The organism is Geobacillus zalihae NBRC 101842 (assembly GCF_001544135.1).
Taxonomy (GTDB): Bacteria; Bacillota; Bacilli; order Bacillales; family Anoxybacillaceae; genus Geobacillus; species Geobacillus zalihae.
On the sequence record NZ_BCPV01000005.1, the window covers coordinates 1 to 51161 of the forward strand.

At 51.7% G+C, this 51161-nt stretch carries 52 protein-coding genes, 2 pseudogenes and 1 other annotated feature; of the genes and pseudogenes, 42 read left to right on the forward strand and 12 right to left on the reverse strand.

Translation table 11 applies throughout. From position 1 onward, the window contains the following. A pseudogene (locus GZ1_RS03435) lies at window positions 1-201 on the reverse strand (hypothetical protein); the annotation flags it as partial. Window positions 202-646: 445 nt separating this feature from the next. Then, window positions 647-814 carry a hypothetical protein gene (locus GZ1_RS19180; protein WP_014195091.1) on the reverse strand — a complete coding sequence of 56 codons (168 nt, stop codon included), beginning with the start codon at window positions 812-814 and terminating at the stop codon, window positions 647-649. A gap of 129 nt (window positions 815-943) precedes the next feature. On the opposite strand from GZ1_RS19180, the gene GZ1_RS03440 reads away from it, so the two are divergent. Together GZ1_RS03440 and GZ1_RS03445 are read left to right on the forward strand one after the other, a co-directional pair. Next, entirely contained in the window at window positions 944-1177 is a 234-nt protein-coding gene (locus GZ1_RS03440) for a DUF2249 domain-containing protein (RefSeq protein WP_013523134.1), read from the forward strand. Window positions 1178-1281: 104 nt separating this feature from the next. Then, the gene (locus GZ1_RS03445) at window positions 1282-1863 is read left to right on the forward strand and encodes a molybdenum cofactor guanylyltransferase (protein WP_060787900.1); all 582 of its coding nucleotides are present in this window, start codon (window positions 1282-1284) and stop codon (window positions 1861-1863) included. A gap of 108 nt (window positions 1864-1971) precedes the next feature. Here GZ1_RS03445 and GZ1_RS03450 read toward each other — a convergent pair whose 3' ends face one another. Continuing rightward, the gene (locus GZ1_RS03450; RefSeq protein WP_083509266.1) at window positions 1972-2574 is read right to left on the reverse strand and encodes a response regulator transcription factor; all 603 of its coding nucleotides are present in this window, start codon (window positions 2572-2574) and stop codon (window positions 1972-1974) included. Window positions 2575-2921: 347 nt separating this feature from the next. On the opposite strand from GZ1_RS03450, the gene GZ1_RS03455 reads away from it, so the two are divergent. The 10 genes and pseudogenes from GZ1_RS03455 to GZ1_RS03495 all read left to right on the forward strand — a co-directional run bounded on the left by GZ1_RS03455 (window position 2922) and on the right by GZ1_RS03495 (window position 11703). Further along, window positions 2922-3293, forward strand: a complete 372-nt coding sequence (locus tag GZ1_RS03455) for a lactococcin 972 family bacteriocin (RefSeq protein ID WP_020753638.1) — start codon at window positions 2922-2924, stop codon at window positions 3291-3293. A gap of 98 nt (window positions 3294-3391) precedes the next feature. After that, complete coding sequence (locus tag GZ1_RS03460; RefSeq protein ID WP_060787874.1) at window positions 3392-5374, forward strand: bacteriocin-associated integral membrane family protein; 1983 nt, start codon at window positions 3392-3394, stop codon at window positions 5372-5374. Window positions 5375-5393: 19 nt separating this feature from the next. Then, window positions 5394-6044, forward strand: coding sequence for an ABC transporter ATP-binding protein (locus GZ1_RS03465; RefSeq protein WP_033004627.1), 651 nt, complete (start codon window positions 5394-5396; stop codon window positions 6042-6044). Window positions 6045-6063: 19 nt separating this feature from the next. Continuing rightward, window positions 6064-6432 (forward strand): hypothetical protein, encoded by a 369-nt coding sequence (locus GZ1_RS03470; RefSeq protein WP_033024870.1) that lies wholly within the window; start codon window positions 6064-6066, stop codon window positions 6430-6432. A gap of 110 nt (window positions 6433-6542) precedes the next feature. After that, window positions 6543-6738 (forward strand): annotated as a pseudogene (locus tag GZ1_RS18810) (hypothetical protein); the annotation flags it as partial. A gap of 269 nt (window positions 6739-7007) precedes the next feature. Continuing rightward, entirely contained in the window at window positions 7008-7385 is a 378-nt protein-coding gene (locus tag GZ1_RS03475) for a hypothetical protein (RefSeq protein ID WP_020753632.1), read from the forward strand. 81 nt (window positions 7386-7466) lie between these two features. Next, window positions 7467-8246 (forward strand): hypothetical protein, encoded by a 780-nt coding sequence (locus tag GZ1_RS03480; RefSeq protein ID WP_020753631.1) that lies wholly within the window; start codon window positions 7467-7469, stop codon window positions 8244-8246. Then, window positions 8239-9732 (forward strand): hypothetical protein, encoded by a 1494-nt coding sequence (locus GZ1_RS03485; protein WP_020753630.1) that lies wholly within the window; start codon window positions 8239-8241, stop codon window positions 9730-9732. The genes GZ1_RS03480 and GZ1_RS03485 overlap by 8 nt, the downstream gene beginning before the upstream one ends. Window positions 9733-9747: 15 nt before the next feature. Then, on the forward strand, window positions 9748-10389 hold the full coding sequence (locus GZ1_RS03490; protein WP_033004622.1) for an ABC transporter ATP-binding protein: 642 nt from the start codon (window positions 9748-9750) through the stop codon (window positions 10387-10389). 195 nt (window positions 10390-10584) lie between these two features. Continuing rightward, entirely contained in the window at window positions 10585-11703 is a 1119-nt protein-coding gene (locus GZ1_RS03495) for a TIGR04053 family radical SAM/SPASM domain-containing protein (RefSeq protein WP_033004621.1), read from the forward strand. A gap of 360 nt (window positions 11704-12063) precedes the next feature. Here GZ1_RS03495 and GZ1_RS03500 read toward each other — a convergent pair whose 3' ends face one another. Together GZ1_RS03500 and GZ1_RS03505 are read right to left on the reverse strand one after the other, a co-directional pair. Continuing rightward, on the reverse strand, window positions 12064-12813 hold the full coding sequence (locus GZ1_RS03500) for an anti-sigma factor (protein ID WP_174520666.1): 750 nt from the start codon (window positions 12811-12813) through the stop codon (window positions 12064-12066). Continuing rightward, window positions 12803-13384: a sigma-70 family RNA polymerase sigma factor gene (locus GZ1_RS03505; protein ID WP_015374119.1), complete on the reverse strand. Its 582-nt coding sequence runs from the start codon at window positions 13382-13384 to the stop codon at window positions 12803-12805. Before GZ1_RS03505 ends, GZ1_RS03500 begins: the two co-directional genes overlap by 11 nt. A 134-nt stretch (window positions 13385-13518) precedes the next feature. Here GZ1_RS03505 and GZ1_RS03510 point away from each other — a divergent pair, with 134 nt between their 5' ends. The 5 genes from GZ1_RS03510 (at window position 13519) to GZ1_RS19525 (ending at window position 18894) form a co-directional block, all read left to right on the forward strand. After that, on the forward strand, window positions 13519-14685 hold the full coding sequence (locus GZ1_RS03510; RefSeq protein ID WP_020753624.1) for a COG1470 family protein: 1167 nt from the start codon (window positions 13519-13521) through the stop codon (window positions 14683-14685). Between the two features lie 2 nt (window positions 14686-14687). After that, window positions 14688-15644: an ABC transporter ATP-binding protein gene (locus GZ1_RS03515; protein WP_060787875.1), complete on the forward strand. Its 957-nt coding sequence runs from the start codon at window positions 14688-14690 to the stop codon at window positions 15642-15644. Next, window positions 15631-16710, forward strand: coding sequence for an ABC transporter permease (locus GZ1_RS03520; protein WP_060787876.1), 1080 nt, complete (start codon window positions 15631-15633; stop codon window positions 16708-16710). The genes GZ1_RS03515 and GZ1_RS03520 overlap by 14 nt, the downstream gene beginning before the upstream one ends. Window positions 16711-16989: 279 nt before the next feature. Beyond that, entirely contained in the window at window positions 16990-18165 is a 1176-nt protein-coding gene (locus GZ1_RS03525) for an MFS transporter (RefSeq protein ID WP_060787877.1), read from the forward strand. A gap of 243 nt (window positions 18166-18408) precedes the next feature. Then, window positions 18409-18894 carry a hypothetical protein gene (locus tag GZ1_RS19525; protein ID WP_060787878.1) on the forward strand — a complete coding sequence of 162 codons (486 nt, stop codon included), beginning with the start codon at window positions 18409-18411 and terminating at the stop codon, window positions 18892-18894. On the opposite strand, the gene GZ1_RS03535 is transcribed toward GZ1_RS19525, so the two are convergent. Continuing rightward, on the reverse strand, window positions 18834-19532 hold the full coding sequence (locus GZ1_RS03535) for a Crp/Fnr family transcriptional regulator (RefSeq protein ID WP_060787879.1): 699 nt from the start codon (window positions 19530-19532) through the stop codon (window positions 18834-18836). The genes GZ1_RS19525 and GZ1_RS03535 overlap by 61 nt on opposite strands. A gap of 222 nt (window positions 19533-19754) precedes the next feature. Here GZ1_RS03535 and modB point away from each other — a divergent pair, with 222 nt between their 5' ends. Together modB and moaA are read left to right on the forward strand one after the other, a co-directional pair. Continuing rightward, window positions 19755-20417, forward strand: coding sequence for a molybdate ABC transporter permease subunit (gene modB / locus GZ1_RS03540; protein ID WP_060787880.1), 663 nt, complete (start codon window positions 19755-19757; stop codon window positions 20415-20417). A 54-nt stretch (window positions 20418-20471) separates the two neighbouring features. Continuing rightward, window positions 20472-21497, forward strand: a complete 1026-nt coding sequence (gene moaA, locus GZ1_RS03545) for a GTP 3',8-cyclase MoaA (protein WP_060787881.1) — start codon at window positions 20472-20474, stop codon at window positions 21495-21497. 86 nt (window positions 21498-21583) lie between these two features. Here moaA and ric read toward each other — a convergent pair whose 3' ends face one another. Continuing rightward, window positions 21584-22291 carry an iron-sulfur cluster repair di-iron protein gene (gene ric, locus GZ1_RS03550; protein ID WP_060787882.1) on the reverse strand — a complete coding sequence of 236 codons (708 nt, stop codon included), beginning with the start codon at window positions 22289-22291 and terminating at the stop codon, window positions 21584-21586. Between the two features lie 564 nt (window positions 22292-22855). Between ric and GZ1_RS03555 the strand changes: the two genes are divergently transcribed. From GZ1_RS03555 to GZ1_RS03580, 7 genes are all read left to right on the forward strand, one after another. Next, window positions 22856-24115, forward strand: coding sequence for a molybdopterin molybdotransferase MoeA (locus tag GZ1_RS03555; protein WP_060787883.1), 1260 nt, complete (start codon window positions 22856-22858; stop codon window positions 24113-24115). Next, complete coding sequence (mobB, locus tag GZ1_RS03560; protein WP_060787884.1) at window positions 24112-24612, forward strand: molybdopterin-guanine dinucleotide biosynthesis protein B; 501 nt, start codon at window positions 24112-24114, stop codon at window positions 24610-24612. The genes GZ1_RS03555 and mobB overlap by 4 nt, the downstream gene beginning before the upstream one ends. After that, entirely contained in the window at window positions 24609-25076 is a 468-nt protein-coding gene (locus tag GZ1_RS03565; RefSeq protein ID WP_060787885.1) for a molybdenum cofactor biosynthesis protein MoaE, read from the forward strand. The genes mobB and GZ1_RS03565 overlap by 4 nt, the downstream gene beginning before the upstream one ends. Then, the gene (gene moaD, locus GZ1_RS03570; RefSeq protein ID WP_060787886.1) at window positions 25073-25303 is read left to right on the forward strand and encodes a molybdopterin converting factor subunit 1; all 231 of its coding nucleotides are present in this window, start codon (window positions 25073-25075) and stop codon (window positions 25301-25303) included. The genes GZ1_RS03565 and moaD overlap by 4 nt, the downstream gene beginning before the upstream one ends. Window positions 25304-25308: 5 nt before the next feature. After that, on the forward strand, window positions 25309-26037 hold the full coding sequence (locus GZ1_RS03575; RefSeq protein ID WP_060787887.1) for a YwiC-like family protein: 729 nt from the start codon (window positions 25309-25311) through the stop codon (window positions 26035-26037). Between the two features lie 545 nt (window positions 26038-26582). Then, complete coding sequence (locus GZ1_RS18005; protein WP_255211268.1) at window positions 26583-27116, forward strand: DUF6426 family protein; 534 nt, start codon at window positions 26583-26585, stop codon at window positions 27114-27116. Between the two features lie 114 nt (window positions 27117-27230). Beyond that, window positions 27231-27485, forward strand: a complete 255-nt coding sequence (locus GZ1_RS03580) for a hypothetical protein (protein ID WP_060787888.1) — start codon at window positions 27231-27233, stop codon at window positions 27483-27485. A gap of 567 nt (window positions 27486-28052) precedes the next feature. Here the strand turns inward: GZ1_RS03580 and GZ1_RS03585 are convergent. Beyond that, window positions 28053-28739: a Crp/Fnr family transcriptional regulator gene (locus tag GZ1_RS03585; protein ID WP_060787889.1), complete on the reverse strand. Its 687-nt coding sequence runs from the start codon at window positions 28737-28739 to the stop codon at window positions 28053-28055. A gap of 324 nt (window positions 28740-29063) precedes the next feature. Between GZ1_RS03585 and argC the strand changes: the two genes are divergently transcribed. The 9 genes from argC to clpB all read left to right on the forward strand — a co-directional run bounded on the left by argC (window position 29064) and on the right by clpB (window position 41572). Further along, window positions 29064-30098: an N-acetyl-gamma-glutamyl-phosphate reductase gene (gene argC, locus GZ1_RS03590; protein ID WP_060787890.1), complete on the forward strand. Its 1035-nt coding sequence runs from the start codon at window positions 29064-29066 to the stop codon at window positions 30096-30098. Window positions 30099-30115: 17 nt separating this feature from the next. Next, window positions 30116-31348, forward strand: a complete 1233-nt coding sequence (gene argJ, locus GZ1_RS03595; protein WP_060787891.1) for a bifunctional ornithine acetyltransferase/N-acetylglutamate synthase — start codon at window positions 30116-30118, stop codon at window positions 31346-31348. A gap of 12 nt (window positions 31349-31360) precedes the next feature. Further along, on the forward strand, window positions 31361-32137 hold the full coding sequence (gene argB / locus GZ1_RS03600; RefSeq protein WP_060787892.1) for an acetylglutamate kinase: 777 nt from the start codon (window positions 31361-31363) through the stop codon (window positions 32135-32137). Continuing rightward, complete coding sequence (gene argD / locus GZ1_RS03605) at window positions 32134-33294, forward strand: acetylornithine transaminase (RefSeq protein WP_060787893.1); 1161 nt, start codon at window positions 32134-32136, stop codon at window positions 33292-33294. The genes argB and argD overlap by 4 nt, the downstream gene beginning before the upstream one ends. 88 nt (window positions 33295-33382) lie before the next feature. Further along, on the forward strand, window positions 33383-34447 hold the full coding sequence (locus GZ1_RS03610) for a carbamoyl phosphate synthase small subunit (protein ID WP_060787894.1): 1065 nt from the start codon (window positions 33383-33385) through the stop codon (window positions 34445-34447). Beyond that, the gene (gene carB / locus GZ1_RS03615; RefSeq protein WP_060787895.1) at window positions 34440-37568 is read left to right on the forward strand and encodes a carbamoyl-phosphate synthase (glutamine-hydrolyzing) large subunit; all 3129 of its coding nucleotides are present in this window, start codon (window positions 34440-34442) and stop codon (window positions 37566-37568) included. The genes GZ1_RS03610 and carB overlap by 8 nt, the downstream gene beginning before the upstream one ends. Next, window positions 37565-38503 (forward strand): ornithine carbamoyltransferase, encoded by a 939-nt coding sequence (argF, locus tag GZ1_RS03620; protein WP_060787896.1) that lies wholly within the window; start codon window positions 37565-37567, stop codon window positions 38501-38503. The genes carB and argF overlap by 4 nt, the downstream gene beginning before the upstream one ends. A gap of 184 nt (window positions 38504-38687) precedes the next feature. After that, window positions 38688-38867 (forward strand): YjzC family protein, encoded by a 180-nt coding sequence (locus GZ1_RS03625; protein WP_011230299.1) that lies wholly within the window; start codon window positions 38688-38690, stop codon window positions 38865-38867. 107 nt (window positions 38868-38974) lie between these two features. After that, the gene (gene clpB / locus GZ1_RS03630; RefSeq protein ID WP_060787897.1) at window positions 38975-41572 is read left to right on the forward strand and encodes an ATP-dependent chaperone ClpB; all 2598 of its coding nucleotides are present in this window, start codon (window positions 38975-38977) and stop codon (window positions 41570-41572) included. 464 nt (window positions 41573-42036) lie between these two features. On the opposite strand, the gene GZ1_RS03635 is transcribed toward clpB, so the two are convergent. Continuing rightward, window positions 42037-42225 carry a YjzD family protein gene (locus GZ1_RS03635; protein WP_011230302.1) on the reverse strand — a complete coding sequence of 63 codons (189 nt, stop codon included), beginning with the start codon at window positions 42223-42225 and terminating at the stop codon, window positions 42037-42039. Between the two features lie 133 nt (window positions 42226-42358). Between GZ1_RS03635 and GZ1_RS03640 the strand changes: the two genes are divergently transcribed. Continuing rightward, window positions 42359-43099, forward strand: a complete 741-nt coding sequence (locus GZ1_RS03640) for an alpha/beta fold hydrolase (protein ID WP_020753723.1) — start codon at window positions 42359-42361, stop codon at window positions 43097-43099. Between the two features lie 165 nt (window positions 43100-43264). On the opposite strand, the gene GZ1_RS03645 is transcribed toward GZ1_RS03640, so the two are convergent. Further along, complete coding sequence (locus GZ1_RS03645; protein ID WP_060787898.1) at window positions 43265-43516, reverse strand: hypothetical protein; 252 nt, start codon at window positions 43514-43516, stop codon at window positions 43265-43267. A gap of 286 nt (window positions 43517-43802) precedes the next feature. Here GZ1_RS03645 and GZ1_RS03650 point away from each other — a divergent pair, with 286 nt between their 5' ends. The 5 genes from GZ1_RS03650 to GZ1_RS03670 all read left to right on the forward strand — a co-directional run bounded on the left by GZ1_RS03650 (window position 43803) and on the right by GZ1_RS03670 (window position 48130). Then, window positions 43803-44735 (forward strand): beta-ketoacyl-ACP synthase III, encoded by a 933-nt coding sequence (locus tag GZ1_RS03650; RefSeq protein ID WP_011230305.1) that lies wholly within the window; start codon window positions 43803-43805, stop codon window positions 44733-44735. Window positions 44736-44777: 42 nt separating this feature from the next. Beyond that, window positions 44778-46016 carry a beta-ketoacyl-ACP synthase II gene (fabF, locus tag GZ1_RS03655; protein WP_015374148.1) on the forward strand — a complete coding sequence of 413 codons (1239 nt, stop codon included), beginning with the start codon at window positions 44778-44780 and terminating at the stop codon, window positions 46014-46016. A 144-nt stretch (window positions 46017-46160) separates the two neighbouring features. Further along, window positions 46161-46961 (forward strand): DUF2268 domain-containing putative Zn-dependent protease, encoded by an 801-nt coding sequence (locus GZ1_RS03660; RefSeq protein ID WP_060787899.1) that lies wholly within the window; start codon window positions 46161-46163, stop codon window positions 46959-46961. 136 nt (window positions 46962-47097) lie between these two features. Then, the gene (locus tag GZ1_RS03665; RefSeq protein WP_015374150.1) at window positions 47098-47304 is read left to right on the forward strand and encodes a YuzI family membrane protein; all 207 of its coding nucleotides are present in this window, start codon (window positions 47098-47100) and stop codon (window positions 47302-47304) included. An 85-nt stretch (window positions 47305-47389) separates the two neighbouring features. Next, the gene (locus GZ1_RS03670) at window positions 47390-48130 is read left to right on the forward strand and encodes a YjbA family protein (protein ID WP_015374151.1); all 741 of its coding nucleotides are present in this window, start codon (window positions 47390-47392) and stop codon (window positions 48128-48130) included. Between the two features lie 61 nt (window positions 48131-48191). Here GZ1_RS03670 and trpS read toward each other — a convergent pair whose 3' ends face one another. After that, window positions 48192-49178, reverse strand: a complete 987-nt coding sequence (gene trpS / locus GZ1_RS03675) for a tryptophan--tRNA ligase (protein ID WP_013146076.1) — start codon at window positions 49176-49178, stop codon at window positions 48192-48194. A 50-nt stretch (window positions 49179-49228) separates the two neighbouring features. Beyond that, window positions 49229-49461: a binding site (T-box leader), on the reverse strand. 49 nt (window positions 49462-49510) lie between these two features. Further along, complete coding sequence (locus GZ1_RS03680) at window positions 49511-49885, reverse strand: DUF3899 domain-containing protein (RefSeq protein WP_033004677.1); 375 nt, start codon at window positions 49883-49885, stop codon at window positions 49511-49513. A 417-nt stretch (window positions 49886-50302) separates the two neighbouring features. Between GZ1_RS03680 and GZ1_RS03685 the strand changes: the two genes are divergently transcribed. Further along, the coding region (locus GZ1_RS03685; protein WP_167346357.1) for a peptide ABC transporter substrate-binding protein at window positions 50303-51161 on the forward strand (859 nt) is incomplete at its 3' end.

Genomic DNA, 51161 nt, shown 5'->3' on the forward strand with positions numbered 1-51161 from the left:
GATCTCTTTTGTGAAACTATGCTTCACTTCTTCAAGTTCTTGTTTCGTTGCCATGTTGGCTTTAATATCCTCAAGCTCTGTTGTGAAGTTTTGCTTCACTTCTTCGAGCTCCTGTTTCGTTGCCATGTTTGTTTTGACGTCGCTTACTTCATGTTCGATCATTTGGAGCTTGTCCAAAATTTGTTTCAATATCTCTTCCAAGGAAAATCCTCCCTTCTAATAAGATATATAGCAGCCCTGGAAAAGCGAGTGATGATGAATCGCTCCTTTCTTTTGAGGACTGGGGAAACGAGCGTGTAGAGTAAGTGGTTGAGGAAAGGGATGGGATTGTAGCGCAGAACAAATGAGGACAATCGTTCCCCATTCATATTATAAATGATTCGTAGAAATTTGAAAATAACGTTTTGTGTCATTGTCGCTTTGTATCCGTCCAGGAAAAGGAGTGCGTTTTAGCCCGTACGGTCATGTTAATCCCGACAGCGACATTGTTTTGACGAAAATTGAATTTCCTTATAAATAAATAGGGTTTGATTCAGAATCGTTCATGATCAATACACGGCTTACTTAATAAAGAAAGAGCTGGCTCCAAAAGTCCGCTTTTTAGCGGATTTTTGGGTCAGCTCCCTTCGTTTGTGAGCGTTTTCAATCACTTGTGGCATTTGTCCGGCGTGGTGTGTTCCATTTCCTTTTGCTTGTCATGGCACGGAAAGCAGTACAACGTCTCTGTTTCTCGGCTGACGACGCCATTTAAGAACCCATGCAGACAATGGATCGGCTTGCCGCATTGCGCGCAAAAGCCAACAAGCTCTTCCAACCGCCATTTCTCCTTTCATGGGGATTGAACATGTTCACCTTCGGGCTGTGACGCTCGTCACTACCCCCCAAGGTTCAAGCGGTTATGATAAAGTATATAATTCATTATACTACAAAGGAGGCCAATGTTATGAACCAATTTGCCGCCAAAATCCACGCCCCGGACTATCCGCCGCGCGACCGCCATCCGGCAATTTTTCGGCTGTTTGACAGTTTGAAGCCGGGGGAAGTGATGGAGCTGACGAATGACCATGACCCGCGTCCGCTGCAATACCAATTCATGATGGAGCGTCCGGATCAATTTACATGGGAGTACTTAGAGGAAGGGCCGGACGTATGGCGGGTGGCCATCGGCAAAAAATAAATCATCCGCTCCATTGGGATTTCCGTCTGCAGGCGGAAATCTTTTTTTTCGCCGGTTCGTATGGTACGGTAAAAACAAACGATGGATGTCCGGAAAGGGGAAGCATGATGAAACAAACGATTGCCGGAGCGGTGCTGGCCGGCGGCCAGTCGCGCCGATTCGGGCGGCCGAAGGCGTTTGCGCTGCACGAAGGCGCTCCGTTTTTCACTTGGTCTGTGGCGGCGCTCGATCCGATCACTGATGAACTGTACATCGTCAGCCATCCGTCGCTTGTCGATGAATTCCGCCGGCAAACCAACATCCCGGTGCTGCTTGATGTGGAGCGTTACCGTGGTTCTGGGCCGCTGGCCGGCCTTTACACCGTCATGGAGCAGAGTCGAGCCGACTGGGTATTCGTCTTGCCGTGCGACATGCCGTACATGCGGAGGGAAGTGACAGAGCGGCTTGCTTCTCATATCGATCCGATGGTTGATGCCATCGTCCCGCTCCATGGCGGCCGCCCAGAGCCATTGGTCGCCTTATACCACCGGCGGCTCAGCCTCGTGATTGCTGAACTGCTTGATGACGGCGAACGGCGGATGATTTCGCTCCTTGACCGCGCCCGCGTCCGCTGGGTGGATGCCGAGCAGCTTGCCGCGGATGGAGACGTATGGCGCAATGTCAATACGGAGGAAGAGTACCGGTGAAGGGGGATTGTGGCCGAAGCAGACACAGCATACACTTTTTTCAATCAGAAGAGCCATCCTTGACCATGGAATGGTTCAGTTGCCTGAATCGCCCACCACTAAACAGGGTTACTCAAGCAAGCCAAGTCTAAATGCTTTTCCGACTGCTCCCGCCCGCGATTTGACGCGAAGTTTTCGCAAAATGGAAGACACGTGGTGTTCCACGGTTCGTTTGCTGATGTTCAGTTGTTCGCCGATTTCGCTGTTTGTTTTGTCTCTAGCAATGAGATCGAGAACGGCCAACTCCATGTCGGTCAAGGGCGAACCATCATAGAAAGCAAGATCGGCCGGAAACGATTTCACCCCGCGATAGCTTTCCCGAATGGCGTGAATCAGGGTTTCGGCAGAGTCGCATTTGGATACAAAAGCATAGGCCCCTGCTTCGTGGACGGCCTGTACATATTCTGTACTGGCATCCCCCGATAACACGACCACTTTGCTTGCAGGGAATCGTGATGAGATGTTCTTTGTCCAAATGAGGCAGTTTTCCCCTTGGCTTGGAGCATCGATGACAATGATATCAGGCTGGAAGTGAGCGATCTCCTTCTCTAGTTCGGCTGGAGAGAAGACGGTTCCCACTACTTCCAAGTCGGGCTCGCGTTCCAAAAGCTGACGGATGCCATCCATGACAAGGTCATGCTCCCCTATGATCAAAATGTTGATTTTCACCATTGTCTCTCCCCCTCCCCCGTAAAACGCAGCGAGTAGCGACGCATTTGGTTGGAACACACGTTGCGGTGAAACATGGAGTTTTACATGGGATGAGTGATGTGCTGTTTTGATCCATAAGGCCATTTCTCTCAACTCCATTCGTTAAAATTTTACAATATAGATCAATCTCTGTAAACGAAGCTTCAAAAAATAGGTATTTTCCGCAATGAAATTTGCGGAAAATACGGATGTTTTTTCGATTTTATTTTGGTACAGTAAGGGTGAAGCCGGCCGGCTAATTCCTGTGTTCTCAATCATTGGTGATGTATTTTGGATCAAAGCATGAAGTATAAAAAGGGGGATTACTGATGTTTGGGATTCTTGCTTCGCCTAAAACCGTCCATGTATTGTTGCGAAAGGTCATGGCATTGGCTGGTGTGTTGGTGCTTTCCATCATCGCTTTTGGCTTGGCAAACCCAAATCAAGCTGGAGCGTGGCTGCATCCAGGTCCTACCGTCCAATATCCAAGTGAGGGAGGAAAATGGACATATGGCTTCTGGAATGCTATGGTTCGCTCCTATTACTATCATCCAACTTCGTGCCACGGTTCAACAGTTGTATACAATGGTGAGATGTTAAGAAGTGTCGATACCCCTGCAGGATTGACCTCTGCTGCTGAGAAAGGGGCTCTAAATTTCCCATGGTCTGATGACGCCTATTACTATAGAATTTGCAAATAATGAATCTGTTTGACTGGAAGCTTTTCTTTCACCCCTTCCCGAGCGGGATGGGGTCTTTCTCTTCCGGGGGATGATGGATTAGGGAAGGAATGAGGCTCATGCATAAAAAAATCGTGGTCGCTGTTTCCGCTGTGCAGTTTCTTCTCTTAGCTTTCGTAGCGATTGTTGTTTCGGATGTCCATGACCGCTTTTTTCCGGAACAGCTGGATGTGAAAGCGAAAGTGACATTGGATTTTAGCCAGTCTGATTTGCGTCAGGAAGATGTGTTTCAACAGTTGGGGGCGATGAGCGATCGATGGGAACTAGGATTGATGAAAATCGCGCCAGATTTACGGGGGGATCAGTCGGGACAGATCTTTGTTCAAGTGGGGGAGAAAGGGGATTTTCCAAAGAGAATTCAGCGCTTTGGCCATGAGCCAGATGCGGAGATCCGCGATCGCCGCGCGTTGGCCCATTCGTTTGCCAATGGCGATTATTTGGTGACAGGGAAAACCGATCATATAGACGAGTTGAAACATTGGCTGGCGTCGCATCGGGTCGATCAGAAGTGGAACGAAGAGACTCTGTTGACCATTCTCCAATTTTTGATCGTGCAAAGCGATTTTGGTGTGGCGCTGTTGGCTGTTTCGGCGCTGATGGTGTCATTAGCTTTATACTGGCTGGCGGTCAAAGCGAAAGGGCGCGCGTTGCGTGTGTTGGCGGGAGTTCCGACGTCGCGCATCCAATGCGAGGATTTCAGCCACTTTTTGCTGGCTATGGTTTTGGCCGCCGCTATATTGGACGTCTTGGCCGCTCTTTATGTCGGCTTTGTCTATGGATGGGGATTCGTGCCTTACTATAGTAAAGTGTTGCTTTTGGCTGAGGCGATGGTGATCTCTTTGACAATGGCTTGCGCGTTGATTTTTTCTGTTGCCTCATGGCCGAATCCAGAGATGTTGGCGATGCGCGAACCTGCTGTCAAGCGTTTGGCCAGAAGTTCGGCTGTATTGAAACTCGCTGTATTTGCTTTCGTCCTTTCCGCTGTCTCACCGGCGGTTTCAGCTTATACGAATGCTAGAAAAACAGCACAGGAACAAATCATGTGGAAGTCGTTGGCTGATCAAGCGGTGTTGGTGTTCCCGTCCCGTCCAGGAAGAGCGGGGGGAGCGGAAATCGAGCAGTTGTTTCAGATGTTGCAACCATCGGTGGGGGACATGGTTCGACAAGCGGAGGCCGACGATCGCGTAGTGTTATCGAAAGCGTGGACGGAAGACGATTTCGCCATCGATGGCATGACCATTGCGCCGTATCGTTACATGGTTATCGTGAATGAGCGATGGTTGGATATCGTTCGCAAAAAGAACAAAGGGCTATCTTTGGTTCCTCTTGCGCTGGAACAGATTCCAAAGGACGTGAGACAATTTGTCGAACTCTCCATCCCGTTATATGTAAGAAACCAGCAACAGGCTCAAGCCATATGGCATGAGGTCAAGATGTGTCGTTTGACCGGATCGTCCCCTTTTCCATTTGTCCGCTTTGGCGGACAGCTTGAGTTTGCCCGGCCGAAGGAGGTGTTATTGTTGGTTGCCCCTCATGTCCATTCATTATTCAATGACAACTTTTTGATCTCTGTCGCTTCTTCGTCGGAGTTGAGTTTTGTCGGACTAGAGGAAACACAGAAACTCGTATCTGAACGCGGCCTTCAGAACCGGATCCGCGTCAACTATATGGCGGAGGAAGGAATTTTGCGCGCGCAGCTTTATGCCTATTTCGTGTGGCTTAGAATTGGATCGATTGTTGGTCTTTTAGCGGCCTTGGCTATTGCCTCCGCCATTAGTGCGTTTATTATGGCTGTGTTAAAAGCAAAACGCGATTTTCCTCTTCGCCTTGCTGGGGCATCTTGGTGGGCGGTGTTGCGCGGGCGAATCGTGAAAGAGTGGTTTTTAGGGGGGATCATGGTCATGGTGATCATGCTATTTCAAGGAACAAACAGCTGGTTGCCAGTCGGTTTAACAGGGGCGCTTGTACTGCTTGCTTTGCCGTTCATACATATTGGCGCGGCAGCTTGGGTGTTTGCGAAAAACTCCCTGCGCCAGTTGTAGAAAGAAGGAGGAAGGCTCCATGAGAATTGAGGCCGATCAAGTGACGATGATGATTAATGAGCGAACGATTATGGAGAACGAAAGTGTCGTATGCTCCCCTGGAGCTTTGACGGCGCTTGTCGGTCCAAGCGGAGCGGGCAAAACGACGCTTCTCCATGTGCTTGGCTTGCTTTTGCGGCCGACAAGCGGACGGGTATTGATGGATGGTGTCGACACAACCAATTGGGGAGCGAAGCAACGCCGTCTGTTTTGGAAACACCATGCGGCATTCGTTCTCCAAGATTACGGAATCATTGAGGAAGAATCGGTTGCGTTTAATGTCACAATGGCTTCGAGTTTGTTTCGTTCGAAAGTCGTTGGCGACAAGGAGAAGGTGCGCAAAGTGTTATCGGAAACGGGATTGGATGGAAGAGAACGAGAATTGGCCGCTCGGCTAAGCGGAGGTGAAAAGCGACGTTTGGCCATTGCCCGCGCTCTCTATAAAGATGCACAAGTCATTTTTGCTGATGAGCCGACGGCCTCTCTTGATGAGGCCAACGGTGATCGCGTCATCGAGCTGCTTCAATTATTGGCGAAGCAAGGAAGAACGGTTATCGTCGCCACTCATGATGAGAAAATGATGCAAGCTGCTCATGCCATGCACGCGCTAAAAGGGATTCGTCATGGTTAAGGAGGGAGGGCAAATCAAGATGACGAAAAAAAGATGGTGGGCCATTGGCATTGCCGTAGTGTTGGGCGGAGGGCTTTTGGTGGCAGGAGGAGGGATAGGGTTGTCGCTTATCCCGTTTCCGGGCAAACAAGAATTCTCTCGACCTGAATGCGGAAAGCTGCCGAGCCAATCCGAAGTGAAACGTGCATTGAGTCAGCACCGGGATCTTGTCGCTCGCTTAGAGAACATCGGAGAGGGCGTCAGCGTGAGAGTGGGGGCACCGTGCGGAGATCAAGCGGATGAAGCGCTTATTCACATTGTTTATCATACAAAAAAGGAACGGGATGCTGTTTCTTCCATTTTGACCAATCACAGTTTCGGGGTTCCGGTTGAACTGATCAAAAGATGAGAAGGTGCTCATTTCTCAAGTTTGAAAAAGGACGTGGTTGAGCTGCTTTTTCATGGCAATAGGGCTGACCCAGAACACGAGAGAGTTTTGGATCAGCCCCTTTTTCATTTGTGAACGTTTTTAATTACTTTGTGTCTTTTATCTGGCGGCCAAAGGCGTTTGCGCTATACGAAGGAGCTCCGTTTTTCACTTGGTCGGTCGCGGCGCTTGATCCGGTCGCCGATGAATTGTATATCGTTCAGCCACCCGTCGCTTGTCGATGAATTCCGCCGCCAAACGGATATCCTGGTGCTGCTGGATGTCGAACACTGATTTGGTTGGAACACACGTTGCGGTGAAACATGGAGTTTTACAGGGGATAAGTGATGTGCTGTTTTGATCCATGAGGCCATTTCTCTCAACTTCATTCGTTAAAATTTTACAATATCGATCAATCTCTGTAAACGAAATTTCAAAAATAGGTATTTTCCGCCATGAAATTTGCGGAAAATACGGATGTTTTTTTAATGTTATTTTGGTACAGTAAGGGTGAAGCCGGCCGGTGATCTCTGAAATAATGAGGAGGATGATGCTCAATGAAGAAGAAATTTGCCGTGCTTGCTTTAGCAGCAGGGCTTCTGGCCGCAGGAGGAGTAGCTCAGGCGGGAACGACGTATGATGATTATGACGTGATTGTTCCAAGATTCAATGATAATGCGTTTACTCCTCAGCAAACGAAGTCGACTACCGGCGCGTCAGCAGATTTGAAAGTATCGATACTGGGGAAAGCACTGGATGCAAGAGTGTATTCTTATAGCGGAGGAACTGGACCTTGGGTCCGTATCGAAACGGTTGGGGGACCATTCAAACTGCCTAATTCGATCAAAGCAGGCAAGGATGCGAGAGTGGAGTTTAGCTCGGATCTTACTCAATTAGTAGATGTCAGGGTAAAAGGGGAGTGGAGAAGCAATTGATTTATCATGAGAATGGACCAAACCGTTTGGATGGTCCATTCTCTTTGAACATGAAAACAAGCTTGGGAAAGGGTGTAAAGCATGTTGGGGCATCAAGTGAAAGTGGAATTTGTGAGAGTCTTTACGTGGCGTCAGTGCATTGTTTGGGCTGCATTGGTGTTGGTTCTGCCTGTCATCCAATTTATGCTAATCAAGGATGGCTACGTTTACTATAGGCAATTGGATCTTTTTCTCCGCTTGAATTCGAATTTTGTGCCGCTGTTGTTTCCCATTATCATGGTTCTTGTGTATTCGATTTCCTTCCCAAGTGAACAAAAAAACCATTTTATCCCATATGTACGTATCCGCATCCCTTTGACGACTTACTTCTTGAGCAAATTGATCGTCAATGCGATTCTATCTTTTTTGATTGCCTTTTTGATCGTATTCGTCCCTTTTATATTTTCTATGTATATTGAACCTTATTTAGGAATTGTTCGTTTCTATCCAACTAATGGGAATCCTATCCCTTATACAACGTTTGAGCAGTTGCTTGTCCTTGGCACGCTGCCATATGGAGTTCTTTACTCACTATGGGTAGGGCTGAATGGAATGATGTATGCGACAATGGGATTATTGCTCGTCATGATTTTGGAGAAGCCTTTTATAGCGCTTTCCATTCCATTTGTTTATTACTTGTTGGGAAACTTTATTACTCAAGTTTTGGGGTATGACCAATTTTCCCCTACCTTTACGATTTTTCCTTTCAGTATATCGCAACAACCTTTATGGACAGTATTCGTGCCATTCCTCTTCTTATGTTTTGTGGTGATGGTATTGATGTTCTATTTAAAGGAAAGGTTGCATAAGCACCATGACTAGGGTAGTAAACAAATGGAAGGATTTTGTGGATGAACTATTGGCATTCAAATGGATTCTCTTCGGAGTAGTGATTTACATATATGGATTAAGTGCTAAAGAGCATATGTATGTTGCTTCGTTGCAAACAAAATTATTGTTGAATAAATGGGATTTGTTGCATAAGTTTTTTGGTGATATTTACCTTATCTTATATTTTATCTTGCCGGTCTTTCTATACCGTTCTATTTCAATTATGATGTCTGATTTTGATTATGCAGTTTTGATACGGTTGGGTTCTTATCGAAGTTGGGTGTATGCGACACTAGTTCGATTGATGCAAAGTGCCAGCATATCGATAATCGTTTGGGGAGCAGTGAGCCTCGTTTTGTCAATCGGCGCCCCTTCTTTTGCTGGCTGGAGTCCGTTTAGTAGGCTGAATGCTTCTCTAAGCGAAACGCAAATATTGCAAAAATTTATAAACAGTCCCATTTTAGCGTTGGTGTTGCATTTAGCTTTGCTTGTTTTCAGTGTCAGCTGTATTCACCTTGTTTTGGCCATCCTTTATGTAAAGTGGAAAAACAAGGACATTGTCGTGTTTGTTGCGGTGTTCATATGGGTGTATGGCGTAGTGTCATTTAAACTTCTTTCTCCTCATTCCCTGTTTAATTTGTGCCATTACTTGATTTTGCATTCGGGGGTTGCTCAGTTCAGCAATATATGGGGATCGTTTTCGGTGGTTATAGGATGGATGATCCTGCTCATATGGATTGTCAATCGACTGGATTTGAATGTGAAAGGGTACAATTGGAAATATACCGCTTTTATTGTCTTGGTTGTTCTAGCATTATGGTCTGGAATGCGAGAGAACGTGGGACAAACTGTTTGGGACCAGTTTCTTTTCATGTTTATAGGCGGTTCCAAACAAGCGTTTTATTTCAAGTCGTTTTTATGTTATTGGGTTCTTTATTTTGGGGTCATCTATTTGGTCCAATTGCATTTGCAGACGGAATTGTCGGAAATGGGGTATTACAAGTTAGTGCGTTATCAGTCGATCAGCCGATGGTTTTGGGCGTGGTATCATAAGATCATGCTATACATTGGATTATATTTATTCGCTTTAGCATTGCTCGCTTTGTTCATTTTGTCGTTGAAACGTTTTTCTTTTGATTTCCATGTTTCTATTGACCGTTCAGTTACATTGCTTGATATGTTTTATCATTTTTTGGTCAACGGCTACCTTCAAGTTTCGTTTTATGTCCTATTTGTGTTTCTGATCTCTTGGCTGAGCAAAGAAACATTTTATAGTTTCGTAGGGATCGCTATACTTTCATTTTTTATGTTCCCGGGTTTTAATAACTGGGGGATTATTCCATCTGGATTGAATAGCATGGCGTATTTATTGACAAATGATTCGATTTACCGCATCAGCACCGTTCTATTCTTATGGAATGTTTTCGCCATTGTTTTCTTGCTGTATGTCTTTTCCAAACAAGATCTCGATTTCTAAAAAGGAGTGAGTAAGTTGCCGCATATCCTGTTAGATCAAGTCAGTAAATCATTTAAAGGAGCAACGATTTTTGAAAACGTGAATTTTGCAGTGGAAAAGGGGAAAATTTATGGAATTATTGGTCCTAACGGTTCAGGAAAGTCTGTCTTATTCAAACTCATATGTGGATTTCTATTCCCTAATCACGGTAGGGTGATCGTGGACGGGGAAGAGTTGGGGGTCAATAAACGATTTCCCAGTGATTTTGGAATTATCATTGATCGGCCTGGATATATAGCGGGAAAGACAGGGTTTGATAATCTAAAAGCATTGGCTCTCATTCGAAACAAAATCAGTGATGACAAAATAAAGCAAACGATGAGGTTGGTCGGTTTAGATCCAGAATCGACGCAAAAGGTCAAACATTACTCACTTGGAATGAAACAAAAGCTTGCTATTGCTCAAGCCATTATGGAGGATCAACAAACGCTTATTTTAGATGAACCATTCAATGCTTTAGATGCTGACAGCGTTGAAAATATCCGAAACTTGCTTCGGAAATTCAAGGAAGAAGGGAGGACGATTTTGCTCACTAGCCATAATCAAGAGGATATTGATGTTCTTTGTGATGAAGTGTACAGAATCAATCGTTTCAGACTTGAAAAAGTAAAAAAGTAGAACGCGATGTTATAAGCTCACATTCATATATAAATTGAAATAAAGGTCTCCTCCATTTTGGCTGACCACAGTTTCGGAGTTTCAGTTGAGCTAATCGAAAGATAAGATGGAATTAGCGTTGAGGTCTAAATGTGATCCATATCACATAACGCGCCTGAATGTTGCGGTACAATGGAGGCCAAGGAGGGGGCCGCCATGCGCGATTTTAATGAAAATCCGTTTATTGTGATTTGGGAATTGACGAGAGCTTGTCAACTCAAGTGCCTTCATTGCCGCGCCGAAGCGCAATACCATCGCGATCCGCGCGAGTTGACGTTTGAGGAAGGGAAAAAACTGATCGATGAGATTTACGAGATGGATCAGCCGATGCTCGTCTTTACGGGCGGCGATCCGCTCATGCGCCCGGATGTGTACGATTTAGCGAAATATGCGATCGATAAAGGATTGCGCGTGTCCATGACGCCGAGCGCGACGCCGAACGTGACGAAAGAGGCGATCCGCAAAGCAAAAGAGGTCGGCCTGTCGCGCTGGGCGTTTAGCCTTGACGGGCCAAACGCCGAGATTCACGACCATTTCCGCGGCGTGAGCGGCTCGTTTGATTTGACGATCCGTGCGATTCACTACTTGCATGAGCTCGACATTCCCGTGCAAATCAACACCGTCATTTCGCGATACAACGTTCATGTGCTTGACGAGATGGCGGCGTTGGTGGAGAAGCTGAAATGCGTCCTTTGGAGCGTCTTTTTCCTTGTGCCGACAGGCAGGGGAAAAGAGGAGGATATGATTTCCCCCATCGAGCATGAGCGGGTGTTCCGCTGGCTGTATGAGACGAGCAAGCGCGTCCCGTTTGACATCAAAACAACGGCGGGTCAGCATTACCGCCGCGTCGTGCTGCAGGCGAAAATGCGTGAAGGAAAAGCGGCAAAAGGCGGCATCCGTTACGAAGACGTGTTGAACAAAGGCTTAACCGGACAAGTCGACGGGCTCGGCCGCGCGCCGAAAGGAGTAAACGACGGCAACGGCTTTGTTTTTATCTCCCATATCGGCGATGTCTACCCAAGCGGGCTGCTGCCGGTGAAGGCAGGGAACGTCCGGGAAACGCCGCTGGCGGACATTTACCGACACTCGCCGATTTTCCAAGACTTGCGCAATCCGGACAAATATAAAGGAAAATGCGGCGTCTGCGAGTTCCGATATGTGTGCGGCGGCTCACGCTCGCGGGCGTACGCGGTGACGGGAGACTATTTGGAAAGCGAGCCGTATTGTGTTTACATTCCAAAGGCGCTGCGGACAAAAGAGCGAAGCCAACGGTAAGAGAGCGGTGAAAAACGGCCGCTTAAAATGACGGCGCTGCGGCGTTCGTGAGACGGTTGCCCGGGCGCATGCGGCGGACGTTGGTGATGTGTCCAAAACATACGGGGAAGGAGCAGGCGCCCTTCCCCGTTTTTATCATCCTGAACCGAGAAGATCCCCCACTTCCACGCGTGAGCGTAAGTGGGGGATGAATCGGGATTTGCCGTCACTCTTCCTCTTGCTTCCACAGAACAGAAGGGGTAAAGAAACGTGGGACGCACGGGGATGGCTTGGTGGACAGCCTGCTGTGGGGCGGGTGTTCCCAAGAATCTCCCACCTCAAAGCTCAAGCGTAGGTGGGAGAGCGTTCAATGTTGAAATATCATTCGTGGTCCAAATCGACAATAAATGTCTCCGGCCCGGTCGGCGCCGCGCTTCCTCCCTTTGGTTCGAGGCTCGCTTTAATTTGCTTGAACTGTTTGACATCCTCGCCGGTGATCAAAATGCGCGCCGCTCCGTGGCGGATCGTCAACAGCTCCCCTTTGACCTCGTTGTTGGTGTAAATGATCCACAATTGATAATCGCGAGTCGCAAACGGCGGCAACCCTTCAATTTCCATCAGCATTTCCTTCGTATCGTTATTGAGCCAAATCGTGCCGTCCATCTGTTGAAAGAGCGCCGATGGTTCAATCGGAATTTGTTTCGTTTTGGGATTACGGATGATTCGCTCAATTGGAATGTCGGTATGTTGTTTGACAATCTGGTATCGATATGGCTCATCCGATCCGCCATGGGAAGCGGTCGGCCCGTCGTTCGAAGCGGAAAGGCACAAGGCGAAAAGGAAGACGGCCAAAGCGGCGCCGATCCATCCCGAAGCGATGCGGACCTTTCGCTGCGCGCGCGCTGTTTGTCTTTGCGCTTCCGCTTGTGCCCAAATTCGCTCTTTGTGAGAAAGGGGCGGTGCTTCATATTGGGCTGCCTCTTTAAGCCCCATGTCTTTCCACGCTTCAAGCAGGCGTTGGCATTCAAGGCAGTACTTAAGATGGTTGGACACGTCTTCTTTTTCTTGTTCTGGCAGCATCCCTAACAGCCAGTCCACGATTTTTGCTTCCGAAATATGGCTATGCTTCATGCTGTTCTTCACCTCTGCCAGCTTCCATCCAGTGGAACAACTCTTTTTGTTTCCGCAAATTGCGCAAGCCGTAGCGGATGAGCGACTTGACGGAGCCTAACGGTTTGTTCATCGCGGCGGCGATTTCCCGCTGGGTTTCCCCGTGAAAGTAAAAGTGAATGATCGCTTGCCGCTGCTCCTCGGGGAGATGGGCTAACGCATCGAGGATGACTTGTTGTTCCAGTTGGCGGAGAAAGTAGAATTCCGCCCCCTTTTCTTTTAAAGCCGCTTCCTCAAGGCGGCTCACTAGCAAATCCCGTTTCTTGCGCAGGCGGTCGAGCGACCGGCTTTTCGTTTTCACGGCAAGAAAGGCTTGAACGCTTCCCCGCTTCGGATCAAATTGGTGCGGTTTTTGCAAGATTTCGAGAAACACATCGTGGCTGACATCTTCCGCCTCCACCTCGTTGCCGACGATTCGAAGAGCGATATGATAGACCATCGGAGCGTATTTTTCGTAAAAACGGTCAAAGGCGGCGCGCGAGCCTTCGGCGATCTTCTCGAGCAGTTCCATGTCTTCCCGTCGATCTTCCATCTTGCCCACCTCCCGACACATGCTTGATGGAATTGTTGCCCCTACTGCATCTATTCTACAATTTCATTTTTCTCCTGCAAAACAAATCCATTGATCCATTTCTGGCGTATACGAAGTGAAAACAGAAGGAGGGAGTGAACGTCGTGCGAAGCAGGGTCATCATGATGTTCGCCATGATCTTGACGCTCTTTTCGCTTCTTCTTCCGATCCGCCCGGCAGCGGCGGCAAGCGGTGTTGTTCTCTTCACGCCATACACCGGGCTTTCCGTGACGCCGGGGGAAACAATCGACTATACGGTCAATGTCATCAACAACGGTTCCAACATTGAAAACGTCACCTTCTCGTTTGACCACCTGCCGAAAGGATGGTCGACTTCGATTACCGCTGAGGGGAGAACGATTGAGCAGCTGTCCGTCCGAGGCGGAAAAGAAGAACAGGTCACGTTGGAAGTGACCGTGCCGCTGGATGCCGACAAAGGGGATTACCGCTTTTGGCTCGTCGCGAAAGGGGAGAGTGGTTCATCGAAATTGCCGCTGCTTGTCCGCGTGACGGAACAAGGATCGTTTAAAACGGAACTGACGTCGGAACAAACGAACCTCGAGGGGCACGCGGATTCGAGCTTCACGTATGATGTCACGCTGAAAAACCGAACCGCCAAGACGCAAAATTACGCGTTAAGTTCGGCGGCGGAAAAAGGTTGGCAAGTCACGTTCAAATCGGAAGGCAATTCCGTTACGTCGGTGAAACTCGAGCCGAATGAATCAAGAGACATTACCGTAGAGATCAAACCGCCGGAAAATGTGAAAGCGGGCACGTACAAAATCCCGATCAAAGCGCAAACGAGCGATACGTCGGCTGAGCTGACGTTAGAAGCGGTCATTACGGGCACGTATGCGCTCAAACTGACGACGCCGTCAGGAAACTTAAGCACCGATGTGACGGCGGGGCATGAACGGGTGATCGATCTTGTCGTCAAAAACACCGGAAGCGCTCCGCTTTTGAACATCAATATGACGGCTGACGCTCCGCCTGATTGGGAAGTGGAATTCGATCAAAGCACGATCGCCCAGCTGAACCCGGGCGATTCCAAAACAGTCAAGGCGAAAGTGAAAGCGTCGGATGAAGCGATCGCTGGGGATTATGTCGTCAACTTCCAGGCGCAAACGGCGGAAACGTCGGCGGAGGCGGCGTTTCGCGTCTCGGTCAAAACGTCGACCGTTTGGGGCGTGGTGGCGGTGTTGATCATTCTCGGGGTGGCCGGAGGGCTGTACTATTTGATCAAAACATACGGGAGGAGGTAAGCATGGCAGCACCTGCCGTCATCGAGCTTGACAACTTGTGCAAAACGTATGGCGACCATCGGGCGGTTGACCATTTGTCGCTTTCGATTCAAAAAAGGGAAATTTTTGGCCTCCTTGGCCCGAACGGGGCGGGAAAGACGACGACGATTTTGATGATGCTCGGGCTCACCGAACCGACGTCCGGTTCGGTGAGGGTATGCGGGATCGATCCGGTGCGAAACCCGATTGAGGTGAAACGGAAAGTCGGGTACTTGCCGGATGATGTCGGCTTTTACCATCACATGACAGGCTTGGAGAACTTGTTGTATACGGCAGCGTTAAACGGCATTCCCCGCGCCGAGGCGGAAAAGCGGGCGTGGGAGCTGCTCGAGAAGGTGAATTTGACTGATGCGGCCCGCAAGAAAGCGGGGACATACTCGCGGGGAATGAGGCAGCGGCTCGGCTTGGCCGATGTGTTGATGAAGCGCCCGGAAGTGATCATTTTGGATGAGCCGACGTTGGGCATCGATCCTGAGGGAGTGCGAGAGCTGCTTCGCCTGATCCGCGATTTGAGCCGCCATGAAGGCATCACGGTCCTGCTGTCCTCGCACCAATTGCACCATGTGCAGCAAATTTGCGACCGAGTCGGCTTGTTCGTGGGCGGCCGATTGTTGGCCGAAGGGAATATCGAACGCCTGGCGCAACAGCTGTTTTTGCAGGATGCCTATGTCATCCATGTGGTCGCTTCACCGCTTGACGCTTCCTTACGGTCCAAAATCGAGGCGATTCCGGGCGTCAACAAAGTCGAGCAAACGGAAAATGGATGGGATGTGTATTGCCAGACGGATGTGAGCGCCGCCATCAGCCAGACGATCATCGAAGCCGGATCTTCGCTGTTCCATCTCAGCCGGCGGGATTTTGGACTTGATGAGATTTATCACCGCTATTTTGAAGGGAGGGATGTACGTGAGGGCGAGTAACGAAGGACGATGGGCAAACGATGTTTTTTCATATGTGAAAAGATGGAGCGAACGGCTGAAGGCGGGTGCGCTTGATGAGAAGAAACGGGCAAGAGGGGCAAACAGCGCCTTTTCGGCCATGGTCAAAAAAGAACTGGCCGATTATTTGACGAGTTGGCGCATGATCATTTTAATCGCCCTCATCTTGCTTACTTGCTTCGGCTCGCTGTATACGGCGATGACGACAATCCGGGACGCGTTGGATTCCTCGGAAGAGGCCAAGGAAATCGCGAAAGGCGCCTACTTGTTTCTAAAATTATTCACCGTCTCGGACGGAACGTTGCCTTCGTTTCTGACGTTTGTCAGCTTTCTCGGGCCGCTGCTCGGCATCGCCCTTGGATTTGACGCCATCAATTCGGAGCGGAATCGGGGGACGTTAAGCCGGCTCATGGCCCAGCCGATTCCGCGCGATTATGTGATCAATGGCAAGTTTGTCGCGGCTCTTTTATTGAACGCTGTGTTGTTTTTCTCTCTCGGTCTGCTTGTGACGGCATTGGGCATTTTGATCTTGGGGATTCCGCCTACTTTCGAAGAGTTTGCCCGCATGGTCTGCTTTTTGTTGTTATGTCTTGTGTATATCGCCTTTTGGCTGAATCTCGGCATTTTGTTTTCCGTCGTCTTCCGCCAGGCGGCGACATCCGCGTTGTCGTCGATGGCCGTTTGGCTGTTTTTCAATCTCTTCTACTCGATGATTGTGGAAGTGTTTGCGAAACCGTTTTTGCAGTCTGACGCCATTACGTCCGTCGAGCAGGCGGTCGGCCGTCAAGAGTTGGTGCTTGGTCTCATGAGATTGTCGCCGAGCTACTTGTTCAATGAATCAACAACCGCCTTGCTTTCGCCGGACGTCCGAACGCTAGGGATCGTCACGGTGGAGCAAACGGCCGGCGCTGTTGCGGCCCCCTTGCCATTCTCGCAAAGTTTGCTGCTTATTTGGCCGCAGGCGACCGCGCTCATTGCCGCCACTCTCATCTGCTTTGCGATCGCGTATTGGTTGTTTATGAGGCAGGAGATACGGGCGAGTGGGTGAGAAAACAAGTTGTTTGCCGTAGACGGGGCGGAAGAGATGTGTGCGCCCAACAGCGTTTCTTATCGTTCGTATGTGAAAAACGTTCTGCCAAATCGTGTCCGTTCCTTTTGGGGACGGGCTTTTTCTTTTTTTGGATGTGACAAAACCGTGACAACGCTTGTGGCAAAATGGTGACAACAGGCAAGAATGTGATCAACCTCACAAATCCGTTTCCTTCTCCTGCGTATGATGGAAGTACAAACAACGTCACAAATTTTGAAAGTTTGGGAGGGGCTTTTCATGAATAAACAAAAGGCGCTGCTGCCGATTACGACGTTCGCCATGATGTTTTCATTCGCTGTGTGGGCCGTGTTTTCGCCGCTTGCGAGTACGTTTCAACAAATGTACGGGCTGACATCGACGCAAAAAAGCATTTTGGTCGCCATTCCGGTGCTGCTTGGCTCGATCATGCGTTTGCCGCTTGGCATTTGGACGGACCAGATCGGCGGGCGCAGACTGTTTTCGCTGCTGCTCTTGTTTCTTGTCATTCCGCTTGTTGGCGCAGGGTTTGCAGATTCGTATGCGATGCTTCTGTTTTGGGCGTTTTTCATCGGCATGGCCGGAACGTCGTTCGCCATTTCGGTGACGTTCGTTTCCCGCTTGACTCCGCCGGAAAAGCAAGGGACGGCGCTTGGGATTAACGCGATGGGCAACTTCGGCACGGCGGTTGCTGCGTTTTCCGTTCCATCGATTGCCGCAGCGTTTGGTGTGCCTTGGGCTTTTTGGGGGATGATCATTCCGGTTGTCGTCATGCTCGTTCTCGTTTGGTTTTTCACACCGGATATGCCGAAACCGAAACAACAAAAAACGGTGCGTGAATCGCTGTCGGTATTGAAATATAAACATACGTGGACGTTGTCGCTCTTTTACTTCGTTACGTTCGGGGCGTTTGTCGCTTTTGGCATTTACTTGCCGTCGCTGCTCGTTGACTTGTATGGGTTGACGCCGGTGGATGCTGGGATGCGCGCGGCTGGGTTTACTGTACTCGCTACGCTTGCGCGGCCAGTCGGCGGCTATCTTGGCGATAAAATCGGCGCTGAACGGGTGTTGACGTTCGTCTACGCTGGAATGACAATCGGCGCGTTGGTGATCGCGTTTGGAATGGAAAATATTTGGGTGATGACAGCGGCTTGTTTGTTTGTGGCCGTGATGTCTGGGCTGGGCAACGGTGCGGTGTTCAAACTCGTGCCGCAGCTGTTCCCAGCCGAAACGGGCGCCGTCACCGGCCTTGTCGGGGCCTGGGGCGGACTTGGCGGCTTTTTTCCGCCGATTGTCATGGGGATCATGAAAGATGCAACAGGTTCGTACGTGCTCGGTTTTCTGCTCCTTAGCTTGTTTACCCTTATTTGCTTCTTGCTGAACCGGCTCGTATTTGGCAAAAAAGCCGGCGAACCGGCGAAGCGGTTCGCTTCTTGAATGGAATACCGTATAGAGAGGCTGAAAGCTTGTTCGCTTTTAGCCTCTTTTTTTATTTGGGCGTGTTTTTCTGTTATTCAATGTGAGTATGCGTTTCACTATTGTTACATGATTAAAATATATTGCTCATTATTTCACAAATCATTCAAACATGGCTGTCTGTTGGTGATACAAATCACCAGGGAAGAAGTGAAAATGCCGTACGTTAAAGGTGTAAATCAAATCATCTAAGGGGGGAGAACGATGAAACAAAGGATGTCTTCGTTATTGTCCGTCGCGTTAGCCGCTTCGCTTCTGGCCGCATGCAGCAACGGGGGAGGAGGAGAGGCAAAGGCGGAAAATAAAAACGGAACAGCGGCAACTACGCAACAGTCTGCTGCGAACATGTTAGCGGCGCATAAAGGAGTGAACCAAGCACCGGTGCCGTTGAAAATGGAGCGGATCGGTCTGCATGATGTCCGCGTCGAAATGACGGCGCAAATCACTGACATTGAAATTGACAAAGGGAAAACGCATTATACGGCAGTGAAAAGAAACAGAAGTGATTCGCATCACAACCGACAAGAAAAAAAGAGCGTCCGGCGTGCCGAGAACAACGGCCGGCCGGGCGCTTTTTTCATCAGTGTCCTGAGACGGCTCGATCCGTTTTGTTGTCCTTGGCGTTTTGCTCACTCAATGCAGCAAATATCCGCCGGGCAATCTTCACATTGGATTTCCGCTTTCAAATAGTTTAAATCATGAACCGTAATTTTCCCCCGCTTCATCGAGATAATCCCTTCCTGTTTTAAGGCGTTGAGCATCCGATTGACGCTTTCGCGCGTCGTGCCGCAAAAGTTGGCTAAATCTTGGTTTTTCAATGTGACATCAATAAAAATGCTTCCGTCCTCAAGCGGGACGCCATAACTGTTGCAAAGGCGGATGAGCGTTGAATAAAGCGCCCCTTTTTTGCCGTTCATAATTAAGTCGCGAAACTTCGTCTGCGTCCGCCGGGCATGCTTGCTGATCCAGCGCATATATTCAAGGGTAAGGGGCGGATTGATCAGCAGCTGCTGTTCCAGTTCCTCTTTGTTTATGACTGCCGCTTCGCCTGGCTCTATTACCTTGGCCGTCAACAAGTAGCGTGCATCGTTCGTAAACAGCGTCAATTCACCAACGATTTCCCCGCTTCCGCAAATGCGGAAGCACATTTCTTTTCCGTCCGGACAAATTTTGCTCACTTGCACTTTGCCGGAAAGGATCAAATACAGCTCATTGGCCGGCATCCCTTCTTGGAACAAAAAGGAGTGCTTGCGAAGTGGAATCACTTTTTTCGACGATTGCAACAAAGAACGTAAATGGGGAAAATATTCATTCACTGCAGCTTCCATCGATAGCACCTCCATTCATTCAGCTATTTCTATTGTAAAAATCATCACAGCGAGAGAGAGTGAAAAAAATCACCGGTTGCGACTTTCTCTGAGAGGCGTCACAATTTTTTCTAAATTGGTTTTTCCTTTTTCTATGTTACAATGTGAGTAGCATAGCATCACAGCATTCTACTGTTTGTTTTCGTATGGTAAAAGGGAGACGGAACAGAGAGAGGTTCGTCGATGGCAGAGTTTTGGTCACCGGTTTGGTTATCGATAAACGTATCGCTTCTTGCCGGCGTGATCGTCGCAATCCTTGGAACAGCGGCGGCGAGGTGGATGGCGCGCCGCCGGTTCCGCGGGAAGACGATCGTGGAGACGGTGTTTATGCTGCCGCTTGTATTACCGCCGTCGGTCGTCGGGTTTTTGCTCGTTGTCTTGTTTGGGCGTCATAGCCTAATCGGACAGCTGGTGGAAAGGTGGTTTCACACAACGATATTGTTTACGCCCGGCGCAGCGGTGATCGCGGCGGTTGTCGTGTCGTTTCCGCTCATGTATCAGGCGGCCAAAGCGGGGCTGGAGGCCGTCGACCCCGCCATTGAAGGAGCGGCGCGCATCGACGGGGCGAACGAGCGCCAAGTGTTTTGGCATATTTCGCTGCCGCTGGCCAAACACGCGTTATTCTCCGGAGCGGTGCTGTCGTTTGCCAGAAGCCTCGGGGAGTTCGGCGCAACGCTCATGTTTGCCGGAAACATCCCGGGAAAAACGCAGACGATTCCGACTGCCGTCTATATGGCGATGGAGTCGGGGCGGATGGAGTTGGCGTGGGCATGGGTGGCGGTCACGATTGGATTGTCGTTTAGTTTATTGTCTTGTGCGGCGAAACTAGGCCGTTGGCAGCGATAAGGAGAAGGCCGTTGGAATATCACGCGGCCCATGACATGGAAAGGAGGGAGCGCCATGGAAGAGCGCGACCGGGTGACGATCGCCGACCGCCTGTCCCGCCCGTTGCGCGATTTGCGGCTGTCGGTCATCGACCAATGCAATTTTCGCTGCGTCTACTGCATGCCCGCTGAAGTGTTCGGGCCGAATTTTCGCTTTTTGGCGGAAGACCAGCTGTTGACGGTTGAGGAAATGGCGCTTTTAGCGGAATGTTTCGTCGAGCTTGGCGTTGAAAAAATCCGCCTGACTGGCGGCGAGCCGCTGCTTCGGCGCGACCTCGATGCGCTCATTGAGCGGCTGTCCATGATTCCCGGCTTGCGGGACGTTGCCCTTACGACAAACGGCATCCATTTGGTGAAATGGGCGAAACGGCTGAAAGCGGCCGGGTTGAAGCGCGTCAACGTCAGTTTGGATGCGTTGGATGATGACATTTTCCGAAAAATGAACGGCATTGGCGTCGGCGTCACCCCGGTGTTAAAAGGCATCGAAGCCGCCCTGGCGGCGGGGCTCGGCGTGAAAGTGAACATGGTCGTCAAAAAAGGATGGAACGACTCGCAAATCGTGCCGATGGCGGCTTACTTTAAAGACTTGGGCATCCCGCTCCGCTTTATTGAATTCATGGATGTCGGCACGACGAACGGCTGGGATTACTCCCATGTCGTGACGAAAAAAGAGATGTACGAGCAAATCAACGCCATGCACCCGCTCGAGCCGGTCGAACACGAGTACTTCGGCGAGGTGGCGAGCCGCTACCGCTACGTGGGCACGGAGGTGGAAGTCGGCTTTATCGCCTCCGTGACGGAAACGTTTTGCCGGAGCTGCACGAGGGCGCGCATTTCCGCCGATGGCAAGCTGTATACGTGCCTCTTTGCCTCGAAAGGTGTGTCTTTGAAAGAAAAACTGCGCGCCGGGGCAGGGAAAGAGGAGCTGAAGGAGCTCATTACAGCCGTCTGGAACCGGCGGACGGACCGCTATTCGGAAGAACGGACAGCCGAAACGGCGAAACAACGGCCGAAAATTGAAATGTCGTATATTGGAGGGTGAAAAAAACGGGAGCGCTCTTTCCGTAGAAGAAGCGATCCCGTTTTTGGTTTATGTTTTCGGAAGTGCGAATCGGCGTCTTTCTTCCTTTAATTCTTCACCGCCGCCAACACGCGCGGGAAGAGGATGTTGTTTTCCAAATGGATGTGGGTGAACAAATCGTCTTCAAGCGCCGCGAGCCGGCTGTAGACGAGCCGGTACGTGCCGCATGCGTCTTCCGGCGGGGTGAAGTCGTTGGTGATGTCGCGAATGTCTTTGATGAGATCGCCAGCGGCGTCATGCTCATGGACGAGTTCGCGAACGGCCTGCTCGACCGCCTCCCGGTTTTCCGGCGACGGGTTGTCGGCAAATTGCAAAATGAGCGGGAACGCTCCCGTTTCCTCTTTAATGAGATGCTGCTCGAGTTCTGTTTTTAACTCATGAAACAGTTTATGCACGCGGGAAAGATGCGGATGGTGCATGCCGTGCACGCGCAACACTTTCGTGACATACGGGCTGAGCTGCGGCAGCTCCTCGTTCAAATAGCGGTGGTGCGTGTTGATGATATGCTCGACCAAGTCGGCTAGCGGAGCTTCACTCCAGTTTCCGGACGGCTTGTTTTGCGCTTCGTTATACAAGGTGTTCAGCTGGTGAAGGAGCGCTTCGCCGTCCAGTCCGCGCTCTTCGATGGCCTCTTTTAACGGGCGCTGCCCGCCGCAGCAAAAATCAATGCGCTGCGCTTTAAACAAATCCGCTGCTTTCGGAAAGACCGTGACAATATCACCAATTAACGATTGTTCGGTAAACTGCTGTTCCATTTCGGATCCCTCCATCACCAAATCGTTACAGCTTCAGCATACCTTGTTTTGGACGCCAACGTTGTGACACATCTCACACAAACGAAAAAAGTAGACAACAAGGAAATGTGATGAACATCACAACAGTGGCTCCCTTCTTTCCTGTACAATAAAACGGACGATATAAATTGGCTCTTCACCAAAAGTGGTACTTGATTTTTTCTGAACATACTCTATTTACGCTTGTGAGGGAAAATCAACAAATCAGTGATTTTTGCACATCTTTGTGCAGGAAACCGTATTGCTTGTCAAGTACATGTTGTGGTGAAGAGCCTATAAATTGTGAATGCGCTGCATAGAAGATGTGAACGGCCGAAAAAAGAGGAGGAGTCAGCATGTGGCTGCTGGCCAAGGCAAGCCGCTGGGAGGAAGAAAAAGATGATTTTGCAACATATTTATGATGCCAGCGTCGTTGATGAAAAATTGGCCAAAACCATTAAGCAGCTGCAAGATTGGAAATCATTGTGATAAAACGATAAAATGGGCTTAGTGAAGTGAATGAGGGAAAGAAAGGGGAGAACACCGTTGGTCGAAAGACGAACTCCCATTCCCGTAGCGGAAGCCATCGCCCGGGTGATGCGTTACGCTGGGAGAGGAGAAGAGGAGATCGTGCCGCTAAGGCAGTCGTACGGGCGCTATTTAGCCGAGGATTTGCTCGCCGATCATGACGTGCCGCCGTTTGACCGCTCGCCGTATGACGGATTTGCCATTCGCGCCGCGGATTCGGAAGGAGCGGGACTTGACCATCCGGTCGAGTTTGAAGTGATCGAAACGATTGGCGCCGGGCAAGTGGCGAAGCAGCCGGTCGGCCCGTTTCAAGCGGTGCGCCTGATGACCGGAGCGCAAATTCCGGAAGGGTGCGATGCCGTCGTCATGCTCGAGCTCGCCAAACAGTATGAGCGAGATGGAAAAACGTATATGTCGATTAAGCGCTCGTTCCGCCCTGGCGACAACATTTCATTTCAAGGGGAAGACGCGAAAAAAGGGCAGCTGCTTATCGAAAAAGGGACGCGCATCAATCCCGGGGTGGCGGCGCTCTTGGCGACGTTCGGCTACGCCGAAGTGAAGGTGGCGAAAAAGCCCCGGATTGGCATTTTTGCGACCGGCAGCGAACTGCTCGACGTCTCTGAACCGCTTGTGCCGGGAAAAATCCGCAACAGCAACGCCTACATGATCGAGGCGCAGGTGTTCAAAAGCGGCGCCGAGCCGGTTTATTTCGGTCAGCTTGCCGATGACCTGGACGCCTGCTTCGCCGCGGTGCGCGAGGCGCTCGATCAAGTGGACATGCTCATTACGACCGGCGGCGTCTCGGTCGGGGATTTCGATTATTTGCCCGCCATTTACGAGCGGCTCGGAGCGAACGTGTTGTTTAACAAAATCGCCATGCGCCCGGGAAGCGTGACGACCGTTGCGGAACGGGACGGCAAGCTGCTGTTCGGTCTATCCGGAAACCCGTCGGCGTGCTACGTCGGGTATGAGCTGTTCGTCCGCCCGGTCGTGCGCACGCGGCTGTTTTCGGCCAAGCCGTATTTGAAAAAAGCGAAAGCCACCCTTGGCGCCGAGTTTCCGAAGCCGAACCCGTTCACCCGCTTCGTGCGCAGCCGGGTCGAGGCGGTTGACGGTCGGCTTGTCGTGAAGCCGGTCGGCATGGACAAGTCGAACATCGTCACCTCGCTTGCCTTTGCGAACGCCTTAATGGTGCTGCCGGGCGGAACGAGAGGGTTTGCGGTTGGCGATGAGGTCGACGTGTGGCTTTTGAATGACGATGAGGGGTCAAGCGAATGAACGTCTGGCAAGTCGTCGGCTATAAACATAGCGGCAAGACGACGTTGATGGAAAAATGGGTGGCGGCCGCGGTCCGGGAAGGATGGCGCGTCGGGACGGTGAAGCATCACGGCCATGGCGGCGAGCCCGCGCGGCCGGAAGGCGTCGATTCCGTCCGCCACGAGCGGGCCGGGGCGGTGGCAACGGCGGTGGAAGGGGACGGGCTGTTGCAGCTGCATCTCCGCCGTCCGCTATGGCGGCTGGATGACGTGTTGGCGCTTTATGCGCCGCTTCAGCTCGATCTCGTGTTGGTTGAAGGCTACAAACAAGAGCGGCATCCGAAAGTCGTGCTTGTGCGCTCCGCGAAAGATTGGGCGTCGCTCCAGCACCTCGCCGACATCCGCGCCGTCATCGCCTGGGAGCCGCTTCCCGAACCGCTGTCACACCCGGTGTTTTTGCTGGCGGACGATGATGAATATATTCCATGGCTCATAAATGAGGTGAGAACGCGAACATGACAGAACCGTTGTTTGTCATTACCGACCGGCCGATTTCGGTCGAGGATGTGATGAAAAAAGTGATGCGTCCGGAAGCGGGGGCGGTCGCTGTCTTTGCCGGCACGGTGCGCGAATGGACGAACGGCAAGCGGACGCTCTTTTTGCGATATGAGGCGTATGTGTCGATGGCCGAGAAAATGCTCGCGCAAATCGGGGCGGAAATTGCGGAGAAATGGCCAGGGGCGAAAACCGCCATCACCCACCGGATCGGGCGGCTTAAGATCGGCGACATCGCCGTCGTCATCGCTGTTTCCTCGCCGCACCGCGCCGAAGCGTATGAGGCGAACCGCTATGCCATTGAGCGGATCAAGCAAATCGTGCCGATTTGGAAAAAAGAGCAATGGGAGGACGGAAGCGCCTGGGTGGGCGACCAGCTTGAAACAACGGCGTATCCGTCCGGAAAACCGGAGGTGAAAGAGGAATGATCCGCCTTTTATTTTTCGCGCATTTAGGCGAACAAATCGGTGAGCGGGAAGTGATGTGGCCGCACGTTCCGGAAACGGTGAAACAACTGAAAGACGAAGTGGAAGAGCGCTATGGCGTCTCGCTCGGGCGCGTCATGACAGCGGTTAACGAGGAGTATGTCCGCGACGAAGCGCCGCTTCACGCCGGCGACACGGTCGCCTTTATTCCACCGGTAAGCGGAGGATGAGACGGATGGCGAACAAAAGCAAATGGGTGATGCCAAAACAACACGGCGCCTGGGCGATGCTCATCATCCCGTTTTGGCTCGGAGCGTACGCCGGTGGGCTTTCGCGGATTCACGCGCCGCTCTTTGTCGCCTGGCTTGCGCTCTATTTGGCGACGTATCCGCTCTTGATGGCGGTGAAAACGAAGCGGAAAGAGCCGTACGTGCCCGCTGCCGTTCGCTATGGCGCCATCGCCGCGCCGGCCCTGGCCGTTTCCCTTTGGCAGCGGCCGACCCTTGTTCTCTTCGGATTGGCGATGATCCCGTTTTTCCTAGTAAACACCTACTACAGCAAGAAAAAGAATGAGCGCGCCTTTTGGAATGATGCAGCGGCCATCGCGGCGTTTTGCATCGGCGGCCTCGCCGCCTTTTACGCCGGACGCGGGGAATTGACGGTGGAGGCGTTCGAATTGGCCGCGTTTTCCTTCCTCTTTTTCATCGGCAGCACGTTTTACGTCAAGACGATGATTCGGGAAAAGAAAAATGAACGGTACAAATGGCTGTCATGGGGCTACCACGCCTTGTTGATCGTCGGCCTCATCGCCATCGGCGAGCCGTTCGCTGTTTTGGCCTACGCCCCGAGCGTCATTCGCGCCGTCTACTTATACGGCAAGTCGCTGCCGATCATGAAACTCGGCATGCTGGAAATCGCCAACGCGGCGTACTTTTTCATCGCGATGATCGTGCTCTACTCTTGAGCGAACCCCAAACGGGAGGCATCCATGACCGTTTGGGGTTTTTTCTTTTGGTTAGGCGGTATTGCTTTTTCACTGCACAAGCATGATGTGAAATGGGCATGAATTCCTTGTAACGGTTTTGCAAAGGGTCGTTTCAAAAGCCTACCTCTTCTTCTATGCTCGTTCTCAAATAAATAAAAATTAGAACATGTCGATTCACTTCAAGTAGACATTCGCTAAGTGTTCGGCTTCCCAGTGGTTCGCGTGGAAGTCACTCAACATGAGTGGGAAATCAATTGTTTTCAATATTCTGGCAATCCTAGTGGTGTCGAAAGCCCTTACGAGACTTCCTTAATGTTGATTTCACCGCTAACATTATGGCCAGGATCTCGTCAGTGCTTTCTCTTTTGTCACTAAATCACAAAATTTGGTGATGAGCCAAAAAACAACTCGATAAAGCTTAAAAATCTTACTTTATGCGACAAAGAAACAAACAATTCAAATTTTTATTGACAATTTTAGTAAAGGCGAAATATAATCTAATTGTATCTCAAAGCGGGAACAAGGTGATTGAAATAACAGACCTAGAATTTCTTAAAAGATTAGAAACTTCTGTTCCTGGACCAAAAGGGAAAAAACTAGTTGGGGTTTCAATCGCATACACTCAAGCACAAGAGTCATCCCTTCCAGGGGATCGTCCTGTGGTGACTCCACAATTAGGAACGGGTTATTATCTAAAAAACATTACTACTAGTGAAGCATGTGGAACAGAAATAATAAGACAATCTACTTTTAAAGGACCATCAACAGCTACCATGTCTATAAAACAAGGGGTTTCTGCCACATGGTCATCGAACACAAATATAAGCGCTGAAACAGTTTCGGCAGCGTTGGGATTTAACGTAACAAAATCTTATGAAGTTACAGACACTTATCAAATTCAAGTTCCAGCAGGAAAAACCTATACCATAATAGCTAGACCGTATTACAAAGTTTATAACTTTGAAGTTTGGTACGACCCACTTATTGGATGGGATTCTAAAGTAGGGTATGGATATGCCGCTAAGCCTGTAGGGGTATGTTTTTATTACTATGAGTAATGTTCTGTGTTCTGTTATTTATAGTAATATTGAAGCAAGTTTCCTGATGGAACTTGCTTCTGTTTTTGTGTTTCGTTTAAGCATAACGGATAGTCATAAAAAGGAGGATGCAAAATGAATATTTTAAAAAGCCCAAACAAAATGAAGTTTGTTTCACTCGTTCTTTCTCTCATCGGATTGTGGTTGATGTTAAATAGTCCTGAATTAGGGAGTCGTTCTGCTTCATCGTGGGTTCGATCCATGGGGGGATCTGTGGATTCTCAAGAATATTTGCAAATGTTAAAAGAATATATAAGCACTTATAAAACGATGGGGGGGATTTTTTTATTTGTGGGCTTGTTTTCTTTTCTTAACAATCATCATCAGTAAACATCGTATTTGCCTGCAGGGCAACGAGAGGTCTGTATTTGCGCATTTTTTGTTATCTTTTTTAACATCTTTTCGAAAGAAGTCTCCCACCGCAAGGAACGCGAAGGGTGTAACTCAGTGAGTAGGTGGGAGATGAATGTCGTTTGGCGTTAGCCAACGAATAGGATAGAATATGGTTAGAACGGACACCTTCCGAACGAAGGGAAGCGTAAAGGGTTCTTGTGTGTGGCTTACCGTTCGGCGAACGCACACAAGTCGCTTGAAGCCCCCACCTCTCAGCGAAGCGTAGGTGGTGGGTAGTTCACTGGAGACGATGGCCGTCTGAGTTGGATGGATCGGGATATGGTGAAGTAAGGTGCGGTGTGAATGATTGCTCCGAAAAGAGCAAAAGGGGCTGACTCAAAAGCCCCCCTTTTTGGTGAAATTTAACCGAAGTATGTGAAAAAGACCACCTCTGAAACCCTTGGTTTTACCGGGTTTTTCGTGGTGGCCTGTTTTTCCATGTCGCCCTAAATAGGAACATTACCGCTCTTTTCGGTCAGCTCCTTTTTTTGCCGCACCCGCCCGTCAGTCAATGCGGCACAGCTCGGGCGGGCAGCCTTCGCAGGCGATTTCGTCGCGCAAGTATTGCAAGTTGTGGACGCAAATTTTTCCTTTTTCCACGGAGATGACGCCTTTTTTCCGCAAATCGCCGAGCATGCGGTTGACGACTTCGCGGGCGGTGCCGCAAAAGTTGGCGAGCTCTTGGTTCGTCAGCGGCACGTCGATCAAAATGCCGTCTTCTTTCATGACGCCGTAGCTGTTGCACAAACGGATGAGCGTTGAATAGAGCGCTCCTTTTTTGCCGTGTAAAATCAAGTCGCGGAACTTCGTCTGCGTTTTGCGGAAATGGAGGCTCATCCATTTCATGAACTCGATCGCCAACGTCGGATTGTTGGCGAGCTCTTGTTCAAGCCTTTCGCGCGGAATGGCGGAAACGACGCCGTCTTCCAGCACTTTCGCCGTCAGCATGTAGCGGGCGCCAGGGCAAAACAGCGTCAGCTCGCCGATCAAATCTCCTTGGCTGCAAATGCGCAGCGTGAGCTCCCGTCCGTCCATATCCATTTTGCTGATTTGGATTTTCCCCGATTGGATATAGTAAATATCGTCTGCTTTTTCCCCTTCTTGAAACAAGTACGTTCCCTTCTCAAGGCGAAGATCGCGCCCAAGCGATGTAAGCCACTTCTGCCATTCACGAGATTCAATCTCGTTCATCCGATCACAACCTTACGTAAAATGTATCGCTATCTAAAAGTGTACAGGAAAAAAGAGGGAAGTCAATATAAGGATAGTGGAAAGATTGAAAACTTGTTGAACATCGGTGGAATCGTTTGTGAAAGTCTTTGCATCCCAAGAACATGAGGGCGATGGAGTCAAGGATGCACCTTGGCTGCCGGGACAAATCGGTATTCGTTTCTCATAGACAGAGGGAGGGGCAAGAAAAAAAATCCTCAAAAATTATTAAATATACATTTGATTTTATTTTTATACAGTATTATAATGAGAACTACATGAGGCATACGGGTGAGGGGGAACATGATGAACGTAGCCATTATCGGGGCGACGGGGTACAGCGGCGCGGAGTTGTTCCGCTTGCTATACGGGCATCCGCATGTGAGCCGTTGCGACGTTTTCTCGTCGTCGCAGGACGGGGTTCATGTATCGGAAAGTTTCCCGCACGTCGGTTCGGTCGATGGTGCGGTGTTGCATAAACTTGAAATCGAGGCGCTTGCCAAGTATGACGCGGTCTTTTTCGCCACGCCGCCCGGGGTGTCGGGGGAGTGGGCGCCGGCGCTCGTGGATCGGGGAGTGAAAGTGATCGATTTATCCGGGGATTTCCGGTTGAAAGACGGCGCGGTGTACGCACAATGGTATGGGCGCGAGGCGGCGCCAGCTGCGTATTTAGAGCGGGCGGTGTACGGATTGACCGAGTGGAACCGCGAGGCGGTGCGCGAGGCCGTGCTCCTATCCAACCCGGGCTGCTATCCGACAGCGACGCTGCTTGGCTTGGCGCCGCTTGTCAAAGAAGGATTAATTAAGGAAGACTCGATCATCGTGGACGCCAAATCGGGCGTATCGGGCGCGGGGCGGAAAGCCGGGCTTGGGACGCATTTTTCCGAAGTGAACGAAAACGTGAAAATTTATAAAGTGAACGTCCATCAGCACATTCCGGAAATTGAGCAAACGCTGCAAACGTGGAATGAAGCGATGGAGCCGATTACGTTCAGCACCCATTTGATTCCGATGACACGGGGCATTATGGCGACGATCTATGCGAAGGCGAAACAACCGATTTCGCCAAACGACTTGGTAGATTTATATAAAACAAGTTATGAAGGTTCGCCGTTTGTCCGCATCCGTCAACTTGGACAGTTTCCAGCGACAAAAGAAGTGTACGGCTCAAATTATTGCGACATCGGCCTCGCCTACGATGAACGGACGGGACGGGTGACGGTCGTGTCGGTGATCGACAACTTGATGAAAGGCGCTGCCGGGCAGGCGGTGCAAAACTTCAACTTGATGATGGGTTGGGATGAGGAGGAGGGCCTCCGATCCTTGCCGATCTATCCGTGAGGGAAGGGGAACGAACAATGACAGCAACGAAACAAACGGCGCAAGTAACGGCGGTCGCCGATGGAACGGTCGTCACGCCGAAGGGATTTCAAGCAGCTGGGGTGCACGCCGGGCTGCGCTATTCGAAAAACGATTTAGGGGTTATTCTATGCGACGTGCCGGCTTCGGCGGCGGCGGTGTATACGCAAAGCCATTTCCAGGCGGCGCCGCTCAAAGTGACGCAGGCGAGCCTCGCTGTAGAACAAAAATTGCAGGCGGTCATCGTCAACAGCGCATGCGCGAACGCCTGCACCGGCGAGCAGGGGCTCAAGGACGCCTATGAAATGCGCGAGCTGTGCGCGAAACAGTTTGGCCTGGCGCTGCACCATGTGGCTGTCGCTTCAACGGGCGTGATCGGGGAATATTTGCCGATGGAAAAAATTCGCGCGGGCATCGAAAAGCTTGTTCCAGGGGCGACGATGGCGGATGCGGAGGCGTTTCAAACGGCGATTTTAACGACGGATACGGTGATGAAGCACGCCTGTTACCAAACGACCGTCGATGGGAAAACGGTCACCGTCGGCGGGGCGGCGAAAGGATCGGGGATGATCCATCCGAACATGGCGACGATGCTCGCGTTCATTACGACCGATGCGAATATTTCATCGACGGTGCTGCACGCGGCTCTGCGAGCGGCTACGGACGTTTCGTTTAACCAAATTACGGTTGATGGCGATACGTCGACGAATGACATGGTTGTGGTGATGGCAAGCGGTCTTGCTGGAAATGATGAGCTGACACCGAATCATCCGGATTGGGGGAACTTTTACGAGGCGCTGCGGAAAACGTGCGAAGACTTGGCGAAGCAAATCGCCAGAGACGGCGAGGGGGCGACGAAGCTCATTGAAGTGCGCGTGCGCGGCGCGAAAACGGATGAGGAAGCGAAAAAAATCGCCAAGCAAATCGTCGGCTCCAACTTAGTGAAAACGGCCGTTTACGGCGCGGATGCCAACTGGGGGCGGATCATCGGCGCGATCGGCTATGCGGACGCTGACGTTGATCCGGACAATGTTGATGTCGCGATCGGGCCGATTGTGATGCTGAAAGGAAGCGAGCCGCAGCCGTTCTCGGAAGAAGAAGCGACGGCGTATTTGCAACAAGAGACGGTCGTCATTGAGGTGGATTTGCACTTGGGCGATGGCTTCGGCGTCGCGTGGGGCTGCGACTTGACGTACGATTATGTGAAAATCAACGCCAGCTATCGGACGTAAGGAGAGAGAACGATGGGGAAAACGGTCGTCATCAAATGCGGCGGCAGCGTGCTCGATGAGCTGTCTCCCGCCTTTTTTGCCAGCGTGAACATGATGCGGGAACAAGGGATGGATGTCGTCATCGTCCACGGCGGCGGGCCGGAAATCGGGCAAATGTTGAAAAAACTGGCGGTGCCGAGCGAGTTTGTCAACGGCTTGCGGAAAACGACGAAAGAGGTGCTTGCCGTTGTGGAAATGGTGCTCTCCGGCAAAGTGAACAAACAGCTTGTGGTGATGCTCAGGCAGAACGGCTTGCCGGCGGTCGGCGTTTCCGGCGTGGACGGGGGGCTGCTCGAAGCGGAACCGATTGACTTTGCTAAACTTGGCTATGTCGGCCGTGTGAAAACGGTTCGCTCCCGTCTTTTGCGCACGCTGCTTGCGGCGGGCTACATTCCGGTCGTTTCGCCGCTTGGCATCGACCAAAACGGGCAAACATACAACATTAACGCCGACACGGCGGCTGGGGCGGTCGCGGCCGCCATTGGCGCCAGCCAGCTCGCGTTTGTGACGAACGTGCCCGGAATTTTGCGAGACGGCGCGCTCGTGGCCGAGGCGACGGCGGAAACGATTGAACGACTGATCGAAGACGGCGTCATCACGGGCGGGATGATTCCGAAAGTGAAAGCGGCGCTGTCCGCCCTGTCCGATGCGCTGCCCGAGGTGATGATCGTCAGCGGCAAAACGACGTTTTACCAGAACGGAACATGGCACGGCACAACGATTCGCAAAGAAGTGGGGGTATATTTATGAGCGCGCTGTTTCCGACATACAACCGTTGGAAGATCGCCGTCCAAGCCGCGGAAGGGACGGTTGTGACCGATGTAAACGGAAAACAATATCTCGATTTTGTTTCCGGCATTGCCGTTTGCAATCTCGGCCATCGTCATCCGCACGTGCAAAAGGCGATTGAACAACAGCTGAATCAATATTGGCACGTATCGAACTTGTTTACAATTCCGATTCAGGAAGAAGTTGCTTCTCTTCTCGCCGCCCACAGCGCCGGCGACTGCGTCTTTTTCTGCAATAGCGGAGCCGAGGCGAACGAAGCGGCGCTGAAGCTGGCGCGCAAACATACCGGACGACACAAAGTGATCACGTTTTCCCAATCGTTTCACGGACGGACGTTCGCGACGATGGCGGCGACCGGGCAGGAGAAAGTGCATAGCGGTTTTGGTCCACTGCTTCCCGAATTCATTCACTTGCCGCTGAATGATGTCGACGCTCTCAAGCAGGCAATGAACAAAGAAGTGGCCGCGGTGATGCTTGAGGTCGTCCAAGGGGAAGGGGGGGTCCGCCCGGTGGATCCGGCGTTTTTGCAAGCAGCGGCCGAGCTATGCCAAACATACGGCGCGCTCCTGATCATTGACGAAGTGCAAACCGGCATCGGCCGGACCGGAAAGCCGTTTGCTTATCAGCATTTCGACGTGGAGCCCGACATCATCACCGTGGCGAAAGGACTTGGAAGCGGCATTCCGGTTGGGGCGATGATCGGCAAAGCGTTTTTGAAAGAGTCGTTTGGGCCTGGCGTGCACGGGTCGACGTTTGGCGGCAACCCGATCGCGATGGCCGCTGCCAAGGCGACGTTAGAAGTGGTGTTCGATCCGGCGTTTTTGCAAGAGGTGCAAGAAAAGGGGAGCTACTTGCTCGGACGGTTAAACGAGGCGCTCGCCCCGCTTGACATCGTCAAGGACGTGCGCGGGCTCGGGCTGCTTGTCGGGGTCGAGTGCCAAACGGACGTCGCGCCGCTGTTGCCATTGATTCATGAAAACGGCTTGCTTGTCCTCTCGGCGGGGCCGAAGGTGATCCGCCTGCTGCCGCCGCTTGTCGTGACGAAAGCGGAAATCGATGAAGCGGTGGACATTTTAACAAACGTGTTGAACAACGCCAACGCCTCAGCCGTCTTGTAAACGGACGGCCGACGGCTTAATTTTTATTCCTGTTCATGCATAAAAATTCTTAAACGGTTATAAAAACTCAAACGATGAGGTGGCGCCAATGAAAGCGTACTTGCATGTGGCGAGCGGAAAAACGTTCAGCGGCGAGCTCGCCGCTCCGCTTGAAGAAAAGGTGAGCGGGGAGATCGTTTTTTTCACCGGCATGACCGGTTATCAAGAAGTGTTGACCGACCCGTCGTATAAAAACCAAATCATCGTTTTTACGTACCCGCTGATCGGCAATTATGGCATTAATGAAGACGATTTTGAAAGCAAGCGGCCGCACGTCGAAGCGGTCGTCGTCTACGAAGCGAGCAGCACAGGATTTCATTATGGGGCGAAATACAGCTTGGCAGAATACTTGCAGCATTGGAACATTCCGCTTCTTGCGCACGTGGACACGCGCGCCCTTGTGAAAGAAATCCGCACCGCTGGGACGATGATGGCGGAATTAAGTTTGTCGCCCCTTCCAGCCGTTGTGGAGGAGGAAGCGGCGTTTCCAGTGCGCGCGGTGTCAACGAAAACGATCGAAACATACGGCGAAGCCGGGCCGCATTTGGTGCTCATCGATTTCGGCTATAAAAAGTCGATTTTGCAGTCGCTCCTTGCACGCGGCTGCCGGGTGACGGTCGTGCCGCATGATACGGCGCCGGAAGCGATTGACGCGCTGAAACCGGACGGGCTTGTCCTCTCGAACGGCCCAGGCGATCCGAAACAGTTAAGCCATCAGCTTCCCGCTATCCGTCAGCTTATCGACCGGTATCCGACGCTTGCGATTTGCCTTGGCCATCAGCTTGTCGCCTTAGCGTACGGGGCGGATACGGAAAAACTCCGCTTCGGGCACCGCGGCGCCAATCAGCCGGTGTGGGACGCGGTGAAGCAAAACGTGATGATGACATCACAAAACCATAGTTATGTCGTCAAAGAAGGCAGTTTGGTGGGCAAACCGTTTGACATTCGTTTCATCAACGTCAACGACGGTTCGGTCGAGGGCATCGTCCATCGCCATAAACCGATTTTGTCCGTGCAATACCATCCGGAGGCGCATCCGGGGCCGCACGATACCGGCTATATTTTCGACGAATTTTTGCAAACCGTGTTCAAGGGAGAGAACGTGTATGCCTAAAGATTCTTCGCTTCAGTCGATTCTCCTGATCGGGTCGGGGCCGATTGTCATCGGCCAGGCCGCCGAGTTTGATTATTCCGGCACACAAGCGTGCATCGCCTTAAAGGAAGAAGGATATCGCGTCATTTTAGTGAACAACAATCCGGCGACGATCATGACCGATGAAGTTCATGCCGATGCCGTGTATTTTGAACCGCTCACCGTCGAGGCGGTCGAAGCGGTCATCGCCAAAGAACGCCCGGATGGGCTGCTCGCCACGTTCGGCGGCCAGACCGGGCTCAACTTGGCGTTTGCGCTTCATGAAGCCGGCGTGCTCGAAAAATACGGGGTGAGACTGCTCGGAACACCGATTGAAGCCATTCAGCGCGGGGAAGACCGCGAAGCGTTCCGCGCGTTAATGCATGAGCTTGGCGAACCAGTGCCGGAGAGCGAAATTGTTACAAGCGTCGAGGAAGCGGTCGCGTTTGCCGAACAAATCGGTTTTCCGATCATTATTCGTCCCGCGTATACGCTCGGCGGGACGGGCGGCGGCATTGCCGAAAACATGGAGCAGTTTCTCGCGCTCGTGGAGAAAGGGCTGGCCGAAAGCCCGATCCGCCAATGTTTGATCGAACGGAGCGTCGCTGGGTTTAAAGAAATTGAATACGAAGTGATGCGCGACCAGTCGAATACGTGCATCACGGTTTGCAATATGGAAAACGTCGATCCAGTCGGCATCCATACGGGCGATTCGATCGTCGTCGCACCGTCGCAGACGTTGACCGATGAGGAGTACCAAATGCTTCGTTCTTCAGCAGTGAAAATTATTTCCGCCTTAGGGATCATCGGCGGCTGCAACATTCAGTTCGCCCTTGATCCGAACAGCAAACAATATTACTTAATCGAAGTCAACCCGCGCGTCAGCCGCTCGTCAGCGCTCGCGTCCAAAGCGACCGGCTACCCGATCGCCCGCATTGCGGCGAAGCTGGCGGTCGGCTATACGCTCGCGGAACTCGTCAATCCGGTGACGAAAACGACGTACGCCAGCTTCGAGCCGGCCTTGGACTACGTCGTCGTCAAGTTCCCGCGCTTGCCGTTTGACAAGTTCCCGCACGCGGACCGGAAGCTCGGTACGCAAATGAAAGCGACCGGGGAAGTGATGGCGATCGACCGCAATATGGAGCGGGCGTTCCAAAAAGCGGTGCAGTCGCTCGAAGGCAAAAACAACGGACTGTTTTTGCCAGAGCTTTCGGCGAAAACGGATGACGAGCTGAAACAGCTGCTTGTCGACAAAGACGACCGCCGCTTTTTCGCGATTTTGGAACTGCTCCGCCGCGGGGTGGCGGTCGAAGCGATTCACGAATGGACGAAAATCGACCGCTTTTTCCTTGCTTCGTTCGAACGGCTCGTGGCGCTCGAAAAACAAGCGGCAGCCACCACGATTGATACGATCGATGAGCCGACGTTGCGCTTCTTGAAAGAAAAAGGGGCAAGCGACGCCTTTTTGGCCGAAACGTGGGGCGTGACGGAGCTTGAGGTGCGCAACAAGCGGAAGGAACTTGGCATCGTGCCGTCATACAAAATGGTCGACACGTGCGCGGCCGAATTTCATTCGGAAACGGATTATTACTACTCGACCTATTTCGGCGAAGACGAGCGGAAGAAAGCGAGCGGCAAGGAGAAAGTGCTGATCATTGGAGCCGGACCTATTCGCATCGGCCAAGGCATTGAGTTTGACTACAGCTCCGTTCATAGCGTGTTCGCCTTGCAAAAAGAAGGCTATGAAACGGTGATGATCAACAACAATCCGGAAACCGTGAGCACCGACTTTGCCGTCGCCGACCGCCTGTACTTTGAGCCGCTTACGTTAGAGAGCGTCCTCGATGTCATTGAAGCGGAACAAATCAAGCATGTCATCGTTCAGTTTGGCGGACAGACGGCAATCAATTTGGTCAAAGGTCTTGAAGAAGCCGGTGTGCCGCTGCTTGGCGTCACCTATGATATGATCGACCAGCTCGAAGACCGCGACCGCTTTTATCAGTTGCTTGAAGAGCTTGACATTCCGCACGTGCCTGGCCTAATGGCGAACGACGCTGAGGAGCTCGCCGCCAAAGCGGCCGAAATCGGCTATCCGGTGCTGCTTCGCCCGTCGTATGTCATCGGCGGCCGCGGCATGTTCATCGTCCGCGATGAAGTCCAGCTTGCGGCATTGGTGGAGCAAGGCGAGTTAACGTATCCGATTTTAATTGACGCGTACTTGGATGGGAAAGAAGCGGAAGCGGACATTGTGACGGATGGAATAGACATCGTGCTGCCGGTCATCATTGAACATGTCGAAAAAGCCGGCGTCCACTCCGGCGACAGCTATGCTTGGCTGCCGGCGCAGACGCTCACAGACGAAGAAAAAGCGAAAATCATCGACTATGCGGGCCGGATTGCGAAAAAACTTGGCTTTAAAGGAATCATGAACATTCAATACGTCATTGCGGACGGCAATGTATACGTCCTTGAAGTGAACCCGCGCGCGAGCCGGACGGTGCCGATCGTCAGCAAAACGACCGGCGTGCCATTGGCGCAAATTGCGACAAAGTTATTGCTTGGGAAATCACTCGTCGACATCGTTGACGAAAAAGCTCGCGGATTGGCGGTCATGCCGTACGCCGTGTTAAAGTATCCGGTCTTTTCGAGCCATAAGCTGCCGGGGGTTGACCCGATGGTTGGACCGGAGATGAAATCGACCGGTGAAGGCATCAGCATCGCCGCGACGACGGAAGAAGCGGCGTACAAGGCGTTTTACGCTTACTTGCAAAAGAAAGCAACCGCCAATGAAGTGTATGTGATTGGTAACATCGATGAGGAACTGGAAACGGAAATCGAAGCAAAACAGCTTGCGATCGTGTCCGATATCCCGTTTGCCGACTGGGTGAAGCGCGACACGGCGCTCGCGGTGATCAACTTGGGCAAAGAGGAAGACGAGGCAAACAAACGAATGACTGCGTTGTCCCGACAATTGCTCGTCTTCACGGAACGTGAGACATTGAAGCTCTTCTTGCAGGCGCTCGATGTCGATCATCTTGATGTGCAGCCGATCCATGGCTGGTTGGAAAAGAAAAAACAGGCAGAACAGGCGGTGATCGCATGAATGCAGTGATGTCATTAAAAGGGAGAGATTTTTTAACGCTTCTTGATTTCTCGACAGAAGAAATTTTGGACTTGCTAGCGTTAGCAACTGATTTAAAAGCGAAACAAAAAGCCGGTGTATCGTATACGCCGCTTTCCGGGAAAACAATGGCGATGATTTTTGAAAAGCCGTCAACGCGCACGCGCGTGTCGTTTGAAGTCGGCATGATCCAGCTTGGCGGCCAGGCGATGTATTTAAACGGCAACGATTTGCAGCTTGGCCGCGGTGAAACGATTGCGGATACCGCGCGCGTCTTGTCGCAATACGTCGATGTCATTATGATTCGGACGTTTGCCCATCAAAAAGTCGAGGAATTGGCCGAGTATGCGTCCGTTCCGGTCATCAACGGCTTGACGGACGACGATCATCCCTGCCAGGCGCTGGCGGATTTGCTGACGATTTATGAAGTGAAGAAAACGTTCCAAGGCGTCAAGCTCGCCTATGTCGGCGACGGGAACAACGTCGCCAACGCCTTGCTTGTGGCCGCGGCGAAAGTCGGCATGGATGTCGCCATCGCCTGTCCGCCGGGCTATGAGCCAAAGAAAGAATATGTCGAGGCAGCGCGCCAGATCGGCGAGAAAACCGGGGCAACCGTTGTGGTGACGCACGACCCGCTTGTAGCGGTGGCGGGGGCGGATGCGATTTATACGGATGTCTGGACGAGCATGGGCCAAGAAAGCGAAAGTGCTGAGCGGCTGCAAGTGTTTCAGCCGTATCAAGTCAACGAAGAGCTCGTCAAAGCGGCAAAACCGGATTATCTCTTTTTGCATTGTCTGCCGGCCCACCGCGGCGAAGAAGTGACGGCCGGCGTCATGGACGGTCCGAACTCGGTCGTCTTTGAGCAGGCCGGCAACCGGCTTCATGCGCAAAAAGCGATTTTGTTGTCCGTTTTATAGCAAAGGGGGAATTCCCGTTTCGGGAGTTCCTTTTTCACTTTGAAAAGGATTTCGAGGGGAGAGCTCCTTTTCGTTGTGAACAGCTTGGCGTTCCGTTTGCGATCCTCCATCATTTTCCTTCTTATGAACAGCGATGAAACCGGGCATGATAACAAATGCAATCGAAGCAAGGGGGATGAAACAAATGGGCCAACCGCGCCATTTCAAACCAGGCGATAAAGCGCCGAACAACGGCGTGTATATTGAAATCGGCGAAACGGGAGACAATGTAAAGCACCCGAAAAAGCTGAAACTGAAAGCCGGCGATACGTTTCCAGAAACGTCGAACCATAATCGACATTGGACGTATTTGCGCAAACCGTGAAGTACAACAAAAGCCATTCCAAGTATGGAGTGGCTTTTGATTTGCCGTGTGCTTCGCGATCGGCTATAATGATTTATGGTCAAAGAAGGTCAAATGGAGGGAACGGCATGGACGCAAGCCGTTTGACGGAAAAACTGCAAGAGGCGCTGATGGCGGCGCAGTCGCTCGCCAAAGAACGACATCATCAACAGCTTGATGTCGAACATCTTCTGCTGGCGCTCCTCGAGCAAGAAGATGGCTTGGCGCCGCGGCTGTTTGCCCTTTGCGGCGCCGACCGCGCTCAGGCGATCCGCTGGCTGCAAGACCGGCTTCGCCAAAAGCCGGAAGTGCACGGAGCGGGAGAGGGACAGATGTACGTTGCGCCTGCCTTGGCGCGGCTGCTTGAGGGGGCGGAAAACGAAGCGAAACGAATGCAAGATGAGTACATATCGGTCGAACATGTGCTGCTCGCGCTGTCTCATGGCGCCGAGCCGGTTGCCCGGCAACTGGCATCGTTTGGCTTGACAGAGGAAGCACTGGTAGAAGCCGTGAGAAAGGTAAGGGGGAATCAACGCGTGACGAGTCCACATCCGGAAGCAACCTATGAAGCGTTGGCAAAATACGGGCGCGACCTTGTCGCGGAAGCGAAAGCGGGAAAAATCGACCCGGTCATCGGCCGCGACAGTGAAATTCGCCGCATCATCCGCATTTTGTCGCGGAAGACGAAAAACAACCCGGTGTTGATCGGCGAGCCGGGCGTCGGGAAGACCGCTATTGTCGAAGGGCTCGCTCAACGCATCGTGCGCAAAGACGTCCCGGAAGGGCTGAAAGACAAAACGATTTTCGCTCTTGATATGAGCGCGCTCGTCGCCGGAGCAAAGTTTCGAGGTGAATTTGAAGAACGGCTGAAAGCGGTGCTCAATGAAATCAAAAAAAGCGACGGCCGCATCATTTTATTTATTGACGAACTGCATACAATCGTCGGCGCCGGCAGAGCGGAAGGGGCGATGGACGCCGGCAATATGCTCAAGCCGATGCTTGCCCGCGGCGAGTTGCGCTGCATTGGGGCGACGACGCTTGATGAGTACCGGCAATACATCGAAAAAGACCCGGCGCTCGAGCGCCGCTTCCAACAAGTGCTTGTCCAAGAGCCGAGTGTCGAGGACACGATTTCGATTTTGCGCGGATTGAAAGAACGGTATGAAGTGCACCATGGAGTGAAAATCCACGATCGCGCGCTCGTCGCGGCCGCCGTTTTGTCCGACCGTTACATCTCTGACCGCTTTTTGCCTGACAAAGCGATCGATTTGGTCGATGAAGCGTGCGCGACGATCCGGACGGAAATGGAATCGATGCCGTCGGAGCTGGACGAAGTGATGCGCCGCGTCATGCAGCTTGAAATTGAAGAGGCGGCCTTAAGCAAAGAAACGGACGAAGCGAGCCGCGAGCGGCTTGCGGCATTGCAAAAAGAACTTGCCGATTTGCGTGAAAAGGCGAACGCCATGAAAGCGCAATGGCAAAAAGAAAAAGAGGCGCTTGACCGCGTCCGCCGTTTGCGCGAGGCGCTCGAGCGGGCAAAACGCGAACTGGAAGAGGCGGAAAACGAGTATGATTTAAACAAGGCGGCGGAGCTTCGCCATGGCCGCATTCCGCAGTTGGAAAAGCAACTCAAACAGCTCGAGCAAGAAATCAGTGAGCAAAGTGAAGGGAAATTGCTGCGCGAGGAAGTGACGGAAGAAGAGATTGCCGAAATCGTGTCACGCTGGACGGGCATTCCGCTCACCCGCCTCGTCGAGGGAGAGAGAGAAAAGCTGCTTCGCCTTCATGAATTGCTGCATAGACGGGTCATCGGTCAAGACGAAGCGGTCGAGCTTGTCGCTGACGCCGTCTTGCGGGCGCGGGCCGGCATGAAAGACCCGAACCGCCCGATCGGATCGTTTTTGTTCCTCGGACCGACCGGCGTCGGCAAAACGGAGCTGGCCAAAGCGCTCGCCGAGGCGCTGTTTGACAGCGAGGAGCAGCTCATCCGTCTTGACATGTCCGAGTATATGGAAAAACACGCCGTCTCCCGCTTGATCGGAGCGCCGCCTGGCTATGTCGGCTATGAGGAAGGCGGCCAGCTGACCGAGGCAGTGCGGCGCAAGCCGTATTCCGTTCTGTTGTTCGATGAAATCGAAAAAGCTCATCCGGACGTGTTCAACATCCTGCTGCAGCTGCTGGATGACGGACGGCTCACCGATTCGCAAGGGCGGACGGTCGACTTTAAAAACACGGTCGTCATTATGACATCGAACATCGGATCGCCGCTGTTGTTGGAAAACAAACAGGGCGACATCGATGAAGAAACGCGCAAACAAGTGTTTGACCAACTGCGCGCCCATTTCCGCCCAGAATTTTTAAACCGGATCGACGATATCGTCTTGTTTAAACCATTGTCGATGAATGAAGTGAAAGGCATCGTCGAAAAGTTCGCCCGCGAGCTGTCGGCCCGTTTGGCCGATCGGCATATCGAACTCGTGCTGACCGAAGCGGCGAAGCAATACATCGCCGAAGCGGGCTTCGACCCAGTATACGGCGCCCGCCCGCTCAAACGGTTTATGCAAAAGCAAATCGAAACGCCGCTTGCGAAAGAGCTGATCGCTGGGCGGGTGAAAGATTACAGCACCGTCACGGTCGATGTTGACAACGGGCAGATCGTCATTCGTCCGTCGGCGCAAACGAGCTGAAGGGGGCGCCGCCGACGCGGAGAGACGTGCTTCCTGTCTGCCGGGTTGGTCGCATTGTTTGAGCATGGACGGAAAACACAAGTCTAGATCAATAGGGATGGAATGCTCCTCCATTGACACCTATATAGATGCAACGAAAAAGTTTAACATATCCTTGATGGAAAAGTCGCTTGTCCATTTTTCGACTGTCGAAGGCAAGCCACAGGCTTGCCTCCGTCACGCCAAGGCGTGACGGAAGACCGAACAACCACCCGCTTCACAGACCCATAACCCATACATGGGTCTGAAAGCGGCGTTGTTCGGTCGCCCGACAGTCGATCAAATGCTCGGTAAAAGCTACAAATGTTAAAGCTTCAAATTGCATCTATATATAGGTGTTGAAGTGGGAGGATTCTCGGTTAAAGATGACAAAAAACAACGCCTTGGGACTTTCACCCCAAGGCGTTGTCTTATGAAGCGAATGATCAATGATGGTGATCCCCGGCCGGCTCGTCCGGAATCAGGGCTGCAATCACGAAGACTAAGATCGTCACGATGACGCCAAGCAAAGCACCGGTTGCGAAGTTATAGCCGATCCCTTGCATCGAGCCCATGACGTACGTTGCCATTTGCACGAGCAAAAACGTCCAAAAAAACGTCCAAAACAAGCGCATCTTTGTTCCTCCCATCTTCTCGTCATTCCTTTTCTTATCTTATCACAATTTGTCGCGTAGGCATATACCCGGACGTTTTTTTTGGCCGCGCATATCGTATACTGTACCATTATGCATTGCCAAACAAGGGTGAATGGAAACGATGGCAGGACAACGGCGGTTTTTTCAACTCGATGAGCAATGGTGCATCGTTCACGTGCCGGAGCGCCCAAATGGGTTTGCCCTTTTTTTAATGGGAGACGGCGACCATTTTGTGAACGAACAGACGAGTTTTTGGCTCGAACATCCGGGGCGGCGCCAATGGCTGGGAGATTGGTTGAAACGTGGGTATACGGTCTTTTCGTCCCATTTGTACGGCCGGCATTGGGGAAGTCCGAAAGCGGTCCGGCTGGCGCGCCAGCTCATTTACTCGGTGTTGAAAAGCGAAATTGTGAACCAGCGCATCTATATCGTTGCCGAAGGAATGGGCGCGCTCGTTGCCTTGCAACTGCTTGGCGCCATGCCAAGTCAAATCCGCGCCGTCGCCATGATCAACCCTTGCCTTGACGTACGCGCCCAGCTTGACTATGAACAGGAACATCCATTCGTGTACCGGCGGATGGTGAGGGAAATCGCGACTGCCTATGGCTTGAAAGAAGAGGAGGTGCCCGAGGCTGTTCCGTCCCTCTTTCTCAGTCCTCATGACGTTCCGGTGACGATTTGGCAGCTGGCCGGAGTGAGCCCGTATCCATCCGCCTTGCATAGCCGTAAATATGAACAATGGATGAAAACGACAAACAACCGGGTGCGCGTCGTTTACGAGCTGCCGGAGAAACGGCGCCAACTGGCTCGGCAAATCGGGCAATTTTTCTGCCAATACAATGAACTCCCGTAAACGACAAGGGCAGGAGCTGACTCAAAAGCTCCTTTTTGATGAAATTTCACCCAAGTATTGAAAAGACCACCTCTGACCCCCGTGGTTGTACCGGGTTTTCAAGGTGGTCTATTTTTCCATGTTGCCTCAGATAGGGGTATTACCGCTTTTTTGGATCAGCCCCTGCTATTTTTTCAATAAGTCGACGAGCGAGGTGATCTTTTTCACGAGCGGTTTTAATTGTTGCCATGAGTCGGCTAGCGTATTGACGTTTTCAAACAGCTTCATGAAATCGATGTTCGGCAGTAAAGGCGGTTCTGCCCCGCTCCCTTGATCTTCGCGCTCGCCGGTTGCGCGAGAAGGAAAAGATCCGAACATTAGACGGGAAAAATGGTCTTGCCGTTCGCGATGTTGTTCTTGTGCTTCGCCGTTGGCCATGGGCGATCCTCCCTTTCATGCGATGGTTGCTCGTATTTGTATTGCTTTCATGCGATGGTTGCTCGTATTTGTATTGTATGGCAGAAAGGAAAAAGCGGTTTGGACAAATGCCTTAGGGGAACGGAAAGCGCTCGTTCAACTTTCGTTTTCTATTGCGCATCCACGCTCTTTCGGCTAAAATTAGTACCAAGTAATAATAATTGGTGATGTATACTGATTGTACATTCAAGTTTGGTTGTCAGCGTGAGCATTTTTTCGCCATTTTGGGAAAGAGGAGATGGACCATATGGGAGCAGGAATTATCGGGGTCGGCCGCTATGTGCCGGAGAAAGTGTTGACCAACTTTGATTTGGAAAAAATGATGGATACATCGGATGAATGGATCCGAACGCGCACCGGGATCGAGGAGCGCCGCATCGCCGCGGATGACATTGATACGTCCGATATGGCGTATTTTGCCGCCAAAAGGGCGCTTCAAGACGCTGGCATGGAGGCGAAGGACATTGATCTCATTTTAGTTGCCACTGTCACCCCGGACCGTCCGTTTCCGTCGGTCGCTTGCATGCTGCAAGAGCGGCTTGGCGCCGTCAACGCCGCTGCGCTTGATATTAGCGCTGCCTGCGCGGGGTTTATGTACGGGATGGTCACGGCCGCCCAATTTATTGACACAGGCGCCTACAAGTATATATTAGTAGTGGGGGCAGACAAACTATCGAAAATCACCGATTGGACCGACCGCAACACGGCGGTGCTGTTCGGCGACGGCGCCGGAGCGGTCGTCATGGGTCCGGTGTCGCCCGGGCGCGGGATTTTATCTTTCGAGTTGGGAGCTGACGGAACAGGAGGAAAACATTTATACAAAGACGAATATATCGTCATGAACGGCCGTGAAGTATTCAAGTTCGCCGTCCGGCAAATGGGAGAATCAAGCGTGCGTGTGCTTGAAAAAGCCGGGCTCACGAAAGACGATGTCGACTTTCTCATTCCGCATCAAGCGAACATTCGCATCGTCGAAGCGGCCAGACAGCGGCTCGAGCTGCCAGAAGAGAAAATATCGACAACCATCCGTCGATATGGCAACACGTCGGCCGCATCTATTCCGATTTCGCTTGTAGAAGAGTTGGAAGCGGGCAAAATCCATGACGATGATCTCATCATTATGGTCGGCTTCGGCGGCGGGCTGACGTGGGGCGCGATCGCTTTGCGCTGGGGCCGTTAACGGCACGTATATTATCGAAATAAAAAAGGAGAGACGGAAACGATGGAAAAAAGACGAGTCGTCGTGACAGGCATAGGCGCCGTCACCCCGCTTGGGAATGACGCAGAAACGACGTGGAAAAACATCATCGCCGGCCAGTCCGGCATCGACATTGTCACTCGCGTCAATCCGGACGACTTTCCGGCGAAAGTGGCGGCGGAAGTGAAAGACTTCGATCCGTCGCTGTTTATCGACCGCCGCGAGGCGCGGAAGATGGACCGATTTACCCAATTCGCCGTCGCGGCGGCGCTCATGGCGGTCAAAGATGCCAATCTCGACATTCATGAAAGCAACGCTGAACGGGTCGGCGTCTGGATTGGTTCTGGCATCGGCGGCATGGAGACGTTTGAACAGCAGTTTGAGATTTTCCAGCAGCGCGGTTATCGCCGAGTGAGCCCGTTTTTCGTGCCAATGATGATCCCGGATATGGCCGCTGGGCAAGTATCGATCATCCTCGGAGCGAAAGGGATCAATTCGTGCACGGTGACCGCTTGCGCGACCGGGGCGAACTCGATCGGTGATGCGTTTAAAGTCATTCAGCGCGGCGACGCCGATGTCATGATCACCGGCGGGACGGAAGCGCCGATTACGAAAATGTCGTTCGCCGGTTTTTGCGCCAATACGGCTCTTTCAACCAATCCAGATCCAAAAACGGCGAGCCGCCCATTTGACAAAAACCGCGACGGTTTCGTCATGGGTGAGGGAGCAGGCATCGTTGTTCTTGAGGAATTGGAGCACGCGTTGCGCCGCGGCGCGAAGATTTACGCCGAAATTGTCGGTTACGGTGCGACCGCTGATGCGTACCATATCACCGCGCCGGCGCCGGGCGGCGAAGGCGGCGTGCGGGCGATGCGCCAGGCGCTTCAAGACGCTGGCCTGAAGCCGGAGGAGATCGATTACATCAACGCCCACGGCACGAGCACCGAGTACAATGATAAGTATGAGACGGCGGCGATCAAAGAAGTATTCGGCGATCATGCCTATAAGCTCGCTGTCAGCTCGACGAAGTCGATGACCGGGCATTTGCTCGGGGCGACCGGTGCGGTGGAAGCGATTTTCTCCGTGCTGGCGATCCGCGACGGCATCATTCCGCCGACGATCAACTACGAAACACCGGATCCGGAATGCGACCTCGACTATGTGCCGAATGAAGCGCGCAAGCAAGACGTGCGTGCGGTCTTAAGCAACTCATTTGGATTTGGCGGCCATAATGCGACATTGATTTTTAAAAAATATGTGTAATGGATGAAAAGGAGAGCCTTGGTTGAGCAGAGCTGAAAACGCGTGACTAACGGCGGGTTCGGTTCAGCGTCAGGCTCTCTTTTTTGTTTTGTTTCACCGTCTTTTCCCTGCCGACATAACGTAAGAGAAAAGGAGGGAAAAGCGATGGGATTGCTTCCGACCGATCGATGGCTGGAAGAGGATGAAGGCGATCCGCTCCGGTTGTGCGCACGGTTGGCGCCGCTTTTTGGCAAGATGCCGGCGCGTGAGATTTACAGCTATTTACGGCTGTATGGCATGTACCGAAGCACTCGACAGGCCGAGCGGCTTTTGCCGGAGATGAAAGAGCGCCGTCTTTGGGAACGTCTTGGCCGTTTGTATGAACGGCAACGGGGGATATGGAAGGGGCCAGACGTTCCGGTATGTTTGCTGCCGGCCGATGACGAAAACTGGAAGCTTGCGCGCGAGTTTCAAGGAAAAGGCGGGGTGGCGTTTGCTGATAAATTGTTTTTCTTCTTGCTGCCGGATCATGGCGACGAGGAGATCGCCGCGTTGTTGGCGCATGAATACAACCATGTATGCCGTCTCAAGCAGTTGCCGAACGAAGGCGAAGATGCGACGTTGCTGGATGCCGTCGTGATGGAAGGATTGGCGGAGCATGCCGTCGCCGAGACAGTCGGCGCCGAACAGTGTGCGGGATGGACGAAGTATTACACCGATCGGGAGATGGAACGGTTTTGGCGGCGCTATATAGTCCCGAATAAACATTTGCCCGTTTCGCATCCGCATACTTCCCGCATTTTGTACGGACTTGGATGGCATCCGAAAATGGGGGGCTATGCCGTTGGGTATGCCATCGTCCGTCGCTGCCTGGAAAGAGGATATTCGCTCACCCAATTGATGACGATGGAAACGAAAGACATCGCGGAGTTGGCGGGCTTTTCAGACAAACAGGGAGCGTCTTAGCTCGAAACCGCATGGCGGACGCCGCTGTCCGGTTATCACAAGAATCTTAGGGACATCGGGCGCAAACAGGCATGTTGTCCATGACGCCGACATATATGTAGAACAAGGACGTGGACAAGAAAGAAGGGAAAGCCCGGTGGTCCGCCTGTTTTTTTATTTGGTCGGCTTTGGTTTTTCGGTCGTCGGCGGCATGATGGTGATCGCTTATTTAAACATCATCACCCCAGAGCGCGGTTTTCACGAATACTTGTCTTATATTTCGACAAGGGTGGAATGTTATTTATTCCCTATTGGCCTTCTTTTGATGTGGGGGAGCTTGACGTTTCCAAGCCGCAGCTCCTAGAGGGGAAAAGAGGACGAAATGGAATAAAATTCTGTCCCTCTGCCTATACTGATGGACAAACACGTCTGGAAGTGAGGGGTCTCGCATGCTTTATCTGCACGACATTTGGGTCAACTGGTTTGAAGGCGAAGAGAACGGATACAACGTCTGCCATTTCCATGAATGGCGCAAGGACGATCAAATCGAGCTGCTTGACCAAGTGCCATTGTTAAAAGTATCTCCGGCCCTGTTTCATTACATTGAAAACAGCTTGTCCGAGCTTCCAAAACCGCTGCTAGACGATGTGCATCAGAAGGCGTATGTCCGCAAAAACCATGAACGCATCCAGCTGGACTATTGTTTCGTTGTCACGGACGGCGCCGGCGTTTTGGCTGTCGATACAATCGGTTATCAAATCCCGATTCGCAAAAGCCGTCTCATTCCGCGTCAGGAACAACTCGTCTACGAAATGGCGGCCGAAGCGGAGGAACGGGACTATCCGCTGCCGAGGTATGAAAAAGAATACCATATTTTATCGCCGGCTCCGGAACTGATGTGCGGACTCACGCGCAAAGAGCGGCAGTTGAAACAGCTGTTGTTTATGGCGCTTGACCAGCTTTATTCGACAAAAAATACGGCCCAGATGCGCTATTGGTATACGGAATGGGCGCCGGAAAAATACGCCGCTATTCAAAAAATGTCTTTTGATGAAGCGTGGGAACAATTGTATAACGAGACGAAATACGGGTGGTCCGAACGGCATGAGCAGCTGTGCGAAAACTTGATCAAAGGGCAGCCATTTTTCGAAAAACTGTGGGAAATGGAGCAAGAACCAAAAGTCAATTAAAAAACGGGCCAAGGCGATAGGCGCCTGCCCGTTTTTGTATGGCTTCGCTCGATGCGGCTATTTACCGCCGCCGCCCGAGCCCCATGGCTTGCTCCATTTTGCGCACCATTTCCGATGCAACCCGATTTGCTTTTTCCGCCCCTTCATCCAACACGCGGTCAAGCTCCTCGCTTTCCATCCAATGGTGATACCGCTCTTGAATCGGTCGAAGCGTTTCAATGACGACTTGAGCGAGGTCGGCTTTGAAGACGCCGTATCCTTTTCCTTCGTATTGCCGCTCCAACTCCTCGATCGATTGACCGGATAGCGTCGAATAAATATTGAGCAAGTTCGAAATGCCTGGCTTCGCTTCTTTGTCGTAGCGAATCGTTCCTTCCGAGTCAGTGACCGCGCTTTTGATCTTCTTCTCGATCGTTTTCGCATCGTCAAGCAGTGTGATGTACGCTTTCGGGTTGGGGTCGGATTTGCTCATTTTTTTCGTCGGGTCGACAAGCGACATGATGCGGGCGCCGACTTTCGGAATGCGCGCCTCAGGGATCGTGAACAGCTCGCCATACCGTTTGTTGAAGCGCTCGGCCAGATCCCGCGTCAATTCGATATGCTGCTTTTGATCATCGCCGACCGGGACGATGTCGGTGTTATAAAGCAAAATGTCAGCGGCCATCAGCGGCGGGTACGTGAGCAGTCCGGCGCTGACCGCCTCTTTGCCGGCCGATTTTTCTTTAAATTGCGTCATCCGCTCAAGTTCGCCGATATAAACGATGCACTGCAGCATCCAAGCGGCTTGAGCGTGCGCCGGCACTTCTGACTGGATGAACAACGTCGCTTGCGTCGGGTCGATGCCGACTGCTAAATACAAAGCGGCGAGGCGGCGGATGTTTTGCCGCAGTTCGTGTGGGTCTTGCCAAACGGTAATGGCGTGTTGGTCAACGATGCAAAAATAGCAGTTGTATTCATGCTGCAGCTCGACAAACTGCCGCAGCGCCCCGATGTAGTTGCCAAGGGTGATGACGCCGCTTGGCTGAATGCCGGAAAAAATGGTTTTCATCGATCTTCACTCCCTCAAGCAAAAAATAAAAAAGGCCCCGCCATCCCTCTGATAGGGACGGTAGGACCGCGGTGCCACCCTACTTATTGCGCCGACAAGCGCAATCGCTCAACCCATGCTTAGCGCATGGCCCCCTGTAACGCGGGGAACGTCCCCGCCTACTGCGTCGCCGGTTCGGCGGGAAGCTCGAAAGCCCATTCCATATGGCTAGCCGCTTGTTCGCACCGTCCACAAGCTCTCTGAAGGCATCGCCATATGTACTTTTCTTTCTCATCGCTCGGTTATTCTAGATTTGCCTTATATTATACGGAAAACATTCAGCTGTTGCAACCTTATTGCAAGGCATATCCGGCGGCGATCATCGCGAGAAACAAAAGGAGTCCGGCAAAAAGGAGCGGGTACGTGATGGCAAACCGCGCCGGACCGGGGGGCTCGTCCGCCTCGCTTTCCTCGGCCATTTCTTCCATATAGCGCTCCGCTTTCGTTGCGCTTTTGCGCAGCCGGCGGAATCCGTAGGCAAATCCGCTGAAAAACCCGCGCTCGTAAACGAACAAAAGCCCGCCAGCCGAAAGCGGCACAAGAGAGAGCAAAAAGGCGGTGTTAATAAAGGCAACCGCCGTCCATGCCCCTTGCCAGAAAACGATAAGCGCACTGGCCGCCAGCATAGCGGCCACCATCCACCCTGTTCGAACGGCGATCCGTTTCATTTTGTCTCTCCCGCCTTTCCAATTCGTTGTTTTTATTTTAACATATGTAAGAGGAAGGATTGTCAATGTTATTAACAACGTTATATCAGAAAATTTGTATTCATCTTGGAAACAGAGGAACAATTTGCTTTACAATAGGGATGAGGGGCGAAAAACCTATGTTGTAAGCGTTTTCTAATATATTGACAGAAATTTTTTATTTACAACAGCGTCAAAAGTCGGTAAAATGCAGATGTAAATACAAGCCGATCTTCCTGTCTGTTTTAAGTAATTAGAAATTTTTTATTTAGCAAAATAAAAAAATTCTTTTCAGGTATACTAATACAGGATATAATAAAACATGTAAGTACAATCTTCTGAAAACTAATGGTTCAGAAGATTTGTAATACACTACATAAACCTAAGGGGGGTTTTTTAGTGAAGAAGCGATTTTCTTTCTTCCTCGTCCTGCTTCTCGCGCTGTCAACGTTCCTCGCGGCTTGCGGCGGGGGCAAGGACAACGACAACGCCCAAGGCGGCCAGGGCGGCGAAAAGCCAGCCGAGAAGAAAGAGCAAGTATTGAACTTGCTTGAAACATCAGAGATTCCATCGCTTGATCCGGCGCTCGCTAAGGACGAAGTATCGTTCATCGTTTTGAACAACGTCATGGAAGGTCTTTACCGTTTAGGGAAAGACAATAAGCCTGTGCCAGGGGTAGCGGAAAGCTACACGGTAAGCGAAGACGGCAAAACGTATACGTTTAAGCTTCGTCAAGATGCGAAATGGTCAAACGGCGATCCGGTGACGGCGCACGACTTCGTGTTCGCATGGAGACGAGTGCTTGACCCGAAAACGAAAGCGGAGTATGCGTACATTATGTACGACATCAAAAACGCGGAAGAAGTCAACACCGGCAAACTGCCAGTTGACCAGCTGGGCGTCAAAGCGCTTGACGACTACACGCTCCAAGTCGAGCTGAAAAACCCGATTCCGTATTTCATCAGCCTGACGGTATTCGGCACGTTCATGCCGCAAAACGAGAAATTCGTGAAAGCCCAAGGCGACAAATACGGTTTGGAAGCCAATACGACGCTGTACAACGGCCCGTTCGTCTTAAGCGAATGGAAGCATGAGCAAGGCTGGACGTATGCGAAAAACCCGAACTACTGGGATAAAGATACGGTCAAGCTGGAAAAAATCAACGTCAAAGTCGTAAAAGAGACCGCAACAATGGTAAACCTTTACGACACGAAAAAAGCGGATCGCGTTATCCTAAGTGCGGAGTTTGTTGATAAAT

Excerpts from the sequence above, each read along its gene's own strand:
- argF (WP_060787896.1), top strand. The coding sequence starts at position 37,565 with ATGAATGCAGTGATGTCATTAAAAGGGAGAGATTTTTTAACGCTTCTT.
- GZ1_RS03575 (WP_060787887.1), top strand. The coding sequence starts at position 25,309 with ATGGCGAACAAAAGCAAATGGGTGATGCCAAAACAACACGGCGCCTGG.
- modB (WP_060787880.1), top strand. The coding sequence starts at position 19,755 with ATGGCAGAGTTTTGGTCACCGGTTTGGTTATCGATAAACGTATCGCTT.
- GZ1_RS03625 (WP_011230299.1), top strand. The coding sequence starts at position 38,688 with ATGGGCCAACCGCGCCATTTCAAACCAGGCGATAAAGCGCCGAACAAC.
- GZ1_RS03465 (WP_033004627.1), top strand. The coding sequence starts at position 5,394 with ATGAGAATTGAGGCCGATCAAGTGACGATGATGATTAATGAGCGAACG.
- GZ1_RS03450 (WP_083509266.1), bottom strand. The coding sequence starts at position 2,574 with ATGGTGAAAATCAACATTTTGATCATAGGGGAGCATGACCTTGTCATG.
- argD (WP_060787893.1), top strand. The coding sequence starts at position 32,134 with ATGAGCGCGCTGTTTCCGACATACAACCGTTGGAAGATCGCCGTCCAA.
- moaA (WP_060787881.1), top strand. The coding sequence starts at position 20,472 with ATGGAAGAGCGCGACCGGGTGACGATCGCCGACCGCCTGTCCCGCCCG.
- GZ1_RS03680 (WP_033004677.1), bottom strand. The coding sequence starts at position 49,885 with ATGAAACGGATCGCCGTTCGAACAGGGTGGATGGTGGCCGCTATGCTG.
- GZ1_RS03635 (WP_011230302.1), bottom strand. The coding sequence starts at position 42,225 with ATGCGCTTGTTTTGGACGTTTTTTTGGACGTTTTTGCTCGTGCAAATG.
- GZ1_RS03535 (WP_060787879.1), bottom strand. The coding sequence starts at position 19,532 with ATGGAAGCTGCAGTGAATGAATATTTTCCCCATTTACGTTCTTTGTTG.
- GZ1_RS03495 (WP_033004621.1), top strand. The coding sequence starts at position 10,585 with ATGCGCGATTTTAATGAAAATCCGTTTATTGTGATTTGGGAATTGACG.
- GZ1_RS03660 (WP_060787899.1), top strand. The coding sequence starts at position 46,161 with ATGGGATTGCTTCCGACCGATCGATGGCTGGAAGAGGATGAAGGCGAT.
- GZ1_RS03565 (WP_060787885.1), top strand. The coding sequence starts at position 24,609 with ATGACAGAACCGTTGTTTGTCATTACCGACCGGCCGATTTCGGTCGAG.
- argB (WP_060787892.1), top strand. The coding sequence starts at position 31,361 with ATGGGGAAAACGGTCGTCATCAAATGCGGCGGCAGCGTGCTCGATGAG.
- GZ1_RS03670 (WP_015374151.1), top strand. The coding sequence starts at position 47,390 with ATGCTTTATCTGCACGACATTTGGGTCAACTGGTTTGAAGGCGAAGAG.
- clpB (WP_060787897.1), top strand. The coding sequence starts at position 38,975 with ATGGACGCAAGCCGTTTGACGGAAAAACTGCAAGAGGCGCTGATGGCG.
- GZ1_RS03525 (WP_060787877.1), top strand. The coding sequence starts at position 16,990 with ATGAATAAACAAAAGGCGCTGCTGCCGATTACGACGTTCGCCATGATG.
- GZ1_RS03500 (WP_174520666.1), bottom strand. The coding sequence starts at position 12,813 with ATGAAGCATAGCCATATTTCGGAAGCAAAAATCGTGGACTGGCTGTTA.
- argC (WP_060787890.1), top strand. The coding sequence starts at position 29,064 with ATGAACGTAGCCATTATCGGGGCGACGGGGTACAGCGGCGCGGAGTTG.
- mobB (WP_060787884.1), top strand. The coding sequence starts at position 24,112 with ATGAACGTCTGGCAAGTCGTCGGCTATAAACATAGCGGCAAGACGACG.
- GZ1_RS03455 (WP_020753638.1), top strand. The coding sequence starts at position 2,922 with ATGTTTGGGATTCTTGCTTCGCCTAAAACCGTCCATGTATTGTTGCGA.
- GZ1_RS03610 (WP_060787894.1), top strand. The coding sequence starts at position 33,383 with ATGAAAGCGTACTTGCATGTGGCGAGCGGAAAAACGTTCAGCGGCGAG.
- GZ1_RS03475 (WP_020753632.1), top strand. The coding sequence starts at position 7,008 with ATGAAGAAGAAATTTGCCGTGCTTGCTTTAGCAGCAGGGCTTCTGGCC.
- GZ1_RS03645 (WP_060787898.1), bottom strand. The coding sequence starts at position 43,516 with ATGGCCAACGGCGAAGCACAAGAACAACATCGCGAACGGCAAGACCAT.
- moaD (WP_060787886.1), top strand. The coding sequence starts at position 25,073 with ATGATCCGCCTTTTATTTTTCGCGCATTTAGGCGAACAAATCGGTGAG.
- GZ1_RS03470 (WP_033024870.1), top strand. The coding sequence starts at position 6,064 with ATGACGAAAAAAAGATGGTGGGCCATTGGCATTGCCGTAGTGTTGGGC.
- GZ1_RS03515 (WP_060787875.1), top strand. The coding sequence starts at position 14,688 with ATGGCAGCACCTGCCGTCATCGAGCTTGACAACTTGTGCAAAACGTAT.
- GZ1_RS19525 (WP_060787878.1), top strand. The coding sequence starts at position 18,409 with ATGAAACAAAGGATGTCTTCGTTATTGTCCGTCGCGTTAGCCGCTTCG.
- GZ1_RS03580 (WP_060787888.1), top strand. The coding sequence starts at position 27,231 with ATGAATATTTTAAAAAGCCCAAACAAAATGAAGTTTGTTTCACTCGTT.
- ric (WP_060787882.1), bottom strand. The coding sequence starts at position 22,291 with ATGGAACAGCAGTTTACCGAACAATCGTTAATTGGTGATATTGTCACG.
- GZ1_RS03460 (WP_060787874.1), top strand. The coding sequence starts at position 3,392 with ATGCATAAAAAAATCGTGGTCGCTGTTTCCGCTGTGCAGTTTCTTCTC.
- GZ1_RS03480 (WP_020753631.1), top strand. The coding sequence starts at position 7,467 with ATGTTGGGGCATCAAGTGAAAGTGGAATTTGTGAGAGTCTTTACGTGG.
- fabF (WP_015374148.1), top strand. The coding sequence starts at position 44,778 with ATGGAAAAAAGACGAGTCGTCGTGACAGGCATAGGCGCCGTCACCCCG.
- GZ1_RS03650 (WP_011230305.1), top strand. The coding sequence starts at position 43,803 with ATGGGAGCAGGAATTATCGGGGTCGGCCGCTATGTGCCGGAGAAAGTG.
- GZ1_RS03640 (WP_020753723.1), top strand. The coding sequence starts at position 42,359 with ATGGAAACGATGGCAGGACAACGGCGGTTTTTTCAACTCGATGAGCAA.
- trpS (WP_013146076.1), bottom strand. The coding sequence starts at position 49,178 with ATGAAAACCATTTTTTCCGGCATTCAGCCAAGCGGCGTCATCACCCTT.
- GZ1_RS03505 (WP_015374119.1), bottom strand. The coding sequence starts at position 13,384 with ATGGAAGATCGACGGGAAGACATGGAACTGCTCGAGAAGATCGCCGAA.
- carB (WP_060787895.1), top strand. The coding sequence starts at position 34,440 with ATGCCTAAAGATTCTTCGCTTCAGTCGATTCTCCTGATCGGGTCGGGG.
- argJ (WP_060787891.1), top strand. The coding sequence starts at position 30,116 with ATGACAGCAACGAAACAAACGGCGCAAGTAACGGCGGTCGCCGATGGA.
- GZ1_RS03485 (WP_020753630.1), top strand. The coding sequence starts at position 8,239 with ATGACTAGGGTAGTAAACAAATGGAAGGATTTTGTGGATGAACTATTG.
- GZ1_RS03585 (WP_060787889.1), bottom strand. The coding sequence starts at position 28,739 with ATGAACGAGATTGAATCTCGTGAATGGCAGAAGTGGCTTACATCGCTT.
- GZ1_RS03445 (WP_060787900.1), top strand. The coding sequence starts at position 1,282 with ATGATGAAACAAACGATTGCCGGAGCGGTGCTGGCCGGCGGCCAGTCG.
- GZ1_RS03440 (WP_013523134.1), top strand. The coding sequence starts at position 944 with ATGAACCAATTTGCCGCCAAAATCCACGCCCCGGACTATCCGCCGCGC.